This is a genomic window from Pseudomonas sp. 18173, from assembly GCF_050432945.1.
Lineage (GTDB): Bacteria > Pseudomonadota > Gammaproteobacteria > Pseudomonadales > Pseudomonadaceae > Aquipseudomonas.
The window spans coordinates 56697-114367 of the sequence record NZ_JBKFTN010000017.1; the positions used below are offsets into that span (position 1 = coordinate 56697).

A 57671-nucleotide genomic window follows, 5' to 3' on the forward strand; every position below is an offset into this window, starting at 1 on the left:
GAGTTCGCGCAGGCTGTTGAGCTCCGAACGCATCGAGTCGAACGCGCGCGGGTCTACACCTGCGGACGCTGGCGCAGCGGCGGCTGCAGGGCGACGGGGTTCGGCGTAAGTCGGCTCGATCAGCGGCTCGGCGGCGGTCAACGGCAAGCCGGCGAACAACTGACGGTTGGTAGCATTGTCGCTCTCGCCATCGCCACGCAGGCTCAATTCGGCCTGGGCGGTAACGATCCGCGACTGAGTCTTGCGCAACTCGTCTTCGAGCTCCATGTTCGGCACCCGCGGCGCCAGTGCCGACAACTTGTAATCCAGCGCGGCCGTCAGCTCGACACCCCCGGCGATCCGGCGGTTGCCAATGATAGCGGCATCAGCGCCCAGCTCATCGCGAACCAGCTTCATGGCCTGACGCATATCGGCGGCGAAAAAACGCTTAACTTGCATAAACCACTACCTCAGCCGTTGGGCCCTACTGTCGCAACGATGGTCACTTGCTTGTTGTCAGGGATTTCCTGGTAAGCCAACACATGCAAACCCGGGACTGCGAGCCGGCCAAATCGCGAGAGCATCGCGCGAACCGGACCGGCCACCAGCAGAATCACCGGCTGACCTTGCATCTCCTGACGCTGTGCCGCGTCGATCAACGAACGTTGCAGCTTCTCAGCCATGCTTGGCTCCAGCAGAACGCCCTCTTCCGAGCCTTGTCCTGCCTTTTGCAGACTATTGAGCAATATCTGTTCCAACCTTGGCTCCAGCGTGATAACTGGCAGCTGCGACTCAGTGCCTACAATGCTTTGCACGATTGCGCGGGATACGCCAACCCGCACGGCAGCCACCAGCGCGGCGGTATCTTGACTCTTGGCGGCATTGTTGGCGATCGCCTCGGCAATGCTGCGGATATCACGCACAGGCACTTGTTCGGCCAATAGCGCTTGCAGCACCTTGAGCAGCTGCGACAGCGAAACCACGCCCGGCACCAGCTCCTCGGCCAGTTTCGGCGAGCTTTTGGCCAGCAATTGCATGAGTTGCTGCACTTCCTCGTGACCGATCAGTTCACTGGAATGCTTGTAGAGTATCTGGTTCAGGTGGGTGGCCACTACTGTACTGGCATCGACCACCGTATATCCGAGCGATTGCGCCTGGGCGCGTTGGCTGATTTCGATCCAGACCGCCTCCAGGCCGAAAGCCGGATCTTTGGCGGTAATGCCATTGAGCGTGCCATAGACCTGCCCCGGGTTGATCGCCAGCTCGCGATCCGGGTAGATCTCCGCCTCGGCCAGGATCACCCCCATGAGGGTCAGGCGATAGGCGCTCGGCGCCAGGTCGAGGTTGTCGCGGATATGCACGGTCGGCATCAGGAAGCCGAGGTCCTGGGACAACTTCTTGCGCACCCCCTTGATCCGCGCCAGCAACTGCCCGCCCTGGTTGCGGTCCACCAGCGGAATCAGGCGATAACCCACTTCCAGGCCGATCATGTCGATAGGGGTCACGTCGTCCCAGCCAAGCTCCTTGGTTTCCTGGGCGCGGGCCGGCGACGGCAGCAACTCCTGCTGGCGCTTGACCTCCTGCAGGGCCTGGACCTTGGCGACATTCTGCTTCTTCCAGAACAGGTAAGCGCCGCCGGCCGCCAGGGCCGCCATGCTCAGGAACGAGAAGTGCGGCATGCCGGGCACCAGGCCCATGACCGCCATCAGGCCCGCCGCCACCGCCAGCGCCTTGGGCGAGGCGAACATCTGGCGATTGATCTGCTTGCCCATGTCTTCCGAACCGGAAGCACGGGTCACCATGATCGCTGCCGCTGTCGATAACAACAGTGATGGCAATTGCGCCACCAAACCGTCACCGATGGTCAACAGCGCATACACCTTGCCGGCGTCGGCGAAGTTCATGTTGTGCTGGAAGATACCGACGGCCATGCCGCCGATCAGGTTGATGAACAGGATCAACAGGCCGGCGATGGCGTCACCACGGACGAATTTGCTGGCACCGTCCATGGAACCGTAGAACTCGGCTTCCTGGGCCACTTCCGAGCGGCGGGCCTTGGCCTGGGCCTGATCGATCAGGCCGGCGTTGAGGTCGGCGTCGATTGCCATCTGCTTGCCGGGCATCGCATCGAGGGTGAAGCGCGCGCTCACCTCGGAAATCCGCCCCGCACCCTTGGTCACCACGACGAAGTTGATGATCATCAAGATCGCGAAAACCACGATACCGACCACGTAGTTACCGCCGATCACCACCTCGCCGAACGCCTGGATCACCTTGCCCGCAGCGGCATGGCCGTCCTGGCCGTGGAGCATCACCACCCGCGTGGACGCCACGTTCAACGCCAGGCGCAACAGCGTCGCCACCAGCAGGATGGTCGGGAACACCGCGAAATCCAGCGGACGCAAGGCGTAGACGCACACCAGCAGCACGACGATGGACAGCGCAATGTTGAAGGTGAAGAACACGTCCAGCAGGAACGGCGGCACCGGCAGCATCATCATCGCCAGCATGACCAGCAGCAACAGCGGCACGCCCAGATTGCCCCGACTGAGGTCGGCAACGTTTGTGCGTGCTGCGTTGATTAGCTGAGAGCGATCCACCGGTATTCCCCGTTCCTTTAAAGCAAACTTTTGACGCCTGAAGCAGGCTCGGGGCGGCTACTGCAAGAAGCTTTCCAACTTTTGCGCAGCAGCACGAAAGCAGGGGCAATGCCTGAAACCATCGACCATTGGCAAAAGGGCAAAGCCCCCCCTTACCTCACAAACACCTGTGCAAACCGAAAAGTTATCGTCGGCATCGCGAAAAACCGAAATTGAGCCCGCTCGCGTCAAAGAAAAAAGAAATATGACCTACAAAAAACCAATCGAAACAATATAAAAACCTGTCAAATATGACAGTAGAGCAATTTTAAACTCCACCTCACAATTTACACACACAACAAAACACCTTAATCAACGAAAAGGCTAAAGGCATGAACACATCCAATCTAAAACAGATGCTAACAATTTACACACTAGAAAACCCAAGCTGGATACTTAACGCAGGCATGAGCAAGGGTATCTTTCATGACAAACAAGCCTTAGGTGTCATATTACAACCTGGTACATCCATTCGCTTGAGGCACCTCAACCCGGCCTTTGAACAAAATCTACAGATAGAGCTTCTGAGCTTCGATCAAAAAAATGAGCAAAACAGCCCTATTACAAACGTTCAATCAGAGCTAAGTATTACCCATGAATGCGTTCCCTTTATCAGCACACCCTACACCTCCATACCGTCAAGCATTGATATCGAAATAGAATACAACTCCCCCCCCCTCTAACACTTCCTGTTTTTAAATCCAACACTGACATCACTGACTTTTTCAAACAGTGGAATGAACAACAATCCTTCGCACTCATAACAACACAATATACGGACATTTTATTTCCGGTGACCGACCTGCCGCGACTGGAGCGATTTCACCAGACGTATGGACTTCAAAACATGGAAACACAATACCAGGAAGTGTTTGATTTCTATAACACCCTCGCCGGACTGTCCTTTTCACCTCGTTCCCCTACCGACAAGAACCCTCCTAATCGATACTTCATGAAGCCCGACTCTTCCGGAGGGGGTTTTGCTTACTATGCACATCGCTACACCGCCGCCTCATCTGCTACATCCGCCCTTTGGATAGGAGTAGACGCGAGCGATTTTATGGTGTTGCATGAAATAGGGCACGGCTATCAGGGTCAGTTCATCAACCACGGCCCGCTGCGCAACCTCATTGATGTCTGGAATGATATATATTCACACTATTTTCAAGAGCTACACTTTGGCGAAGAAATATTAAAGCGCGGCTTCATGTACAATCGCGAACCGGAAAAATTTTTCAACGACTTTGAAAAACTGCTTGAAGACAATCAACCCGCCAGCTCATGGAGAATTGACCATCACAGGTTATTTTATCTAGTCTCAATCTTTGACAAGGCAGAAAAGTCAGCCTTCATTGACTTCAACAAAACTTATAGAAAGCTCAGTAGCGAAAGTGGATTCCAAGCAGCAAACCACCCACTCCCTGATCTGATTGCTGATAGTTGTGCAAGAGTAGCAAACATCGATATCTCCCCATTCCTGACACTCGGACAAACACCTTTATCCGAAAAACAAGAAACAATTAGTCGCTACCTTAATGGCAAACCAGTCTATCCACTCTACAAACTTGTGCAAAAAGAACAACTGAACGACATACTCAAAACCCTTCAACTCAGCAGCCGCCTGGCCTTAGTCGACGCCCACACACTAAAGCCATTTGCGCTAACTGGGACCCTGGAGTTAAAACTAGAAGAAAAACTGTTCAAAGAAATTGCCAATCAGGAAATGATTCTCAAAGATGGGACCAACCTATCCATCATTGTACCTATCACAACCCCTACCATCACTCTCGAAGAACTGCCTATTGGCATATACACACTGCAACCCCCTTCCTCTATCGACTGCAAATTAAACATCACCACCCGACACCTAAAAATCACAGCAGACACCACAAACCAAGTAGACATTTCTTACTACCACAGAAGCGGAACAGCACTTGCCACTCAACGCATTGAACTAAATGGGTATTATGGAAACTTCGCCTCAGTTGAAGTAAATCAAGAACAGCATTATATGCTTATTGATATAAACTCAAAAGAACCACACATTCTTTACGCAGATAAAATCTTCACATCCATCAGCATAAAGGATAGAACCCAGAAACTCATATTTCAAAAGAAGTTAAGGGGCGACAACACCACCCCCTCAATCGATAAAATACCCTTCGACCCAGCCTATACGCTGGAGATATTTCACGAAGAGCCTGACAGAAACAACATATCCCCATACAGCCCTTCAGTAATCGACCCTACCAACAAGCTACACATCTTTGAGTTAACCAGGCAAGGTCTGAAAAATAGTAACCTCGATACTCCTGTAGAAAGTAATCTGGAGATAGAAATAGAAAAAATGGCGAATTCTCTCAGAAACGAGCCAACTATTTTTCTTCACAAACATCATCCAGGAAGGGATAATATCTCCCTCGCCATAGATACATTCCCCCCCGCCAAAAAAGCACAACTGGAAGAAAAATACCAAGACCTGTACTTATCACATCAAAATAAAAACCCGCGAATCGTTACGGGCAGCACCTTTACCTGGCACCAATACGGCCTAAACTCTAACGCCGTTATTGAAATCGAGTTCAACTTGGCACTCGAAACCATTACAGTAAACGTCAGCAGCATTGTCCCACACAATTACTTCAAAACCATTTACATGAGCATCTGGATCCACAACGAAAGTGGCAATACAATATTATGCCAAGAGCTTCGGGGCGACACCCTCACAGAACCATTTTTAAGAACTCTACCCTTTAAAGAGGGTAGTCAAATTTCCGTCCTACACCTAGAGCCCACTCGCGCCCCAATAATCAATCTGGAAACCGCAGAGCGATATCAAGTAATGCAAAGGCATTGCGTACGTGCACTGGGACAAAATCGATTACAGATTTAATAGTCCTCTCAGGAATCGCGGCGCAAATCCGGCGGAATCGGCAAGTCATCCTTGAGCGGATCCGGCCGTTTGCCCTTCCCCGCGCGGTACTGGCGAATCTGATAGACGTAAGCCAGTACCTGCGCAACCGCCAGATAGAGCCCGCCGGGGATTTCCTGCTCAAGCTCGGTGGAGTAGTAGATCGAGCGCGCCAACGCCGGGGATTCCAGCAACAGGATCTCGTTGGCCGCCGCGATTTCACGGATCTTCAGGGCCAGGAAGTCGGTGCCCTTGGCCAGCAATACCGGCGCATTACCCTTTTCCGGGTCGTACTTGAGCGCCACGGCGTAGTGCGTCGGGTTGGTGATGACCACGTCGGCCTCGGGAATGGCGGCCATCATCCGTCGCTGGGACATCTCGCGCTGCAGCTGGCGAATTCGCTGCTTGACCTCCGGTCGCCCCTCCTGATCCTTGTGCTCGTCACGCACTTCCTGTTTGGTCATCAGCAGTTTCTTGTGGCTTTCCCAGAGCTGCACGGGCACGTCCACCGCAGCGATGAGGATCAAGCCGCAGGCCATCCACAAGGTGCTCCAGCCCACCACTTGCAGGCTGTGAATGATGGCCATCTCCAGAGGCTCATGGGCGATGCGCAGCAGGTCATCGATGTCCGACGACAACACCGCCAGCGCCACGAACAGAATGATGATGAACTTGGCCAGGGCCTTGAGCAGCTCGACCAGCGACTTGGTCGAGAACATGCGCTTGAGCCCGGGGCCCGGGTTCAAGCGGCTGAACTTGGGCGCCATGGAGCTTGCCGCGAACAGCCACCCCCCCAGGGAAATCGGACCGATGATGGCGGCCAGCACCAGCGTGATCATCACCGGCTGGATCGACCAAAGGGCAATTTGCCCCGAGCGCATCAGGTAGGTGGCCATGTAGCGCTGGTCCAGGATCACTTCCCGAGGCAGCGAGAAGTTGATGCGCATCAGCTCCATCATGTCCTGCGCCATGGCGCCACCAAAAATCAGCAACGCCGAGGCGCCGACCAGCATGATCGCCAGGGTGTTGAGCTCCTTGGACCGCGCGACCTCACCCTTTTCACGGGAGTCCTGCTTGCGCTTCTCCGTGGGGTCTTCTGTCTTGTCCTGACCGCTTTCGCTCTCCGCCATGACTCAGCTCGCCCGTGCCATTTCGCGTAATAGCTGCAAGGCCTCGGAAGCCAGCGGCTGGTACTGGTTGAGAATGTCCGCCAGCCCGACCCAGACGATGAACAGCCCAAGCACCAGGATCAGCGGGAAGCCGACAGAAAAAATGTTCAGTTGCGGCGCCGCCCGGGTCATGACGCCAAACGCGATGTTGACCACCAGCAGCGCGGTAATCGCCGGCAGCACCAGCAACAACGCCGAGCCGAGCACCCAGCCGAGCTTGCCGGCCAGCTCCCAGTAGTGGTTGACCATCAGGCCGCCACCCACCGGCAGCGTGGTGAAGCTCTCGGTGAGGATCTCGAACACCACCAGATGACCGTTCATGGACAGGAACAGCAGCGTCACCAGCATGGTGAAAAACTGCCCGATCACCGCCGTCGATACGCCGTTGGCCGGATCGATCATCGAGGCGAAGCCCATGCCCATTTGAATGGCGACGATCTGCCCGGCCACCACGAAGGCCTGGAAGAACAGCTGCAAGGAAAAGCCCATCACCGCACCGATGAGGATCTGTTCGGCGATCAGCAGCAACCCGCTCAGGTCCAGGGGATTGACCGGGGGCATCGGTGGCAGGCCCGGCGCGATGACCACGGTAATGGCCAACGCGAAGTACAGGCGGATGCGCCGAGGCAGCAAGGTCGTGCCGAACACCGGCATGACCATCAGCAAGGAGCCGACACGAAACAGCGGCAACATGAACGTCGCCACCCAGGTGCTGATCTGCGTATCGGTCAGCGCAAGCAGTGACATGGTTTAGCCGATGACCTGAGGAATGCTGCCGTACAGCTGCAGGATGTAATCCATGAAGGTCTGCACCAGCCACGGACCGCCGACGATCAGCGTCACCAGCATCACCAGCAGGCGCGGCAAAAAGCTCAGGGTCTGTTCGTTGATCTGGGTGGCGGCCTGGAACATCGCCACCAGCAGCCCCACCAGCAGGCTCGGAATCACCAGCACGGCGACCATCATGGTGGTCAGCCACAGGGCTTCGCGGAAAATGTCTACGGCGACTTCAGGGGTCATGGCGATACACCGCCGAAGCTGCTCGCCAGGGTGCCGATGATCAGCGCCCAGCCATCGACCAGCACGAACAGCATGATTTTGAACGGCAGGGAAATGATCAGCGGCGACAGCATCATCATACCCATGGCCATGAGCACACTGGCCACGACCAGGTCGATGATCAGGAACGGAATGAAGATCATGAAACCGATCTGGAACGCGGTTTTCAGCTCCGAGGTCACGAACGCCGGCACCAGGATGGTCAGCGGCGCCTGATCCGGCGTCGCGATGTCAGTGCGCTTGGACAGGCGCATGAACAGCTCCAGATCGCTGGTGCGGGTCTGGGCCAGCATGAAGTCCTTGATCGGCACCTGCGCCTTGGCGACCGCATCCTGGGCCGTGAGCTTTTCCGCCAGGTACGGCTGCAAAGCGTCCTGGTTCACCCGGTCGAACACCGGCGCCATGATGAACAGGGTCAGGAACAGCGCCATGCCGGTGAGGATCTGGTTCGACGGTGTCTGCTGCAGGCCCAGGGCCTGGCGCAGGATCGAGAAGACAATGATGATCCGGGTGAAGCTGGTCATCAGCATGACAAACGCCGGGATAAAACTCAGCGCGGTCATGATCAGCAGGATTTGCAGGCTGACCGAGTATTCCTGCGCCCCCTGCGCATTGGTGCCCAGGGTGATGGCCGGGATCGACAGCGGGTCGGCGGCAAATGCCAGCGGTGCGGCCAGCATCAGGGCCAGTGTCAGGACGATGCGTAGCGCACCCATTACTTCTTATCCTTCTGATCTTTACCCAGCATTTCCAACAGGCGCTGGGCGAATTCCGGCGTCGGCTTCTCGGTGCTCGGCACTTGCACCGGCTCCTTGAGAACATGCAGCGCAGTGATGTTGCCGGGGCTCAGGCCGAGCAGAATCTGCTCGTTGCCGACCTGCACCAGCATCAACCGGTCACGAGGCCCCAGAGCGCGGGAGCCGACAATGTCGATCACTTGCCCCTTGCCGGCCGGACCGGCCTGCTGGACCCGCCGCAGCAACCAGGCGAGGAGGAAGATCAGCCCCAGCACCAGCAGCAAGCCGAACACCAGTTGCGTCAGTTGACCACCCACACCACTGCTCACCGCGGGCGCAGCAGCCGTGGTCGCCGCTGCGACCGGTTCGGCCGCCAGCACGCTGAACGGCATGGCCAGCGCAGCCCCCAGCAAAGTCCCCAGAAGCTTTTTCACTCAGCGCAGCTTCTTGATGCGTTCGCTTGGGCTGATCACGTCGGTCAGGCGGATGCCGAACTTCTCGTTGACCACCACCACTTCGCCGTGGGCGATGAGCGTGCCGTTGACCAGCACGTCCAGCGGCTCGCCGGCCAGGCGATCAAGCTCGATCACCGAACCCTGGTTCAGTTGCAGCAGGTTGCGGATGTTGATGTCGGTGCTGCCCACTTCCATGGAGATCGACACCGGGATATCGAGGATCACGTCCAGGTTCGGGCCTTCAAGGCTCACCGGATCGTTGTTTTTCGGCACGCTGCCGAACTCTTCCATTGGCAGGCGGTTGGACGCGGAGTTGCCGGAATCGGCGGCCAGCAAGGCGTCGATGTCAGCCTGCCCGGCATCGCCGGTTTCTTCCAGGGCCGCAGCCCACTCATCGGCCAGAGCCTGATCGTCTTGGGTGTTCATATTGTCAGTGTCCTCGGCGAGCAAAAGTTCAGGATTCGGTTATTCGCGAATGGGTACGAGCGCCGGTCAACGGCGCTCGATCGGCTCGATCACTTGCAACGCCAGGTTGCCTTTGTGCGAGCCCATCTTGACCTTGAAGGCCGGCACGCCGTTGGCGCGCATGATCATCTCTTCCGGCATCTCGACCGGGATCACATCCCCCGGCTGCATGTGCAGGATGTCGCGCAGGCGCAGTTGACGACGAGCCACCGTTGCGCCGATCGGCACGTCGACGTCGAGCACGTCCTGGCGCAGGGCGTTGACCCAGCGCTCGTCCTGGTCATCGAGGTCCGACTGGAAGCCGGCGTCGAGCATTTCGCGCACCGGTTCGATCATCGAATACGGCATGGTCACGTGCAGGTCGCCGCCACCGCCATCGAGTTCGATGTGGAAGGTCGACACCACGATGGCTTCGCTCGGGCCGACGATGTTGGCCATGGCCGGGTTCACTTCCGAGTTGATGTACTCGAAGTTGACTTCCATGATCGCCTGCCAGGCTTCCTTCAGATCGACGAACGCCTGCTCCAGCACCATGCGCACCACGCGCAGTTCGGTCGGCGTGAATTCACGCCCTTCGATCTTGGCGTGCCGGCCGTCACCGCCGAAGAAGTTGTCCACCAGCTTGAACACCAGTTTGGCGTCGAGGATGAACAGCGCGGTGCCGCGCAGGGGTTTGATCTTGACCAGGTTGAGACTGGTCGGCACGTACAGCGAGTGCACGTATTCGCCGAACTTCATCACCTGCACGCCGCCGACCGCCACGTCTGCCGAGCGGCGCAACATGTTGAACATGCTGATGCGGGTATAGCGGGCGAAACGCTCGTTGATCATTTCCAGGGTCGGCATGCGTCCACGGACGATGCGATCCTGGCTGGTCAGGTCATAGCTTTTGACGGTGCCGGGTTCGGCAGCGTTTTCGGTCTGTACCAGACCATCGTCGACGCCATGCAACAGCGCGTCGATCTCATCCTGGGACAGCAGGTCCTGCACGGCCATGTCGTGTTCCTACTGCAGTACGAAATTAGTGAAAAGCAACTGTTCGATCACCACTTTGCCGAGCTCTTTCTGCGCCACTTCCTGCACGCTGGCGGTGGCTTTCTGCCGCAGCATTTCCTGGCCGACCGGCGACGCCAGGGTCGCAAAGTCCTGCCCGGAGAACAGCATGACCAGGTTGTTGCGGATCACCGGCATGTGAACCTTGAGCGCATCCAGGTCCGCCTGGTTGCGCGCGAGCATGGTGATGCTCACTTGCATGTAGCGCTGGCGACCGTTCTGGTTGAAGTTGGCTACAAAGGCTGGCGCCATCGACTCGAAAATCGCTGGCTGCTTGCCGACGGGAGCAGTTTGCGCCTCGGCGGCGGCAGGCTTGCTCTGAGCGCTGTGCATGAAGTACCAGGTCGCCCCCACGGACACACCGATCGCCAGCAGCAAGGCCACCACGATCACGATAATCAGCTTGAGTTTGCCTTTGGTTGCGGGGTCTTTTACTACTGCGTCGCTCTTCGCCATGCCAATAATCCGTCACTATTCGGGTTTTCACAGTCGCACGGCAAGGCAAGAGCAAGTGTTATGCCAGAACGGTTGGGAGGGGGGATGGGTGGACAGACGCCTTTTTGAAGAGCGCCGCCAAACAAATGTGGGAGCGGGCTTGCTCGCGAATGCGTTGTGACAGTCAACATCAATGTTGAATGTTAAACCGTATTCGCGAGCAAGCCCGCTCCCACAGGGTTTGGTGTTTGATCAGGCGTAGTAGTCGACCGCGCTGGAGCCGATCACGCTGGTGGTGTTGGCAGTCACTTCAGCGACGCTGTGGGACAGGTCGTCATCCATTGAATCGAGGCGACCACCGCTCGCATGGCTGCGACCGCTTTGAGCCTGCTGGTTTTGACCCTGGTTTTGCGAACCCCGGGACTGGTCCGAAACGTTGACGTCGACCTGCCCCATGCCCTGCTGCGCAAACATGTCGCGCAAGCGATGGACCTGGCTGTCCAGCGCCTCACGGACTCCCGGATGCGCACTCATGAACGTGACCTGGGTCTGCTGGTCGGGAACCATGTTCACCCGAATGTCCAGGCGCCCAAGCTCTGCGGGTTGCAACTGGATGTCCGCCGCCTTGAGGTTGGCGCTGGACAGGTACATGACCCGGTTCACCACCTCTTCGGTCCACCCGCTCTGATGCATGGCGATCGGCTGGTTCACCGGCAAGGCATTGGCGGTCTTCGGCGTGGCCACCTGGGTCAGCGCTGCCAGGCGGTTGGCGAAATCGTCGACACGGGTGTCGCTGCTGGCGGACTTGAGATCCTTCAGGCCGTCATCGATCAAGCCACTGAAAGCCTTGTCGTCGCCCTTGCCGGTGCTGCTCTTGTCACCCTGAACATCCAGCATGGCCGCCATGCCGGCGGCAAAGTTTTGCGCCGGCGTCAGTTCACCGTCAGCCTGGGCTTGCGCCTGTGTCGGTGCAGACTTGGGCTGCGCCTGGCTGGACGCCGATACGTGACCGCTCTGCTCCATCGCCAGGCGCACCGCCGGCAATGCGTCGAGCGGATCGGCTTCGGGATCGAAATCGCCGTCAGTACCGGTCGGCGCCACAGCGCTTGCAGCAGCGTTTGCAGCCGTGATCGCCGCTTCAGCGGCGGGCTGCGCCGCATCGGCCACGGCAGGCGTTGTCGGCGCTGGTGCAGGCACCACTGGCTGTATGGCTTGCTGCAATGCGGGATCAAGCGCCGGATCGAGTGGCACCGTATCGACGACCGGCGCCGGGTCGGCATCCGACGCGTCATCGCTGGCCGCGTTGTCGTCAGCCTGCACCGGCTTGTCGGCAGGCAAGGATTTGCCGCCATCGGCAACCAGCGGTTCTTCGGCGGCAGGCGTGTCGTCGCCAGCGCCTTGTTTTGCGGCGACATCGGAGGGTTTGCCACGACTCGTCCTGGACGAGGCGTCCGCTGCTGCATCGGGCTTGCCCTGCGCCTGATTGGCGTAGACACGAGCGAAGCTTGCGGCCTTGTCCCCGGGCTCAGCGGTCTGCGCCGGAGGATTGGCGTTGGCGGCTTGAGTCTTGGCCTGCCTGGAGGCCTTAAACAGAATATCGGGGGTAACGGGCATGAAACGGTCTCCGCTGCACGGGGCTCGTAAGTACAGTTGAATGATTGACTGCAAAGGTCGAGCCAGTTTCACTCGAAAGAGAACGAATGCAGCGTATGCTCAGATTTTTGCCGGGCAACGCTGTCGTTCAGCTTCGTACAGAGGCCGGATACCGGCGAACTCCTGGTCGATTTCGCGCACCAGTTCCTGCACGTCGGTGCCTGGCGAACTACTGGCCTGTTGTTCGAGCTGGTGGCAGAGCGCGGTCAGCCTGACCGCCCCCATATTGCTGCAGCTGCCTTTGAAGCTATGGGCTGTTTCTACGAGCAGCGTGGCACTGTCAGCCGTTCTCAAGACGCTCAGGCGCTCTTCGGAGTCCGCAAGAAAGATATCCAGCAGGTCCGGATAGCCATCTTCCATCACTTCCCGCAATGCACTCAGCACGTCGCGATCCACATGTGTCTCGTCCACTTGCTCACTCCTTGATCAAGAATGCGCGAATTATGCCAGAGCCTCCCAGATAAACTCCACGCGTGCACTTCGACCATCGTCGGCCCAGCGGGCATTACGCCCCAACTGACGGATCAGACTGATCCCGCGTCCCGACAGGCGGATGTCATCCAGAGGCCTCTGCATCACCCGTTCGACATCGAAACCCTTGCCACTGTCTTCGATGTGGATGGTCAGGCAACCGCCGTCGTCCGTTGGCGCCACCTGCAAATGCAGGCGTACATAGCCGTCCTGAAGCTGGTCCAGCCGCGTATTGCGCTCCTGGTAATATCGCGCAAAACCCGAGGCATTGCGCTTGAGGCTCGAATCGAGCCCCAGAACGCCATGCTCCAGGGCATTGGAATAGAGTTCCGCCAGTACGCTGTAGAGCGCACCGCTCTGCGCCCGAAGACCATGAACTTCCAGCAGCAGCTGCAGCAGATAGGGCAATGGATTGAAACGCTTGAGCGTGGCGGCGCGAAACTCGAAACTTACCGACCAGTCCAGCGGGCAGGACTGACCGCTGTCGGAGTAGACCAACGCTGGCGCAGCGATCTGCGCCGGCTCCAGCAGGCTGATCTCGACCATGCTGACATCGTCGCGCGCTTCTCCGCCGAAATGGCGCAGTGCCTGCTCGATCTCTTCGAACAGCGCATCTGGTTGGCGGTTGGCGGCAAACACCTGCTGCAAGCGCTGCGCGCCAAACAACTGGTCATTGGCGTCGCAGGTGTCGATCACCCCATCGGACAGGAGAAACACCCTGTCTCCGAGCGCCATGGGGAACACCTCAGTGCGCTCATCGAAGGATTCCGGGCTCAGCACCCCCAAGGGCAGGTGCCGTGCCGGAAGAGGCGTTCGCTCGCCACTCGCCATGCAATGCAGATAACCGTCCGGCATGCCACCGTTCCAGACCTCCACCGAGCGACGCTGAAAACTCAGGCACAGCAAGGTGGCACAGCAGAACATGTCCACCGGCAGGATGCGCTTGAGCTTGGCATTCATCTCCCGCAGGGTTTCCGCCAGGCCATAGCCCTTGGCCGTCATCCCGTAAAACACTTCGGCCAGGGGCATCGCCCCCACCGCTGCGGGCAGGCCATGGCCGGTGAAGTCGCCCAGCATTACGTGCATGTCTCCGGCCGGCGTGAACGCGGCCAGCAGCAGGTCGCCGTTGAACAGCGCATAGGGCGATTGCAGATAACGGATGTTCGGTGCGGCATTCAGGCAGCCGGAGTGTGCCACCTTGTCGAAAACAGCCTTGGCCACACGCTGTTCGTTGAGCAGGTAATCATGGTGCCGGGCGATCTGGTCACGCTGTTGCAGTACGGTATCCTGCAATCGGCGCAAGCGATCCATCGCCTTGATCTTGGCTGCAAGAATCACCTGGTTGTACGGCTTTGCCAGAAAGTCGTCACCGCCAACCTCCAGGCAACGGGCCAGCGCTTCGCTTTCGGACAAGGACGTGAGGAAGATGATCGGCACCAGGGTTTCCCCGGCCAGGGCCTTGATCTGCCGGGCTGCCTCGAAGCCGTCCATTACCGGCATCATGGCATCCATCAACACCAGGTGCGGTGGTTGCTGGCGAAACGCCTCGACCGCTTCGGCACCGTTGGCCGCCGTCAGCACTACGTGCCCCTGGCGGCGCAGGATGCTCGACAACAGCAGGCGATCGGCGGCGCTGTCCTCGGCAATCAGGATCGTCAACGGCTCCAGTGATTGCATGGCAATCAACTGATGTCGAACAGCTTGTCGAAGTTGGAGATGGCGAGGATCTTGCGCACATCGGTACTGCTGTTGACGACGCGGATATCGGAGTCGTCGCCACCGGCGTGATCACGCAGCAGAAGCAGCATGCCCAGGGCCGAGCTGTCGAGGTAAGTGGCGTCTTTCAGGTCGACCACAACCGAACTCGGCACTTTCCCGTCGGCACGCTCATAGGATTCCCGAAATTCCTGATGCTTGGCGAAATCGAAGCGTCCCTTGACCGATATCGTCAGCTTTTGCCCATCCGGAGAGACTTCTGTAACGACTGACATTTCATGGCTTCCTTGTCATTGGTAAACCTGCTTGTACAAGGTTTAGCATTTGGTAGAGGTTGGAGCAAGGCGGGAGGTTGTGGTGGCGATGGTCGTCAATCGTATCGCTGTACACCTGACAACCCCGTGCGCTCTCGGGTTCATCGCGAGCGAGCTCGCTCCTACAGGTGATCCTGCCGTGGCAGGCGCTGGGACAACTCATCCAGCAATTTCTGTTCGCGCCGGTCTTCAAGCGCCCGCGCTTCATCGGCATAGCGCTGAACCAGCTTGCGCAAGCCTTCGACCCGGGCAAACGCCTGCTGCCAGGTTTCCCGGGCCTTGTTGAGGTTGTTCTGATGCCAGGCCAGGCTTTGCCGCTGCTGGTCGATGGCCGTGCCCAGTTGCGCGAGAAAGCCCTGATAGCCCAGCAACCACTGACCCGAGACACCGCTGCTGCCGCGTACGATCCATTGCTCCTGATAGTCGAGGCGGAAGGCTTCAAGGTCGGCGAGTTTGCTTTCGGCTACCTTCACCTGCCCCTGGAAATACCCCAGGCGTTGCACGGCGGTTTTCTCGGCCTTCTCGGCCATTTCCACCACCGGCGCCAGCCGCCCTGCCCGACTCTGGGCCATGACCGCTTAACCGCCCGCCGCGGGCGCGAAAATCGAGGCGAGATACGCTTCGCTTTCGCCCAGGCTGATGCTGTCGTTGAGGCCCTGGCGCAGGTATTTGACCAATTGCGGCTGCAGGGAAATCGCCAGATCGGTTTCCCGATCGCCGCCGGCGACATAGGCGCCAACGCTGATCAGGTCGCGGCTCTGCTGATAGCGCGACCACAACTGCTTGAAATACTGCGCACGGGTCATGTGTTCCGGCGACACCACCGCCGGCATCACCCGGCTGATGGATGCCTCGATATCAATGGCCGGGTAATGCCCTTCCTCGGCCAGGCGCCGGGACAGCACGATATGCCCGTCGAGCACGCCCCGCGCCGAGTCGGCAATCGGGTCCTGCTGGTCGTCGCCTTCGGACAGTACGGTGTAGAACGCAGTGATCGAACCGCCGCCCTTCTCCGCGTTACCCGCCCGCTCCACCAGCTTCGGCAGCTTGGCGAATACCGACGGCGGATAGCCCTTGGTCGCCGGCGGCTCGCCAATGGCCAGGGCGATTTCCCGCTGGGCCTGGGCGAATCGGGTCAGGGAATCCATCAGCAACAGAACGTTCTTGCCCTTGTCGCGGAAATACTCGGCGATGCGCGTGCAATACATGGCAGCGCGCAGGCGCATCAGTGGCGCATCGTCCGCCGGGGACGCCACGACCACTGATCGCTTGAGGCCTTCTTCACCGAGGATGTGCTCGATGAATTCTTTAACTTCACGCCCCCGCTCACCGATCAGCCCGACGACGATAATGTCGGCCTCGGTAAAGCGCGTCATCATCCCCAGCAACACCGACTTACCGACACCGGTACCGGCAAACAGGCCAAGCCGCTGGCCACGACCGACGGTCAACATGCCGTTGATGCAACGGATACCCACGTCCAGCGGTTCGCTGATCGGTTCGCGCTTGAGCGGGTTGATGGTCGGGCCATCCATGGGCACCCAGTCTTCGGCCTTCATCCCGCCCTTGCCGTCCAGGGCACGACCGGCACCGTCGAGCACCCGTCCGAGCATGCTCATGCCCATGGGCAGGCGACCGGTATCGGCCAGGGGCACCACTCGGGCACCGGGGGCAATGCCGGCGACACTGCCGACTGGCATCAGGAACACTTTACTGCCGGAGAAGCCCATCACCTCGGCTTCGACCTGCACCGGGTGATAGCTGTCGTCGTTGATGACCATGCAGCGGCTGCCCATGGCGGCGCGCAGGCCCTCGGCTTCGAGGGTCAGGCCGACCATGCGCAGCAGGCGGCCTTCGAGAATCGGTGCGCCTTCCAATTGCGTGGCCTCGGCATAACTGCCCAGGCGCTTGGCAAAACTGGTGCGTTCAAGGCGCATCGGGGATGTCCGACGCGGGCTTGCTTTCGATCGGCAGTTCCAGGCTGACGTCCGGCGCAGCCGGGTGCAAGGCCTGCTCGTGCAACTGATCGAACAGCTTGTCCATCACTCGCGCGACGCGGGTTTCCACCGTCGCGTCGATGCGGCTGTGTTCGGTCTCGACCCGGCAACCGCCAGGCAACAAGGATTCGTCCTCGACGATGCGCCAGGTTTCTTCATGGCGTTCGCGCAGGGCTTTGACCTGTTCGAAATCCTGCGGATTGATGTACAGCCGCACATTGCCCACGCCCAATGGCAGAAGCTTGAGGGCATCGCGCATCACGTGTTCGATCTGTGTCGAGTCGATGGCCAGTTCGCGCTGGATCACCTGCTTGGTGATGTGTTGCACGAGGTCGACCAGGGACTTTTCGATCTGGGTGTCCTGCTCGGCGATGGGCTCGAACAGGTGGCTCATCAATTGCTCCAGCGCCGCGATCTTGGCCGTCAGGGCCACTTCGGCTTCCTGGCGGACCTTGAGCGTGGTGCTGTGGAATCCTTCTTTCTCACCCACCGCGAAGCCTTCGTTGTAGGCTTCCTGGCGAATGCTCTCGAGCTCTTCGAGGGTCAGTGGCTGGACTTCCTCCAGCGGCACTTCCTCCATTTCCGGCGGTTCGGGTTCCGGCTCCGGTTCCGGCTCGGGTGCTGGCGGGTCGAAACTGGGCAGCGCCCAGGTATCGAAGCCACTGACATCCCTGGCCCGGATCAGGTCAGTGGGTGCATCATCATTCTTGACCATGGTGTTAGATCATTTCCTCGCCGCCCTTGCCGCCGAGAACGATCTCTCCGGCTTCGGCCATACGGCGGGCGATAGTGAGGATTTCCTTCTGCGCTGTTTCCACGTCGCTGACGCGCACCGGGCCCTTGGCTTCCAGGTCGTCGCGCAACAGCTCGGCCGCACGCTTGGACATGTTCTTGAAGATCTTTTCCTTGACGCCTTCGTCCGACCCCTTGAGGGCCAGCACCAGCACATCGGAGGACACTTCGCGCAGCAGCGCCTGGATCCCGCGGTCGTCGACATCGGCCAGGTTGTTGAACACGAACATGAGGTCTTCGATCTGACCGGACAGGTCTTCGTCGACTTCGCGGATCGAGTCCATGAGCTGGCCTTCGATCGAGCTGTCGAGGAAGTTCATGATGTCCGCCGCACGCTTGATGCCACCCAGGGTGGTGCGCGAGGCATTCGAGTTGCCGGAGAACTGCTTCTCGAGAATCTGGTTGAGCTCTTTGAGGGCCGCTGGCTGTACGGTGTTCAGCGAGGAGACCCGCAGGATGATGTCCAGCCGCACCTTGTGGTCGAAGTTGCCGAGCACTTCACCGGCCTGGTCCGGATCGAGATAAGCCACCACGATCGCCTGGATCTGCGGGTGCTCATAACGGATCACGTCGGCGACGGCACGCGGCTCCATCCACTTCAGGCTGTCGAGGCCGCTGGTGTTGCCACCGAGCAGGATGCGGTCGATCAGGCCGTTGGCCTTGTCTTCGCCCAGGGCCTGGGTGAGCATTTTGCGCACATAGTCGTCGGAGCCGACGCCCAGACTGGTCTGGTCGCCGACGATATCGACGAACTCGCTCATCACCTGCTCGACCTGCTCGCGGTGCACATTTCCCATCTGGGCCATGGCCACGCCTACGCGCTGAACCTCTTTGGGGCCCATGTGGCGCAGCACCTGGGCCGCGTCGGTGGAGCCCAGGGACAGCAACAGGATCGCGGCCTTGTCGACCTTGGACAGTTTGGCGGCAACGGCTCGGTTATCACTCATCTGCGTTAATCCACTCTTTCACGACCTGGGCCACACGACCCGGATCTTCGGCCACCAGACTCTTGATTGCGTTCAACTGAGCGTCATAGCCTTCGCTCGGGCTCGGCAACAGAATGCTTTGCGGGCCGCCGAGGCTGACGCGGTCGTTGGCCAGCTCGCCGTCCAGGCCACCCATGCCACCCAACTCGACGTCGCTGCCGATGCCGGCCAGCTGCTTGCCCTTGCCGCCGCCAGTGATGTTGTTGAGCACCGGACGCAGCACACCGAACACCAGCACCAGAATGAACAGCACACCCAGCACTTGCTTGACGATGTCCCAGAACCACGGCTGGGAGTAGAACGGAATATCGGCAATCACTTCACCGCGCTCGGCGGAGAACGGCATGTTGATCACGCTGACACTGTCACCACGGCTGGCATCGAAGCCGACCGCATCCTGGACCAGGCGAGTGAAGCGCGCCAATTCATCGGCGCTCCAGGGCGCACGGGTGGTTTCGCCGTTGGCCGGGTTGATCTTGACCTGATCATCGACCACCACCGACACCGACAGGCGATTCAATCGGCCCTGCTGCTGCTTGGTATGGCTGATGGAACGGTCGAGCTCGAAGTTCTTGGTCGATTGCTGACGCTTGTCCGCCGGGTACGGTGCGAGCATCGGCTGGCCGGTGGCCGGGTCCATGATCTGCTGGCCGTTGGCATCGATCAGCGGCTGGCCTGGTTGCACCATGCCGGCCGACGCGGTCGCGCCACCGGTGGTTTGCGGCGCGGAAGCCGGCGACGGCGGCTGGTTGCTCAAGGCCCCCGGCACACCTTGCGGGCCATTGCTGGCGGTACGTTGTTCGTTGACCGATTGCTCGCTGCGCAACGCCGGTTGATCCGGGTTGAACTGCTCGGAAGTCGATTCGACCGCACTGAAGTCCACATCGGCGGACACTTCGGCTTTATAGCGATCGTTGCCCAGCACCGGCTGCAGGATGTTGTGCACACGCTGGGTGAGCATGCTTTCCATGCGCCGGCTGTAGTCGAATTGCTTGCCGGCCATGGTCAGTTCGGAGTTCTCCGCCTGATCCGACAGCAGGTTGCCTTTCTGGTCGACAACGGTGATCTGCGACTTGCTGAGTTCGGGAACGCTGGTCGCCACCAGATTGATGATCGCAACGACCTGGCCTGGCTCCAGGGAGCGGCCGGAATAGAGCTCAACCAGGACCGAGGCGCTCGGCTTGCGCTCATCGCGCACGAACACCGAACTTTTCGGGATCGCCAGGTGCACACGGGCGCCCTTGACGTTGTTCAGGGCGGAGATGGTACGGGCCAGTTCGCCTTCGAGGCCGCGACGATAGCGGGTCGCTTCCATGAACTGGCTGGTGCCCAGCCCCTGTTCCTTGTCGAGGATCTCAAAACCGATGTTGCCGTCGCTGGGAGTGACACCAGCGGCCGCGAGCTTGAGCCGCGCACGGGACAGGTCATCGGCCTTGACCAGCAAGGCACCGGAATTGGGTTCGACGGTGTAGGGAATATCGGCAGAGGCCAGGGTATCCATGACCTGCTTGGCGTCCATACCGGCAAGGCTGCCGTACAGTGGCCGGTAGTCCGGCTGCTGGGACCACAACACCACGGCAAAGCCAATCGCCACGCTCGCCGCCAGGCCGACCAACAGGCCCACCTGACGCAACATGGTCATCTCGGAGAGGTTTTCCAGGAAGGACAATCCGAACAGCGGCGGCTTGCCGTCTATCGGAGTGGCCTTGGCCGGAACGTTATCGGCGACTGCTTCTGCCATGACTCAATCTCGTCCTTTAAACAGGCATCTGCATGATGTCTTGGTAGGCCTGAACCAGCTTGTTGCGCACCTGGGTCAATGCCTGGAACGACACACTGGCCTTCTGCGAAGAAATCATCACGTCTGTGAGGTCGACACCGCTTTTGCCGATTTCGAAGGCGCTGGCCAACTGAGTGGAAGCCTGTTGGGTGTCGTTCACCTTATTGACGGCCTGGCCGAGCATGTCGGAAAAACTGCTGCCCGCCACTTCAGGGACGGCCGTCGATTTCGGCGCAGACATGGCGTCCATTTGCATGGCACGCATATCCAGCATCAACCGATTGAATTCAATACCTTGGCTCATGGTTTCTCTCTTAGACGACCCGCAATTTTTTGACACTCACTCGGCGGGTAATGAGGTGTTAGCAACAAGGGTGCCAGCTCTTCCCGGACTCCACGCAATTCTCTGTAGGAGCTGGCTTGCCAGCGATGGTCGTTAACGATAACGCGGGGGCGCAGGATAAACGCGGCGCTCTTGTGTCCATCGCGAGCAGAGCTCGCTCCTACAGGAACAGGCCCAGGTATGGGAACCAGGGATCAGGTAGCGAACAGATAGGCTTCCACGTCCATACCGGCATCGCGCATCTGCGCCAGCTTGTAGCGCAGGGTGCGCGGGCTGATGCCCAGGCGCTCGGCCGCCTCTTTGCGACGGCCGCGTTCGGCGCGCAAGGTATCGATGATCATCTGGAATTCACGGCGCCGCAGGTCATCGCCCAGCGCACCGGCCGACTCGGCCTCGACCTCCACTGGACGCACCGGCGCCTGCGTCAACGCAGGCAATGGAGCGCAGGCCACCGGCCCGGCCAGGCAGAAATCCTGCGGCTGGATCAAGCCGCCCTGCTGCAAGATCAGCGCGCGCTGAATCGCGTTGTCCAGTTCGCGCACGTTACCCGGCCACGGATAACCGATCAGGCACGCCTGAGCCTCGGGTGACAACCTGGCGGGCGAATGCTTCATTTTATTGACGTGCCTGGCCAGCAGACGCTCGGCCAGCGGCAGGATGTCGGCGGTGCGCTCGCGCAACGGACGCCAGGCAAGAGGAAACACCGACAGGCGATAATAAAGATCCTCGCGAAAGCGCCCCGCCGCCACTTCTCCCGCCAGGTCACGGTTGGTGGTCGCGACCACGCGAATATCCAGCGTGATCGGTTTGCGTGCCCCAACCCTTTCGACCTCGCGCTCTTGCAGCACCCGCAGCAATTTGGCCTGGAGCCCCAGGGGCATTTCGGAAATTTCATCGAGCAGAATGGTGCCGCCGTCGGCTTGTTCGAACTTGCCGGCTTGCGCGGCAATGGCGCCGGTGAAGGAGCCTTTCTCGTGACCGAACAAGGTCGCTTCGAGCATGTTGTCCGGGATCGCTGCGCAGTTGATCGCAATGAACGGCTGATGGGCGCGATGTGAATGCTGATGGATGTAACGCGCCAACACTTCCTTGCCCGTGCCCGACTCACCCGAGATCAGCACCGTGGAGTCGCTGCGTGCGACCCGCGCCGCCAACTCGAGCAATTGCGCACTCGCCGGCTCGAACGCTATCGGCCCTTCGCCCTCGGTCGGGCCGAGACTGCCCAGGGCATGCCGCCCCACCAGATCGAGCAACGCCTTGGGTTCGAATGGCTTGACCAGGTAGTCCGCTGCGCCCTGGCGCATCGCGTCGACCGCACGTTCGACCGCACCGTGAGCCGTCATCAGCAGCACAGGCAACTGCGGCTGGCGCGCTCGCAGCATGCCAAGCAACTGGTGGCCGTCCATGCCCGGCATGTTGACGTCGCTGACCACCAGGCTGAAAGCCTCGCCGCCAACAGCCGCCAGCGCCTCTTCGGCCGAACCCACTGCCTTGTAATCGTGCCCCGCGAGCAACAGCGTATCAGCCAGTGCCTCGCGCAACGCGCGGTCGTCCTCGACCAGTAAGACCTTGATCCCCATGTGCGTCACTCCGCTCCTTGAGCACTGCTGAACAACGGCAGGATCACCTGCGCGCAAGTACCGCGACCGAGCCGCGAGCGCAACTGCAATTCTCCCTGATGCGCACGCGCCACCGCCTTGACCACGGTCAGGCCCAAGCCAGTGCCGGTAGTCTTGGTGGTGAAAAAGGGTTCGCCCAGGCGCGCCAGAACGGCGGCATCGATACCGCAGCCACTGTCACTGACGCACAGGCGCAGGTCGTTGCCACGGGAATAGAGGTGAACCTTGAGGCGCAATTGACCGGCGCTGGCCTGAATGGCGTTTTCGATCAGGTTGAGGATCGCGCCGACCAGCGTGTCGCGATTGCACAGCAAATCCCCGGAGTGACTGTCGCACTGCCAGCGGATCGGCAGATCCTGCACGTGGGTCAGCGCAGCCGCCTGCAACGACTGCATCAGTTGAGCAGGGGTCACGCGATCGGTCAGCGGCAACTCGCCACGGGCGAACACCAGCATGTCACGCACCTGATGCTCCAGTTCGTGCAGGCGTTCCTTGAGGCGCCCGGCAAAGCGCTGCTGGGTAGCGACCGGCAGCTCCTGCTCGGTCAAATGGCTGGCGTACAGCAGCGCGGCGGACAACGGCGTGCGAATCTGATGAGCCAGTGAAGCGACCATGCGTCCCAGCGACGACAGGCGTTCATGACGCGCCAGTTGATCCTGCAGGTGGCGGGTTTCGGTCAGGTCGTTGAGCAATACCAACTGGCCAGGCTCGGCATCCAGTGAGCGCGTGGCGATCGACAGGCGCCGACCATCCTTGAGGGAGACTTCATGACCATCGTCTTCGCGCGGCGCAAAACAGCGAGCAATGACATGGCGCCACAACTCACCTTCCAGCGGCAAACCCAGCAACTCGCACGCCGCCGGATTTGCTTCGCGCACGATGCCCTGGGCATCAATGACGATGACACCGCCAGGCAACAGATCAAGGAGGTTTTGCAGGCGATTGGCCAGGCGTTCTTTTTCCGCCAGCTCTTGCATGCGCTGAGCGCTGACCACCGCCAATTCACCCTTGAGCTCGGTTACCCGGGCTTCAAGCATGCTGTAGGAGTCGGTCAACTGACTGGACATCTGATTGAACAGTGCGAATGCCTGCTCAAGACCCGACCGGCTCGCCTGCTCTACGGACGACGATTGCCCCGGAGCATCAGGAACAGGAGACATCTGGGCGGCTTGGGGCATCGTGCTCTCTCGCTTGGCTGACCGTCAGTGAAACGGAACGTTGCGAGGAACGTAGCAATACCCGTGCCTAAAAAAAACTTCTTGCAAATGAACAAGTTGAAAAACAGGCGTCAATCATCCGCCTGTTCGTCTCCATCACGACGGCTCATGCCGTACTTGCGCATCTTTTCCACCAGCGTGGTACGACGGATACGCAGCCGCTCGGCCGCGCGCGCCACAATACCATTGGCATCGTCCAGCGCCTGTTGAATCAACCCTTGCTCCAGGCCACCGAGGTAGTCCTTCAGGTCCAGGCCCTCGGGAGGCAACATGGCGTTGGCCGTGAAGTCCGGCGTATGACCGTTGATGGCCACGCGCTCTTCCAGATCGCTGCGCAGGCTGTCGACCATCTGCTCGTCTTCATCGTCGACGTAGCGGAATTTCTTCGGCAATTCGACCACGCCGATCACCCCGTATGGATGCATGATCGCCATGCGCTCCACCAGGTTGGCCAGCTCGCGGACGTTGCCCGGCCAGCCATGCCGGCACAGCGACATGATCGCTGCCGAGTTGAAACGGATCGAACCGCGCTTCTCGTGCTCCATGCGCGAGATCAGCTCGTTCATCAGCAGCGGAATGTCTTCGACGCGCTCACGCAGCGGCGCCATCTCGATCGGGAACACGTTCAGGCGGTAGTACAGGTCCTCGCGGAAGGTGCCGATCTCGATCATGCTTTCGAGATTCTTGTGGGTCGCGGCAATGATGCGCACGTCGACGCTCTGGGTCTTGTTGCTGCCCACGCGTTCGAAGGTGCGCTCCTGCAACACGCGCAACAGCTTGACCTGCATCGGCAGCGGCATGTCGCCGATTTCATCGAGGAACAGGGTGCCGCCATTGGCCAGTTCGAATCGACCGGCGCGGCTGGTGATCGCCCCGGTGAAGGCGCCCTTCTCATGACCGAACAGTTCGCTTTCCAGCAACTCGGCCGGGATCGCCCCGCAGTTGACGGGCACGAACGGCGCCTCGCGGCGCTTGGAATGGTAATGCAGGTTACGTGCAACCACTTCCTTGCCGGTACCGGACTCACCGAGGATCAGCACGCTGGCATCGGTATCGGCGACTTGCTGCATCATCTGGCGGACGTGCTGAATCGCCCGGCTGGTGCCGACAAGGCTGCGGAAAAGATTGGGTTCGCGATGACGACCGCGCTCGCGGGCCTGGTCGTACATCTCGCGATAGACCTGGGCACGGTGCAGCGAATCGAGCAACTTGCTGTAGCTGGGCGGCATTTCGAGGGTTGAAAGCACTCGACGACGCTGGTCTTCCGGCAGGTCAATGGAAGAATTATCGCCCATTAACAAAACCGGAAGGAACTCATCCCAGCTCGAGAGTGTCTTAAGCAAGCCCAGTAGTGCACCAGGAGCATTGACGGTCCCGATGAGGACACAGATCACTTCACGACTAGACGACAAAGAGCCGACAGCCTGCTGCCAGTCATGGCTACCGCAGGGTAAATTTTCTTCACCGAGAAAATTCAAGATCACCGCCAGGTCGCGGCGGCGGACGCTATCGTCATCAATCAGCAGAATTTTGGTTTCACGCCACATGCAATAGCAACTTCCCTAGTCAACTCAATGCCCAAAATGCTGGGGCAAGCTAGACGCTTGCAGACACGTTATGCCTGAAGACGACTGAAATCTGGAACCAGCCACTAGTTAAGTCAAAAAACCGTGCACAGTCAAATTTATGGCGCACATATCTGGATTAACCTGGGGTTAATTAACCGAACAGATGGTAAACCTTTGCCGCGTTTTGCGCTTGGGTGATCTGCGACATTTCATCGACTATTGCCTGCCTTTCCCCCATCGCCACCTCAAGCAGCTGTTTGTAGACAAACAGCAACTCCTCAAGATTGCTACGCAGAACCTCTTCGTCCAGCGAAGCCTCGCTCAAGACGTCTTCCATGCACGAACGGCAGTCGAGGTCCAATTGACCGATGGCCTCCCAGTCGCGCTCGGCCAAAGCACCGACCAGCGCTTCACGAGTTTGTTCTATTCGCTGCAATACAAGACTCATGGCGATCTCCCTAGAACTGCGGGCCTGGCTCAGCAATGCCGTCCCAGCCTTCTTTGACCGTGCGAAGCAACCCCGCGACTTCATCGAGAATCTTCGAGTCGCTGCTGATGTTCGCCTCGGCCAGGCGCTTCATCATATAGAGGTAAAGACTGTCGAGCTCGCCCACGGTATCGGCGCAATTTTCAAGGTCCAGGCCTTCACGCAGGCCACCGATGATGCCGATCGCCTTGCTGATCGACACACACTTGCCGGGAGTGTCCTTGCGCTCCAGGGCGCCTTTGGCCTGAGCGATACGGTCCAGGCCACCTTCCATGAGCATTTGCACCAAACGATGCGGACTCGCTTCGGACGTCTGGGCGTGCGCGCCCACTTTCTGATACTGCCGAAGGGCTAACATTGGATTCATGTTCTACCTCATTACCACAATGACTCGTATGAGCAGTGTATCGTCCGCGCGCCAAAAAACTTTAGATCAAAAGACAAAAACCCGGCACACGCGAAAATGCGTAGCCGGGTTTTTGTCGTCAGTTCATGACTAGCTGTTGGCCTTCTGGGCGTTCAAGGACGTGAAGAACGAGGTGATGTTGGTCGCCGTCGCTTTCATTTGTCCGACCAGAAGGTCCATTGCGTTGTATTTGGCGGTCAGCGTCTTGGTCATGTTCGCGACACGCAAGTCCAGCGCCGATTGCTGGTTCGAAAGGTTCTTGCTCAAGCTCTGCAGGCTGGTATTGCGCTGATCGAGCAAGCCACCGGTCTGCACATAAGGCTTGATTGCCGTGCCCATGCGCGCCAGCAGGCCGTTGGTAGCATTGGTACCGTTGAACAACTGCTGCACCTGGCCGCTCATGCCGTTGATGGCCATCGTCTTGTTGAACTCTGTCGAATCGAACGCCAGGTTGCCGGTTTTCTCGTTCGTCAGCACGCCGAGCTGCGACAGCACGGCCAACGGACCGCCCGCCCCGGGAGCCGTCAGCACACCACGGATATCGGAAATCAGCGTGCGCGACATCGAGTCACCGGTAAACGCCGCCTGGACCGTCAGTTTGCCATCGGCATCCGCTGTCGCCTTGGACAGGGAATTGATGGTGTTCATCAGGGTGTTGTAGGAATCGACGAACGACTGGATCGATGTTTGCAGACCGGCGGTATTGTTCGCGACGGTAATGGTCGCGGCAGCCGGCGGCGTACCCGGGCTCACGGACGCCAGGTTCAGGGTCAAGCCACTGACTGCGCCGGTAACTGTATTGCTCTTGCTGGTCACTGCCAGGCCATCGATGGTCAGCGACGCATCCATCGCAATCCCGTTGACAGCCCCGGAACTTGAAGCCGAAGGGTTAGCGCCCATCGGCTGGGTACCGTCGATGGCAAGGCCGGCGATACCGCTGACCACAAGGTCGGAACCCGCGCCGGTCTTGCTGGAACTGATCACCAGGCGCGACGCCCCAGTGCTGTCGGTCACGATGTTGGCGGAAATACCATTGCTCGCCTGCGCAGAGTTGATGGCATCGCGGGTGCTCTGCAACGTCGCATTGGCTGGAATCGTGACATTGTAATCAGTGCCATTCTGACTGATTTTCAAGGTACCACTCGGAATGGCACTGGCGGCACCGCCGGCAAAAGCGGCACTGGCGACTTTCGAGCCGGTGGCCAGGTTATTCACAACAACGCTGTAGGTACCGGCAACGGCGGTGTTGTCGGAAGTTGCACCCAGGATCGCCGGGGTACCCGAAGTGGCGGTATAGCCCGCAAACGCAGGAGCGGTCTTGCTACCGAGGTTGGTCAGCGCCGTCTGAAAGGCCGTCAGTGCGCTTTTCAGGGAACCGACACCGGAAATCTTCAGCGTGTTGGTTTTGGTCTGAGTATCGATCTGCGTCTGCTTCGCCGATTTGTCGGCGTTGACCAGCGCAGTAACGATCGCACCGATATCCAGGCCAGAGCCTAAGCCCGAACCCGGTAAAATTGGACTTGCCATTTTTAGTCTCCCTTCTGGTTGCTGCCACTCTTTTGACCAATACCTGCGCCCAAGAACGTACAAACACTATTCATGCCAGCTATCAAACTTTGGCGTTGAACAATACATGGCTCGCATTGCTCAGGCTTTCCGCCAGCTTGAGGGCCTCTGCGGAAGGGATCTGTCGCACGACTTCGCCCGTTTCGCTTGCAATCACTTTGACGACGACCTTTCCGGATTGCTCGTCTATCGAGAACTCCAGATTGCGCTTGATCGACTGCACAAACTTTTCGATCTGCTGCACCGCCTGCTTCAGGTGAGCGTCATCGGCATCGGGTTTCTTGTCCGCCACTGGCGTCGCGCTGACGGCTTCTGGCTTTTCCGGCGCTTTATCCGAGACGGTGCTCGCTGGCTGGGGAGCCGGATAAGACACGCCAAGCTTTACGCTCATGTCCATGCCCATCACCTCTTAACGTAAAAAGCGAGAGAGCGTGACAAGCACCCCCCCCCGCTCAAACTCATTCCGAAATTACTGAAGCAGCTTCAGTACAGCGGAAGGCAGTTGGTTGGCTTGAGCCAGAACCGAAGTGGAAGCCTGTTGCAGGGTTTGCTGCTTGGTCAGGTTCGCGGTTTCTGCGGCGAAGTCGGTGTCTTGTACACGGCCTTGTGCAGCAGTGGTGTTTTCCACGATGTTCTGCAGGTTGGAGATGGTGCTGGTCAGACGGTTCTGCGAAGCACCCAGGTTTGCGCGGGTGGCGTTGATCGATGCCAGAGCGGCGTCGATAGCGGTGATCGCGTTGTCGATGTTGGCAGACAGGGTAGCGGAAGTCGCGCCGGTCAGAACAACAGTACCGCTGCCTACGGACAGGGATACGGCGTCGAACTTGGAGCTCAGCACCAGGTCGATGCGGTTGGCCGAGCCAGTGTTGGCGCCAACTTGCAGCTGCATGGTACCGGCCGAACCGTCCAGCAGGTTTTTGCCGTTCAGGTTGGTCGAAGCAGAGATACGAGTGATCTCGTCAGACATCTGAGCGAATTCGGAGTTGGTAGCGGTCTGGTCAGCAGTGCTGTTGGTACCGTTACGTGCTTTAACAGCCAGTTCACGCATACGCTGCAGGATGTCGGTCGAAGCTTGCAGAGCGCCTTCAGCGGTCTGGGCAACGGAGATACCGTCGTTGGCGTTCTGTACTGCCTGGTTGCCACCACGAATCTGTGCAGCCATGCGAGTTGCGATCTGCAGGCCAGCGGCGTCGTCCTTGGCGCTGTTGATTTTCAGGCCGGAAGACAGGCGCTGCATCGAAGTCGACAGTGCGTCGGAGGCACGGTTCAGGTTCTTCTGAACGTTCAACGACGTAGTGTTGGTGTTTACTGTTAAAGCCATGACGAATTCCTCGTTGGTTGGGTACTGCGGCTTCCGGCCCTGGCAACCGCCGGGTATGGCCTAGAGAACCTTCGTAATAGTTATCGTCGGCTTGGCAGGTTGCTTGAGGGCTTTTTTCAAAAAAATTGCCATCACCCTGCCACCCCCGAGAAAACAAGGGCTTAGCGCCCCTCAACCGCGAAAAAATGACGCCATAAAACTGTCCACCCCACAAACGCCCGTGCCAAAGCTGTCGCCGCCGCTCAGGCAGGTACTTTTTCGAGCAATTCGATCAACTCGTATTCCATGAAGTCGGCGAGCCCCAGCCAATCCTGGCGCTCCTGACAGGCCAGCATTTGCCTGAGCAGCAACGCCCAGGCCTGCTGAACATCCTGAGGCGTGCGCGCAAACAGCCGCTGCGCCTCATCGAACAGATCAACCATGTTCAATGCCGCTTCGACATCGCGCCCCAGGCGAAACAGCCCTGCGCACTGCCGGTACTCATCGATGCCTTTGTCTTGAGGCGTCATTGCACGAAATCCTGATTGAATTGCGTACCGGCAATCATCGCCCCGGCCCGGCTGCTGTTGAAAAACAGCACCTCGGGATGCCGGGCAATGTAACGCTCGAGCTCGCACAGGTAACTGCGGAAATTCAATTGCGTCTTGACCTTCTGCCCATGACCATCGTGCACCCAGTGCCTGGCCTGGTTCACCGGCGGCCCCAGATCACCGTCATTCCAACCGGTATGGGTCCTGTTCATCGGAAAGGAAAAGTCCGCACCGAAAAGCGTGATGCGCGGGGCCCCCATCTTCACGGCCAGATCGACCGCCGGATGGATCACGCTGCCGCTGACGTAGAGCTGCGCCCGCGGGTGTTGCTCACGCAACGCGGCGTAGACCGGGCTGGCGGAATAACCGCCAAAACGCTTGCCTTTCCAGGCCTTCAGCATCTGTGGGTCGCTCAACGGCAGGTACACCAGCGGAATGTCTTCGGAGTCCTCGCCCGGCAAGTGCAGAACGCCGATGCGCTGATCGATGCTCACGACCAGGTCAGGTTTGATTCCGTGCTCGCGAAGAGGCCTGTAGGCGGTATCCACACTGATGAACAGGGGGCGCGGCGTTTGATTGCGCACGGCGGCCAGGCGCTCGAAGTTCCCTTCAAGGCTGGGCCCGGTGCCGATCACATAGATTTCACGCTCGCAACAAGTGCCGAACAGCTGCGCCACATCATCATCGGCGAGCAGCACTTCGAGGGTGTCCTGCAAGCGCTGCTGAATGACGGGAGACTGCGGGTCGAAATCACGATTGTTGAAACTCAAGTGCACTTCGCTGACCAGGCGATCACGAATCTTCGCACTGAAGTCATCCGCCAGCAGCATTTCGGCCGGCAACGCAAAAAACGGGGTGCAGATGTCCGAAAGATCACCGGCATACAGCAGCTGCACGCGCGGATCGCCCAGCCACTGGCGTTGATCGATCAGTTGCAGCACCAGTGCGAAAAGCGCGCCGTTGAGAATATGGACATAGAGCTTCTCGAGCCCTGTGCGCTCGAGCAGCACCGAAGGCAGATCCCCGAAACCGGTGCCGTAGACGTGCAGTTGCGGCTTGTCTGGCGCCAGGCTGGCGGCCTGCAAGCGGGCCTCGCGCAGGCGATCATGGCGGCTGGTGAGCTGGATGCCACCCACGCACAATGTCGAGTCCCGCCCTTCGACCAGTTCGACCTCGATGGCCAGGCGATCTTCCGTTTTCAGTCGCGCATACAGCGACGGCCAGCGCCGCTGGATAACCTGAGCATTGTCTTCAAAGCATTCGCTCATGCTACCTCGCATTCCCTACAAGCAAAAAAGCGCTCAAGGTTAACCCTTGGGCGCTTTTTTGTACCGGCCTTTTTTATTAAAAGACTTTCACTCAAGGACGATAGATGATCGCCGAACCCCATGACAGTCCCACTCCGAAACCGCTGAGCGCAACGCGCTTCCATTCGGAGTCGAGAATATGCTTTTCCAGCAGTAATGGAATGCTCGACGACACCGTGTTACCGGTCTCGACCATGTCCTTGATGAACTTCTGCGGGCACTCTTCGAAGCGCCGTGCGACCGCATCGACAATCGCCGCGCTGCCCTGGTGAATGCAGAACGCGTCGATGTCGTCGGCGCTCAGTTGCGACTCGCCCAGCAACTCGTGCAGGTGCGCCGGCACCTTGAGCAGTGCGAAGTTGAAGACCTGGCGGCCGTTCATGAAGAACACGCCGTCGCTGACTTTCAAATGGGGAGCGCCGGCCCCGTCGGTGCCGAACTTGGCCTTGCCCAGTGCCCAGGTCGGGTTTTCACCCATCCAGGTCGCAGTGGCGGCATCGCCGAACAGCATGGTGGTGTTACGGTCTTCCGGGTCGACGATCTTCGAATACGGGTCGGCAGTGATCAGCAGGCCGTTCTTCAGGCCAGCGGCCTCCATGAAGCCCTTGATCGCATAGATGCCATAAACGTAACCGGAACAGCCCAGGGAAATATCGAACGCGGCGACGCTGGTCGGCAGGCCGAGTTTGTCCTGCACGATGGCCGCGGTATGCGGCAGGCCTTCTTCGTCACCGTTCTGGGTGACGACAATCAGCGCATCGATGGATTCACGTTTCAGATCAGGGTTGCTGGCAAACAGCGCATTGGCCGCTTCAACGCACAGATCGGAGGTTTCCTGATCAACGCCTTTGCGCGGCAGGAAGGCCGAACCGATCTTTCCCAGGATGAATTCTTCATCCTTCTCGAATTTTGCACCTTGTGCGTAATTGTCCACGCCGGCTACAGGAACGTAGCTCGCAATGCTTTTTATGCCAATCATTACGGCTTCCCAATAATAAACAGCCCAATACCACCGCTCGCAAGGAATCGAGGGGCGCCGACAAACCTGGATTTCCATCGCCCCAAGGCGACGGCCGGGAAGCGTCAAGGGCTATCACTGAACCCGATAAAGGGTCAGGGGCCATCTTCCCGGTCAATACAATACAGTGAAGATGCCCGTTCTGACTCGCAGGTCACGCATTTTGCCGAATCAGCGCCGCTTGGGGTTATTCGACCAACGACCAGTCCAGTGGTGTTCCACGCTTGATGGCCTGACGGGCACGGCGTCCCAGGAGGCTTTGCGCATGCTTGGGCGCCAGCCCGAGTCCCGGACGGATGGCGCGCAGGTTTGTCACATCGAAGGGCTCACCGGCCGCCATATCCTGGGCGACATACAACGACCGACGGTACACCAGGGATTGCCGCTCGGCCTCGGTGGCACCGTAATGTACTTGCCCCATGGCTTGCCAGGCGCGCTCGGTTTCAATCACCAGGCTGGCCAGTTCAGCCGGCTCCAGCGAGAAACTGGCGTCGACGCCACCGGCCGCGCGCTCGAGGGTGAAATGCTTTTCCACCACCGTTGCACCCAGTGCCACCGCCGCCACGGACACACCGACGCCCATGGAGTGATCGGACAGCCCCACCTGGCAATCAAACAATTGGCGCAGATGGGCAATCGTCCTCAGGTTGCTGTTCACCGGTGATGCCGGATAGGTGCTGGTGCACTTGAGCAGCACCAGGTCCTTGCACCCGGCCTCGCGGGCGGCGCGCACGGTTTCATCGAGTTCGGCGATGCTGGCCATGCCGGTGGAAATGATCAGCGGCTTGCCCGTCGCGGCGACCCGGCGGATCAGCGGCAGGTCAGTGTTTTCGAAACTGGCGATCTTGTAGGCCGGCACGTCGAGGCTTTCGAGGAAGTCCACGGCGCTCTCATCGAAGGGCGTGGAGAACGCCAGCAGCCCCAGCTCCCGGGCGCGAGCGAAAATCGGCGCGTGCCATTCCCAGGGCGTGTGGGCCTTTTCATACAAGGCGTACAGCGAAGTACCGGCCCACAGGCTGTTGGGGTCCTCGATGAAGAACTCGCCTTCGGCCAGGTCCAGGGTCATGGTGTCCGCGGTGTAGGTCTGCAGCTTCAGCGCGTGGGCACCGGCCCTGGCCGCGGCCTCGACGATTTGCAGCGCCATGTCCAGGGACTGGTTATGGTTGCCGCTCATTTCGGCAATGATGAAGGGCGGCGCATCGGCGCCGATCAGGCGCTCGCCAATCTTGAAGCTATTCATCTGCGTGATCCTTCAATACGCGCGTGAACGCGCAGGCACTCTGGGTAAAACCGGCTTCGCGAAAGACGTTCAGCGACGGCAGGTTAGCGGGCAATACCTGGGCGGTGAGCGACTCCAGTTCTGGCCAATGGGTCCTCACGAAGGCTTCTCCACGGGCCAGCAGCGCCCTGCCCCACCCCAGGCCGAACCGCCCTTCGAACAGATAAAGCGACACCTCGGCGCTAAAGCCACGCCTGTCATAACGCAGCACACCGACCGGACCGTCATCCGCCTCGGCAATCAGCAACAACCGCCGGGGATTGCTCAGGCTTGCAACCAGCCAGTTCTGATGCGCAGGCCATTCGACCATGCCGGTCTCCAGCGACCAGCGGCGCACGGCCTCGGTGTTGCGCCCGTCGAACAGCAATTGCGCATCATCCAGGGTCGCCGGGCGCATCCTCAGCACCGCGCCGGCCAGTGCGGTCGCCACCCGCTGCGCACCCCGGCCATCGACAAGTTGTCGCGACTGCCGTGCCATGCTCTGGCGTAACCCCTGGTTACCCGCGACAAAGCCGATGGCCAGGCGCAGTTGCTCGACACTGACGTGCTCGCGGGCGCCCATGAACACATGGGCGCCCGCCGCCGCCATGACCTCGCCATTGGCCTGCTGGTTGTTCGACACGGCAATGCAAATCGTCGGCAGCCCCATGGCCGCCCGTTCCCAACTGGTGCCGCCACCCGCCCCGACAAACAGGTCGGCTTCGGTCATCAATCGATAAAAGTCGCTGACAAAACTGTGCAGGCGCCAGTGCGGGCGACTGGCCGCCAGTGCCTGCATCTGCGCCCAGGCCGGATTACCGGCACCGGCGACAAAATCGACTTCCAGCTCGGGAAAATCCGCCAGCGCCAGCATCGCATGATGGGTCTGCATGGCCGCGTCGAACCCGCCGAAATTCACCAGTACACGTTTGGCCAGAGGCTTGATTTCAATGGCCGGGCAACGGAACTCGTCGCGCAGCATGGCAAACCGGGGGCCGAACAATGTCCGGCAGCCTGGCGCCAGCAACGACGTATAGGCCTCTGGCGTACCCGAGAGGTTCTGGTTCAGCAGCAAATCGGCGCTGTAGGTCCGCGTGGCGAGGTCATCCACCACGGCGATCCGTGGCGCCCAGCGCCGCGCGGCCGTCTGCCAGTGATGATCGAGGCCGTAGTGGTCGACAATGATCCAGTCAAACGCCGGCTGGTGTTCCAGCAATGGCTCGAGCGCGTCAATGTCTGCCTGCCATGGCAGCATGGATTCGATGGCTTGCTGCGGGTCTTCATCACTGTAGCGCTCGGGCAACTCGAAGGTTTCGAAACCTTCGGCCCGCAGTGCCTCCAGTCGATGCCCCGGTAACAGGCGACAGGCGAACGCCACGTGACTGCCCTGCCGGCGCAATTCGCGGGCCAGGCACAGGCAGCGCGCGATATGGCCGCTGCCGATGGTTGGCGAAGCGTCGGAGCGGATCAGCACCCTCATTGCAGCTCACCTGCGGCCTTCAACGCGGCATACAGGTACTCCGCGCGTGTCCAGTCCTGCGGTGTATCGATGTCCTGCACCAGATGACGCGGCAGGATGACCGGCAGGCTGTACGGCGAATACAGTACCTCGCCACGCAACCAGGCACCGCTGCGCCCCCAGTAGAACTGCCCGGCATCCTGATAGGCGATCGACAGATCCTGGGAGCGGGTATCACGGTACTGCGGATACAGCGCCGTCAATGCGCCCTGATCATCAAGGGTCAGGGCACGCTGAACCGGGAAGCCGAAGTCGCACACCGAGAAGGCGAAAGACTTGTCGGGATGCTGCTCCAGCAGGCTCAGCCCCTGGACAAGAAATCGCGATTGCAGCAACGGCGCAGTCGCATAGATGCAGCAGGCGTGAGCAAACTCGTCGCCCTGTTCGCGCAAGGCTTGCAGGGCATGGGCGATCACCGCCGCGGTCCCGGTGAAGTCGTCGGCCAGTGCCGCCGGGCGCATGAAGGGCACCTGGGCGCCGCAGTCCCGCGCCAGCCCGGCGATTTCCTCGTCGTCGGTACTGACCACCACCCGGGAAAACAACCCGGACTCCAGGGCGACCCGGATCGAGCGGGCAATCATCGGCACACCGGCGAACGGCTTGAGGTTCTTGCGGGGTATGCGTTTGCTGCCACCGCGCGCCGGGATGATGGCAACGTTGTTCAACGGCGTTTTTCCAGGACAAACCAGGTGATGTCATCCACCGGGAATTGCGGATCGCGGTGGTAGCCGAAACCGTAGTCGAGCAGTTGCAGGTCGTCATAGCGATCAAGCATTTCACCGGCGAAATCGCGCTTGAACAACTTGCCGCTGTTGCCGCGATACGGGACCTCCACCGGTGCCGGGTTGTAGTACTCGGCGATCAGTATGTAGCGCTGGCTCAGCTCGTACAGTTGCGCGTAGGCGGCCGGCAACAACTCAGGTGCCAGGTGAATCAGCACGCCTTTGCTCAAGGTCAGGTCGAAGGTGCGTTCGCGAGGAAAATCGAACAGCGAACCCTGCCAGATGTTCGCGATACCCAAGGCCCGGGCAGCGGCACAGGCACTGGCGTTGATTTCCACGCCGAACAATTCGCAACGGGGCAACAGCTGATGCAATGCCTGCAGGTTGTTGCCGGCATTGGTGCCCAGCTCCAACAGGCTGTCGATGCGCCCGACCCGTGTCAATGCCTTGGCAAACAACGCCAGGTTCGCGGCCACCAGCGGCTGCCCGACATTGCGATCGACATACTGGTTGCCGAATTCGCCCTGCCAGAAAGCTTCCTGCTCGGTCAGTTCACGCATCACACATTTCCCACCCGCCGCAATGGCTGGATTATTTCGATCAACTGCCGCATCTGTTCGACCACATAGTCCTGTTCCTCATCGCTGAGCAACGGGTACAACGGCAGGCTGATGGCTTCGGCGTAGTAACGTTCGGCCTGCGGAAAATCACCTTCGGCAAATCCGAGATCACGATAGTAAGGCTGCAAATGTACGGGAATGTAGTGCAGGTTCACACCGACCCCGGCTGCCCGCAATCCTTCGAACACCTCGCGATGAGTCAGAGCGATCTGATCGAGTTGCAGGCGTACCACATACAGGTGCCATGACGACTCGGCCTCAGCCTGCGCACCGGGCAGGGTCAGCGGCAGATACGCCAGCAGGCGCTCATAACGCGCCGCCAGTTCACGCCGACGCTCGATGAACTCATCCAGTTTGTTCAACTGCGACAAACCAAGGGCTGCCTGCAGGTCGGTGATGCGGTAATTGAACCCCAGTTCCACCTGCTCGTAATACCAGGGGCCGTGGCTCGGTCCGGTCATTTGCTGCGGATCCCGGGTCATGCCGTGGCTGCGCAGGCGTTGCAAACGCTCGGCGAGTTCAGGGCTGTTGGTCATCACCATGCCACCCTCGGCACTGGTGATGATCTTCACCGGATGGAAGCTGAACACGGTCATCGCGGCAAACTCGCCGCAACCCACCGGGCGCCCGGCATAGGACGCACCGGCGGCATGGGCCGCGTCCTCGATCACGGTAATGCCGTATCGCCGGGCCAGTGCGGCAATCCTGCGCATGTCGCAGCTCTGCCCCGAGAACGCCACGGCCACCAGCACCTTCGGCAGCCTGCCTTCACGCTCGGCGCGCTCCAGCTTGACGGCCAGCGCACCGGCATCGAGGTTCCAGGTCAGTGGGTCGATATCGACAAAATCCACCTCGGCACCGCAATAGCGACCACAGTTTGCCGAGGCGAGAAAGGTGTTCGGTGTCGTCCACAGCCAATCGCCCGGGCCGAGACCCGCCGCCAGGCAAGCGATGTGCAGGGCCGCCGTGGCATTGCACACCGCCACGGCAAAATCCGCCTCGCAGCGTTCGGCCATCGCCCGCTCAAAGCGCTCGATGGTCGGCCCCTGGGTCAGCCAGTCAGACTGCAATACACCGACCACGGCGTCGATGTCCGCCTGATCAAGGCTTTGCCGAGCGTATGGAATCATGCTGATATCCAGGCATGGGCGAGCTTGCCCGGCAAGCGACGGACGAAATGACGCCCGAACGAACCGGTGCCGCCTGAGATGAAAATCGATTTTCCGTTGAACATGCCTTGAATCCTTATTCCTGTTCGCCGGGCCTACCCGAGCATCTGCGCCCAGTTCACCGAAGCACTTTCGCCCAGGGCAAAGCCTTTGCCGCTCAAGGCCAGGTTGGCGTTATAGGCCTGATCCTGTGCAAAGGCTGCCGCCCACTTGTCACGCAGCGCGTCGAGGACCAGCGGCGCCTGTGGCACCTCCCCCGAATGAATGACCTGTACCAGCGGCGTCCACACGGTGAGGTAACCGGCCTGACCGGCCCTGAGGCACAGATCGACGTCGCTCAAGCCATCGGCGAAGGTCACGCTGTCCAGCCCTTCCAGGTCGTCGAACAACGCTTTGCGCACCATCAGGCACACCTTCGACACCGCCGAGTAGTTCTGCTCCAGCGCCAGGCGGTGCAGGTAACCTGCGGCGTCGTGTTTTTCACCGACAAAGGCTGAGCCCACACCGCCGTTCATGCCAAGGATCAGGCCGGCCTGGGTGACCTTGCCGTCGCGGTCGATCAACTTGGGGCCGACCACGCCGACTTCCGGACGCTGGGCGTGATTGAGCAGCGACTCAAGCCAGTTCGGGTTGACCACTTCACTGTCGGCGGCCAACAGCACCAGGTACTCGCCCTGCGCCTGCTGGCTGGCCGCGTTGTACAATGCCGCGTCGCCCAGGGTCTGGCCGGCACGCAGCACGCTGACTTTCGGATGCTGGTAGGTGCCCAGCCAATCGTTGACCTCGGCCGACTGGTTCGGGTTGAGCGCTATCAGCACTTCGTACTGGATGTAGCGGGTACGCAGCAACACCGCCTGCAGGCACTGTTGCAGCGCCGAAAGATTGTCCCCGGCCGGTACGATGATCGACACCAGCGGGCGTTCGGTGTGGCGGTAATCGATCTGCCAGGTGCCAGGCACCGTCGAAGTGATCTTGGCCTTGTAGCCACGATTGCCCAGGTGACGCAACAACGCAAGGCGCTCATCGGCGTTTTCTTCCAGGACCGGCGCCCGGGTAATCACCAGCGGCTCATCCAGGTGGGCCAGGCCGTTGAGGCCGCCCTGCTCGATGATGCGCAGCAGCAAGTCGAATTCCAGGGCCTTGCTGAAGTCAGGCTGGTAGCCACCGACTTCAATGAACACTTCCCGACGGATCAGCCAGTGACGCGCCATCAGGGCCGGCAGGCTTTGCAGCAAATCAAGATTGAAGCCAGGGCGGAATACGTCCACCAGGGCGCCTTCCGGAGTGCGCTGGATTTCGTCGGTGGCGACGGCGCGGCAGTCCGCGGCAGACAGCAGCTCCAGGCTGGCGCGCAACAGGCCACCGGCGGTGAACTCGTCGCCGGCTTCAGCCAGCAGCAGCCAATCGCAGGTCGACTGGCGAGCACTCAGGTTCAGTTTGTCGACATAGTTGCTTGGCGTGACCCGGACAAAGTGCAGGGTGTTCTGCGCCGTGGTCGCCGCCGGTGCTTCACCGGTGGTGAAGACCACAATCCTGAACGCCTTGCCGTGACCTTCGAGCAGGCTGTCGAGAGAGACTTGCAGCTTGTCGATATCGTTATCCAGGTCCAGCAGGAAGATCCCGAACTGCGGACCACCGTCGTTGGCCGCCAGGTGCCGGGCGATCGACTCGGCCTCAAGTGCATCGGGCTGACGCGGTGCAAGCCACTTGAGCAAACGACCGGACAGCATCTTGTCGAACGTCGCGCCATTGCCCTCGACCGACACGGCTTCCAGACGTGCCGCCCAGTCGCGCAGGGGCTGCGCCTCTTCGTCTTCGCCCAGCAGCTCCAGCTGTGCCGCCAGGCGCTTGACCACCACGCGATTGAACACGTTGCTGTCGTGGGCTTGCCACAAACGATCGACCACACTTTCCGGCGTGTCATTGTTACGTGCCAGCATCAGGCTTTGCTGACGGGTCCAGACACCTTCCAGGCCTTGCAACTGAACGCGACCGGCCGGCATGGCATGCAGCAGGAATTCGAACTGGGTCAACTGATCGAAAAACGCCTGGTTGTAGAACGGCATTTCGACGTATTGCTTGGGACCGAAACGGCGCACTGGGCCTGTCTCGACGCTCGTCCAGGCGGACTCGAAAATCAGCTCGGTGGTCAATGCGCGACCGGTGCGCAAGCTGTCGGCCAGGGCTTCGAAGCTTTGCAGCGCGAACTGCCTGCCTTGCTCCGGGTCGACACCTTGAACCTGGGTCGGCAACCCGAAGAGGAACGCGGCAAAGGCTTCACGCTCGGCGACCGTCTTCGCATCGGTATGAGCCAGCGTGTGGAAGATCTCGGTGTTGTGATCCGAGTACCCGTAGTTCATCTCACGTACGACATACGGGATCGGCAGGATCCGCGCCTTGCCCCGTGCCAGCATGTAATGGGTGTGACCGATTTCCTGCCATTGGAAGGACGTATCGTGAGGCATGACCTGATACCAGTCACGAACCAGGTCGGTGCGCTGCACGGCATAGAAAGGCGGGAGGTACTGGTGCATGTAATCGAGTACGCGTTCCTCGGCGTGCTCGGAGCAGTAGTCTTCGCAGACCTTCTTGTCACGCCGGAAGTAGCTGACGCTGTTGGGTTGCGACAGGTACATCATGCTGTAGCCGTGGCACAGGCCGTAATCGGGATTGTCCTGCATGAATGCCACGGCTGCGCGCAGGGCGTCGTGCACATGGAAGTCATCGTCGGCAGCGAACACCATGAACGGTGTGGTCACCTGTTCCACGCCATGGGCCAGCTTGGCACGAACCCCCCAGTAGCCAAACTGCGGGACATGCTGGTAATCCACATTCTCGAACTGCCCGGCCAGGCCCGGCTGACCTTCAGTCGAAGAATCCAGCACCAGAATCCTGCAAGGCAAGCCGCTGTAGAAACGTGCCGCCCGACGCAAAAATGCCGGCCGCTCGTGAGACATCAGCACCACGGTCAACTGTTCGTTGAGTGCCAACCCGTGTTCAGAATTGTTCTTGCCTTGCATACATTTCCCCACAACGGCGAATCGCCGAAAAAACCCAACGATGTCTTGTCGATTACCGCACGCGACGCAGATAGCCATCCGGCGCGACGGTGATCAGCAGCTTGCTGTGAATGGCCTGGTCGATTTCAAAATCACGGTTTTCTTCCAGGTAGGCCCATACCGCGGTCTTCGGGTTGTCGCCCTTGCCCCACGGGCGGTCCGGGAAGGCATCTTCGGGCATGTCCTCAACCACGGTATCCATCACCACGCAGTAGCTGCCCACCGAGGTCATCGGCGCATAGGCCCGCAGCTCTTCCAGCACGTGTTCGTGGGTGTGGTTGGAGTCCAGCACCACCAGCACCTTCTTGCCTTCGACGCGCTGGCGAACCTGATCGACGATCGCAGGATCGATGCTCGAACCCTGGATCATCTGGATCCGCTTGCTCATCGGGTGCGCTTCGATGGCCTCACGGTTGTGCTGGCGGATATCGATGTCGACGCCCAGCACTTCGCCATGGCCGATCAGTTCCAGCATCGAGGCGTAAAACACCAGCGAGCCGCCGTGGGCGATACCGGTCTCGACGATGATGTCCGGACGCAGCGACCAGATGATCTCCTGCATGGCGACCATGTCCTGGGGAAACTGGATGATCGGGCGGCCCATCCAGCTGAAGTTGTAGGTGTACTTGTGCCGGGCGGTCGTGCCAACCCAGTCCAGCGACGTGGCTTGCAATGCCTTGTCCTGTTGCAGGCCTTCGATGTTCTCTTTTACTTCTTCACGAAACTGCTCATGAGGATTCATTACAGACTCTCCGGAAATTAGTCGCGGTGGTTACTTGAAAACCCGACCGTCTTGAAAGGAAACAGGATTGGTCTTGATGGTCCTGGCGGGATTGCCCGCCACAACCGCATAGTCTGGAACGTCCCTGGTCACCACGGCGCCCGCACCGATGGTGACCCAACAGCCGATGCGCAAGCGCGGCAGGATCGTCGCGTTGGTGCCGATGAAGGTGCCGTCACCGATCTCGACACAGCCGGCGATGCAGACACCCGGCGCCATGAACACCGAATGACCGATCTGCCCCTCATGCCCTACCACGCTGCCGGCGCTGATACTGGTGTTATCGCCCAGGCTGACTTGTGCCTGCATGATCACGCCCTCTTGCAGATACGTGCCGAGGCCCATCGTGATCATCGTCAGGTCGATGCCCGGGTGGATGAAGTTGCCCAAGGTGCCACCGGCCTCGACGATCTCGCAGGTGGTCCGATAGCGCAGCGCCGTGCTGCCGGTAATCAAATTGACAAAGCGTGTGTCGGGGCCCTTCAGCTCGGCCACCTTGTCGGTGCCACCCACCACCGGCACGCCATGAAACAGCGTGCCTTGCTTCGCCGGATCGTTATCGAGAAAGGCGAACTGCACCTGCGGCTGGCTGCGTTGCAGGGTGAGGATCATCCGTACCGCTTCAGGATTGGCCGCCCCCAGCAGGTAAACCTTCATAGCCGCGTCCTTTTGAGTACCAGCGCACGCAGCACCTCGATGACCCGGTGCTGATCGTCATCGGTCATGTCGTGGTAGCTCGGCAGATTGATCGCGCGCTCCGGCAGCGAATGCGCCACGGGCGAGTCGGCCGTCAGCTCGCTGAACATCGGCAAGGACGACAGCGGCCAGAAGAACACCCGCGCGTCGATATCGGCGGCCTGGAAGGCGGCGATCAACATGTCCCGCGTAATCCCCAACTCGCGGTCAAAAACCACGGTGGGCATCCAGTAACCGTTGCGCGAATGCTCCGGCTCGGGGTTCATGGACAGGCCCGGCAAGCAAGCCAAGGCGTCGGCGTAATGGGCGAAGATCGCTCGCTTGCGCTGGATCAGCTCGTCGATCCGCTCGACCTGCGCGCAACCGACGGCGGCTTGCAGGTTGCTCATCTTGTATTTGAAGCCGAGGAAATCCGGCCAGAACTGTTTGCTGCTGCCCGCCACCCGGCCATGGTTGGACAGGGTCAGTACGCGCTCATACAGGGCCTTGTCCGACGTCACGAAGATGCCGCCTTCGCCGGTGGTCATGGTCTTGGTGCCGTGGAAGGAAAACGCGCCGAATGCGCCCAGCGAACCGGCCGCCTGACCGCGCCACTGCGAACCGATTGCCTCGGCGGCGTCTTCGATGACCGGCAGGCCAAACTCGCGACCGATCGCCAGCAAGGCATCCATGTCGCAGAGATTGCCGTAGAGGTGCACCGCCAGAATCGCCTTGGTTCGCGGGGTAATTGCCTGTCGAACCTGCTGCGGGTCGAGGCACCAGCTGCCTGCCAGCACGTCGACGAACACCGGTGTCGCCCCCAGATAGGTGATGGGCGCGGCCGAGGCGATCCAGTTGGTATCGGCAAGGATCACTTCATCGCCGGCCCCGATGCCCAGCGCCGCCATGCCCATGTGCAGCGCGCCGGTGCAACTGGACGTTGCGATCGCGTACGTCGCACCCAGGTGCTCGGCAAAGGACTTTTCGAAGCGCGTCAGGTATTCGTAGCAGCGCTCTCCCCAACCATGGCGCACGGCATCGAGTACATAGTCGGCTTCCAGCTCACCGACACTGGGCTTGGTGTAATGAATTCGGCTCATCGAATGATCAACTCGGGAATGGCAATGACAAAACGACCGTCCCATGCACGAATGCCGGCAAAGGCCTGGGTGATCTCATCCAGCAGGTTCCACGGCAGCACCAACACGTAGTCCGGTTTTTCGATGTCGATCCGTGCAGGCGACACGATCGGAATGCGGCTGCCAGGCAGGTACTTGCCTTGCTTGTGCGGGTTGGCATCGGCCACCCAGGCGAGCAGGTCCGGCTTGACCCCGGCGTAATTGAGCAGGGTGTTGCCCTTGGCCGCGGCGCCGTAGCCGACCACGCGCTTGCCTTCGGCCCTGGCCTGCAACAAGAAGCGCAGCAGGTCATGCTTGATGCGCTCGGCGGCGGGCGCCAGGGTCGTGTAGTACTCCGGGGTTTTCACACCGGCAGCGAGTTCGGCCTGCAGCTGTTGCCGGACCGCCGGCTGCACTTCGCGACGCTCGCCGTCCAGGCGCTGGACAAACACCCGCAGCGAACCGCCATGGGTCGAGAGCTGGCTGACGTCGAACACCTGCAGGCCATTGCGCTCGCACAACGTCTGCACGGCAGTCAGCGACAGGTAGGAATAATGCTCGTGGTACAGCGTGTCGAACTGCTGGCCGGCCATCAGGGTCAGCAACTGCGGGAATTCGAAGGTCGCCACGCCCGTCGGCTTGAGCAGGGTCGCAAAGCCACCGAGAAAATCATTGATGTCCGGGACATGGGCCAACACGTTGTTGGCGGCCATCAGGTCGGCGCCCCAGCCTTCGCTTTTCAACTGCGCGGCGGTGTCGCGACCGAAAAACAGTTCACGAATCTCCAGGCCTTTTTCCCGCGCCGCCTGCGCGGTGCTGCGGGTCGGCTCGACGCCCAGGCAAGGGATGCCGCGCCCGGCCACGTACTGCAACAGGTAACCGTCGTTGGCCGCGACTTCCACCACTCGGCTGTCGGCGCTCAGGCCGAAACGCTCGACCATCTCGGCCACATAACGCTCGGCATGGGCCAGCCAGGTGCTGGAGAACGAACTGAAATAGGCGTACTCGGCATCGAACAGGCTGTCGGCGCTGGTGTAATCCTCGGTTTGCACCAGCCAGCATTGCTGGCACACGGCAACCTTCAACGGCACCCATTGTTCGGCCTGTTCCAGCTGGTCGACACGCACGTAGGCGTTGGACGGCGGCGAGGTGCCCAGGTCGATCAGCGGCAGGGTCAGCGCAGCGGCGCAACCACGGCAGTTCATAGACGCACTCCGGCGAAGTGTTCATCGAGCGCCGGATGACTGGCATCGCGCACCGACAGATTATTGACAGGCAACGGCCAGGCAATGGCCAGCCGTGGATCGAGCACCGACAAACCGCCCTCGTGCTCTGGCGTGTAGTCGTTGCTGTGCAGGTAAAGCAGCTCGGCGTCGGCGCTCAGGGTCTGGAAGCCATGGGCGAACCCCGCCGGAATCAACAGGCTGCGGCCATCACCGGCACGCAGGTGTTCGGCGTGCCAGTGCAGGAAGGTCTCGGAGTCGGGACGCAAATCCACCGCGACATCCCAGACTTCACCGCGCAGGCAAGTGATCAACTTGGCCTCCGGCGCACGGGCATTCTGGTAATGCAGGCCACGCACGCTGCCGCGTTCGCGGGTGCAGGAGTGATTGATCTGGCGGATGTGAAACGCCTGGCCAAACGCACTGAGACTGCCCTCGCAAAACAACCGGGAAAAGTGCCCGCGCTCGTCCTCGAAGCGTTTGTGCTGCACGCTGAACAAACCGCTCAGCGGCAACGCCTTCAGCAGAAATTCACTCACAGCACGCCTCGGTACAGGTCCAGTTGCGCCAGGCTGATGTCGCGCATGTCATCGCCGTTCTGCCACGCCAGATGCCAATCCAGGGTCTGGGTCAGGCACTGCTGCAATGACCAGCGCGGTTGCCAGCCGAGCAATTGACGGGCGCGGCTGCTGTCCAGGCGCAACAGGCCGGCCTCATGCATATCGCTCGGTTCGATGCGCAGCCCGCGCGCCTGCGGCCAGCGGCTGGCGAGCAGTTGGACCACTTCACCGACGCTGCACATGTCCGCTTCACCGGGACCGAAGTTCCACGCCCCGGCGAATTGCGGGCCTTGCTCAAACAGGCCGGCAGCCAGTTGCAGGTAGCCGGCCAGCGGTTCCAGCGCGTGTTGCCACGGGCGCACCGCCTGGGGATAGCGCAAGGTCACCGGTTCATTCGCCGACCAGGCCCGCAGCACGTCGGGAATCAATCGCTCCGGGGCGAAATCACCACCGCCGAGCACGTTGCCGGCGCGGGCCGTGGCCAACGCCAGACCATGTTCGGCGTGCTTTTCAGGCGCAAAGAACGAGGCCGCATAGGATTGCGCGAGCAGTTCGCAGCAAGCCTTGCTGCTGCTGTAGGGGTCGTGACCGCCCAACGCTTCGTTTTCGCGATACGGCCACAGCCATTCCTGATTGGCGTAGACCTTGTCGGTGGTCACCAGCACGCAGGCGCGCACGCCACCCACCTGACGGATCGCTTCAAGCAGGTTGAGGGTGCCCATGACGTTGCTGGAATAGGTGCCCAACGGGTCGCGATAACCTTCGCGCACCAGCGGCTGCGCCGCCAGGTGCAGGACGATTTCCGGCCGGGTTTCAGCGATCAGTTCCAGCAAGGCCCCGAGGTCGCGCAGGTCACCGCGCTGATCATTGATGCCTTCGTGAACGCGGGCCAGTTCGAACAGGCTCGGCTCGGTGGACGGGTCGAGGGAAAACCCGCTGACTTCGGCACCCAGGCTTTGCAGCCACAACGTCAGCCAACTGCCCTTGAACCCGGTGTGACCGGTGACCAGTACCCGCTTGCCGCGCCAGAATTGCGAGCTCAGTCCCATTGCTTCCATGGGGCCTCCCCGCTCTGCCACAACGCCTCGAGGTGGTTCTTGTCACGCAGGGTGTCCATCGGCTGCCAGAAACCGTCGTGCTGGAACGCCATGAGCTCGCCGCGCTCGGCCAGGCCATCGAGCGGGCCGGACTCCCACGAAGTTTCGTCGCCTTCGATCAACGGCAGGACCTTGGGCGAGAGCACGAAGAACCCGCCATTGATCCAGCCACCGTCGCCGCGAGGCTTTTCGGTGAAACCCAGGACGGTGTCGCCATCGCGATTGAGCGCACCGTAGCGGCCGGGTGGCTGTACTGCGGTGACGGTCGCCAGTTTTCCGTGCTTGAGATGGAAATCGACCAGCGCACCGATATTGAGGTCCGACACGCCGTCGCCATAGGTGAAGCAGAACGCCTGTTCGTCTTCGAGGTAGCGGCGGGCACGACGCAACCGGCCGCCGGTCATGGTCTCCTCACCGGTGTCGATCAGCGTGACGCGCCATGGCTCGCTGTAGTTCTGGTGAACATCCATGCGGTTGTTGCGCATGTCGAACGTGACGTCGGAGGTGTGCAGGAAATAGTTGGCGAAGAAGTCCTTGATCGCATAGCCCTTGTAGCCAAGGCAGATCACGAAGTCGTGGATCCCATGGGCGGAATACTGTTTCATGATGTGCCAGAGAATTGGCTTGCCACCGACCTCGATCATCGGCTTTGGCTTGAGGTGCGACTCCTCGCTGATCCGCGTACCCAGGCCACCCGCCAAAATAACTGCCTTCATCCCCTTTCCCTCTTGTTCGTCACAGGGCTCAGCCAAGCTGTATCAAGCTTTTGCGGGCCATCTGGGTTAAACCTGCCGCCGTTCATGGCACGTCCGGGCTCACCGGAAGTGCTCGTTTTATGGCGATATAAGGGGGACTTGCAGGAAACGCGCCAGCTCTTTCAATCCGCTATCGGGGAAAGCGCAGCGGGCAACCTCAACGGTAATCGCGAAGTCTGACGCAAAAAATAGGTTCTTCTCGGATTGTCGGGAAAGTTTTTTTGCTCTGTAGCTGTGAGTGCTGCGAGCTTATCCATTTGCCAGGGTGGCGCTGAATCACCTTTGCGCCCTTACGGCGCCTTACTTTTTTCAGTCGAAAAAAAAGTAAGCAAAAATTCTTGCCCCACCAGGGGCCCTACGCTGCGCTTCGGGTTCCCTCGCTCCGGTGTCGCTACGGGGTATCGCGGCCTCCGAGTTGCAAGCAACTCTACATCTCGCGACTTCGGCTACGCCGAAGGTGCTGACGCACTCCCCCCCTACGCAACACCTCCACTCGGCCCTTCTGGTTAACGGGGCATTTAGATCAAAAGCCAAAGCCAAAGCAAAGCCCAGAGCCCAGAGCCCACAGACCCACCGCGTTCCAAAAGCAAGAGCGCAGCGAATTGTGCTTTTGATCTTGATCCACCCGCCCCTTCGGAAGGCTGAGTGGAGGCGTTCATCCGGGGATGGGCGCGCAGCGCCGTGCGGCGAAGTCGCACACATTGCAGGGAGGTGCAGCGAAGCAAACCGTAGAGCAATGCCCCCGGATGAATGCCGGAGCGAAGGAACCCCGAGCCTTGGCGAGGGGCCGGACGCCGGGGCGAGAATTTTTGCTTACTTTTTTTTCGACTGAAAAAAGTAAGGCGCCGTAAGGGCGCAAAGGTGATTCAGCGCCACCCTGGCAAATGGATAAGCTCGCAGCACTCACAGCTACAGAGCAAAAAAACTTTCCCGACAATCCGAGAAGAACCTATTTTTTGCGTCAGACTTCGCGATTACCGTTGAGGTTGCCCGCTGCGCTTTCCCCGATAGCGGATTGAAAGAGCTGGCGCGTTTCCTGCAAGTCCCCCTTATATCGCCATAAAACGAGCACTTCCGGTGAGCCCGGACGTGCCATGAACGGCGGCAGGTTTAACCCAGATGGCCCGCAAAAGCTTGATACAGCTTGGCTGAGCCCTGTGACGAACAAGAGGGAAAGGGGNCAAAAAAAAGGCAGGCGACTCAACGTCGCCTGCCTGGCCGGGATGGATGCGCGAACGGTCAGTCCGCCAGCCAGCCATTTTCCCAGTAGCGCAAATTGTCGCCGCGCAGCACATAGTCACGCAGCACGATCTCGCGCAACTCATCGCCCATGCGATAGCTGGCATCCGGATCGGACAGGTGCATGCGGATCGCCTGCAGCCACTCATCCGTGGAGTTGGTCTTGATCCGGGTGCACGGCAGGTAGCCGCGATAGGCCTCGGTGTCGGTGCAGATCACCGGGTATCCGCAAGCGCCATACTCCAGCAGCCGCAGGTTGCTCTTGCAGTCGTTGAAGATGTGGAACTCCAACGGCGCCAAGGCCAGGTCCAGGTTCAGGCTGGCCAACTTGGCCGGGTAGACATCCAGCCCGATCACCCCATGAAACTCGTGCATGTACGGGCGCAGATCGTCCGGGCACATGCCGAAGAATACCCAGTCGACTTCATTGGCCAACTCGCGGACCACATCGGCGATGACCGCCAGGTCGCCGTGGTGGCTGGTGCCGCCACCCCAGCCGACCCGCGGTTTTTTCGACGTGCGGCGCTGACTGCGCAGGTCGGTCCACAAGTGCGACGCCAACATGTTGGGCACCACGCGAATGTCCTGATGCATGTCCGACAGTGCGTTGCCCAGCGGCTCGGTGGAGACCACCACGCGATCGCACATGCCGATGGCACGGCGGACCAGCTTCTCCATTTCGTCCTTGCCCGGCATGTTGCGGATATGCGCATTGCGGTGCGGAACGTTGATCACATAGTCATCGAGCTCGTAGATGCGTCGCGCACCGGAGTATTTCTGCAGGCTCGGGATTTCGTTGATCGGACCTTCGGAGTAGCGCCCCTGCAGGATGATCACGTCAGGCGAATGGCGCTCGACCTCGATGATGGTCGGCAGGTTGTAATGAATGCGACCCTGCGCCCTGCCGGCCGCCTCCAGCTCAATCAACGGTTGCGTGACCCGGTAATGGCCGATGGCTGAAGCATTGACCGGCAACGCGAGAATCTTCGGCAACTGCGCCTTGGAAAACGGGCTCCAGCCGGAGCGCAAGCCAGGTTCGAGGCTGAAGCTTGCCCCGCCCAATCCCTGCAATGCCAGGTTGGTGTTGTAGGCCGGATCACGGGCCACGATCGGCAGCCAGCGCTTGTAGAACACTTCCTGTTCCTGTTCGCTGCGGACCTGGTCACCTTCCTGCGCCACCACCGCCGGCTGCGCGCCCAACGCCAGTTGAGCGTGAGGTGTCCAGACCACCAGATAACCTTCCTGGCCGACGCGCAGACACAGGTCCACTTCGTTGAGGGACTGCGCCAGGCCCTGCTCATCCAGGCCACCGACTGCCTCAAAGACCGCCTTGCGCACCATCAGGCAATCGCCGCCGACGGCACTGAAATCGTGGGCGACCTGCAAGCGGTACATGTAGCCCGCTGCGTGCAGCATCTCGCCATGGAACGGCACGCCGGCCGGCCCTTGCAACCCGAGAATCAGCCCGGCATGCAGCACGCGGCCATCGGGGTTGAACAACTTGGCCCCCACCACGCCGACTTCCGGACGCTGGGCATGATTGAGCAATTCGCCCAGCCATTGGGCCTGGGTGATCACCGTGTAAGGGTTGAGCATCAGCACGTATTCGCCAGCTGCCTGCTGCACGGCAAAATTGCGCACCGCCGCCGCGTTGCCTTGCAGCTCGCAGCGCAACACCCGGATCCGGTCGCTGCCCAGTTGTGCCATGCCGGCGAACCATTCAAGGGCCTCGGCGCTCTCGCTGCCGTTGTCCACCAACAGCAACTCGTATTCGCCGTAGGCGGTTTTCTCCAGCAGGCTCTCGACACACCGTTGCAACGCCAGGGTCTGATCTTTACTGACGATTACGATCGACACAAGTGGCTGATCGGCATGGCGATAGTCGACCCGATTGAGCAGCTCCGAACTGCCCTGGCGAATGTCGTGGGCGACACCCAGGCGATTCAAGTGCGCCTCGAGCAGCCGCGGATTGGTGTCCACCACTTCCGGCAGCGACAGCCATTGGGTCAGGTCGAACGCCGACTCCAGCAGCACCTCCGAAACGTGTCCGACCACGTGCGTGCCGCTACGCTCGACCATGCGCCACAACACATCGTGTGGCGCCAGTTCACCGTATGCCGAATCGAATCCGCCCAGCGCCAGGAACTGTTCGCGCTCGAATGCCAGCGCTCGCCCTACGTAGGGATAGCTGCGCATGAGGTCCAGGTTGAAGTCCGGCTTGAATGCAGGCTCGGCCGACTCGCCCTGATGCAGCCCGCCTTCATCGCTGTACAGGCACGTCAGCGTGCGCGACAGCGCAATGCGTTCCGCCATGATCAACAAGGCCGGCGCCACCAGACGGTCACCGGCACGCAACAGATAGAACCAGCCAGTGCCTTCCAGTTGCGGCAACAGGGCGTTGATCTGCTGCTGCCAGTCGTCCTGCAACGGCAAGCGGAACACACGCTCGTCCAGTACCGCTTGCGTACAGGACGCCGACAGCACCAGCGTCAGTTCAGGGACGTAATCCTGATCTGCCAGCGATTGCAGAGTGAGTTCCAGCGCCGAACGACTGCCCTGCTCATCGATGATGACCGGAACGATTCTGGGTCTGGTCGGCCAGGCTTCCAGCGTATCCGCCAGCAGTTCGCGCTGACCGTCGGTGAGCGTGCGGCACGCCAGCCATTGGGCATACAGTTGCGCGAAACTGACACTGGCGATGCCGACATGCCAGTCCTGGGTCGTCTGTTTTGTACCCAGGGTCCGGCTCAGCGGCAACTCCTCCCAAACCCGCGGCGACTCGTCCACTTTGGTCAGTTGCACATAGCGCACCCAACCCTGGGCCGGTGCAGATTCGCCGCTGCGTGCCTTGAGCATCTGCGACAACCATTGCCGCTCGGTTTCGGCCGCGTCCTTCATCGCCTGCTGGCCGCTCAAACGCTCCGGGTACAGGCGCTCGACGCCGAGCACGTGATTGGACACCGCCAGATTGCCGCGCCGCATCAGGCAGACGTACAAGGCGAAATCGAGGGTCGCGACAAAGCAATGACCGGGCTGAGTCAGTGCCGGGAACAGTTCGAGCACGTCAGCCCGACGGAACATCGCATTGCTGAAGCCACCGAGGATGTTGACCGGGAAATTTTCGAAGATCGCCAGCAGGTCCTCGCCCTTGAACACCCCGCCCACCGGGGAAAGCGGGGTGTTTTCCAGGCGCGAAGGCAGCGGCATGTCGTCGGCGTCCCAGAGCAGCCGCTGGGCCACGACCAGATTGACATCGGGGCAGTCGATCAGCGCCTGGGCCTGACGCTCGATGCAGGCCGAGAACAACTGGTCATCATCACAAAGAAACTTGATGTACTCGCCCTGCGCCTGCTCCAGGCAAGCCTGCAGGTTACCCACCAGCCCCAGGGTTCGCGGATTTCGCACATAACGTACGGTCGCGCCCTGCTCAACCACCGAAGCCACGATGTCTTCGATTTCGGAACCGCGACTGTCATCGCAAACGATGACCTCCAGATTGCCGTAGCTCTGACTCACAGCCGTATGCAAGGCACGACCGAAGAAGCGTGGATTGAAGGCGGGAATGACCAGGCTGACAAGCGGGAGTGAATTCACGGCGGGCTCACAGGCGGCGCGAGCCCGCCCTGAAAAGCGAGCCCTTTGTTACCGCAAAAAAGACGATAAATACTGAAGGGGCAAGGCAACCGGGCGCCTGCGCGCCCGACCACCGTCAGATCTTGTTGAACAGGCCCAGCTGGGAAATCTTGCTGAATGCCAGCTGCGCCGCCTGCAGCATGGTCTGCTGCAAGGTCAGGCGAGTCATGACTTCGGCCGGGTCTGAATCGCGAATCGAAGACTGGCTCGCGGTGTTCGCCAGGGTCAGGCTCTCGTTGGTCGCGGTCTGGTTATCCAGCGCCTGGCCACGGGCACCGATCGTGGTAACGGCCGAGCCGATCTGGTTGGCCGCACTGTCGATGTTGCCCATTCCCGATTCCATGGCGCCCAGGAACTTCTGCTTGGCCGCAGGATTGCCATCGATCGGCGTGTTCAGTGCGGTGATCATCTGGCCCAGGGTGTCGAGCACGTTCTGGGTCTGATGGTTGTTGGACTGAATCACGAACTGGTCGCCGGACGCCGGGGCGCCACCGCCCAAGGCAAACGTCACGCCCGCCGCGGTGGCGTTGCCGCCCGAGACGGTGCCCGACGACACCGGCCGGCTGTCGGCAGTGATCGGTGCCGCATACAGGTCGAAGTTGGTCGCGCTGGTGAACTTGAGGATCGCCCCGCCCGACGGAAAGGCGTTGGTGTACGCCGTCGGGTTCGTCACGCTGGAACCGGTGATGACCGCAGTCGATGCGTTACCGGCGCCGCGCGAGGTGTTGAAGCTGTCCGAGGTCGAAGACAGATTGAAACTGTGACCGGCGATCACCGCGTCAGGGTTGGTATCAGTGGACTTGAGGTTGATGTTCAGCTTCAGGTCAACACCACGGAAACTGACCGTCTGGTTGGCGCCGTTGGAGTTGCTGATGACGCCATTCTGGCTGGCTTCGGCGGTCACGTCGTTACCCAGCGCGTCGGTGATCTTCAACTGGGTGCTGCTGAGGAAACTGACGGTGTACGGCTGGCCGCCGGAGAACTTCGCGTTGTAGGTAGAGCTGGTGCCGACCGTGCCGTTGGACAGCACCACGCGCCCGTCATCCACCGGCGGAGCGGTCATGGTGGTCTGGGTGCGACCGGTATTGATGGTCTGCTGGAACGCATCCCAGCCGGTGGTGTTGGTCCCGATCGTCATGCCATCGCCGATGCCCAGGTCGACGGTGGTCTGGTCGCCGTTGTAGCTGTAGGTGCCGTCCGAGTTCTGCGAGTAAGGCGCGGTGTCGGTTTTCGAACCGGAGAACAGGTAATTGCCGTTCGCGTCCTTGGAGTTCATCAGGCCCAGCACCTGTTGCTGGATCTGGCCCAGTTCCGAAGCATAGGCCTTGCGGTCCGCGTCGGTGGCAATGCCGTTGCTGGCGGCGAGGGCCAGTTCCTTGGCGCGCTGCAAAGCGGTGCCGATGGAACTGAGCGTAGTTTCCTGCAGGCTCAAGGCACTCTTGGTGCTCTGGATGTTGGTGTCGTACTGATCAAGCATCGCGCTCTGCTGACCCAGTTGCAGCAAACGACCGGCACCGATCGGATCATCGGCGGCGGTGTTGACGCGGGTCAGGCTGCTGGCTTCGTTGCTGGTGGCGATGGCCTTGTTGAAGTTGCGCTGGTAGTTCGCAGCGGTGATTTCGTAATACTGGGCGGTGGAAATGCGCATGAATTACGACTCCTTAAAGGCTGTTGATCAGCGTGGTGAAAATTTCCTGCGCAGCCTTGATGATCTGCGAAGACGCGGTGTAGTACTGCTGGTACTTGACCAGGTTGCCGGTTTCTTCATCCAGGTCGACCCCGGAGTTCGAATCCCGCGCCCCTTTGGCGTTGGTCAGGATCGCCGTGGTGGCGTCGCTGTCGGACTTGCCTTGGGCTGCCTTGGCGCCGACGTTGGTCACCAGCTTGTTGTAGGCATCGGTCAGGCTGATGCCCTTGCTCGCCGTGCCGGTGTCTACGGTCTGTTTGGTTTGCAGCCCGACCAGCGCCTGGGCGTTGCGGTTGTCCGAAGACGCCGCGCCAGTCAGGTTGATGGTGAAGCTTTCGCCACTGGCGGGTGTGGCGCCGACCGTGGTCTGCACGGTGAACGTCTTCTGCACTGCCGGCGTGACGCTGTTGTCCATGACCGGAGCACCGCTGGCATCGACCATGCCCACTTTCAGGTTGAGCGTGTTGCTCTGGCCGGGAACGATGGTGCCGGTGCCGATCGAGTTGCCCTTGGCATCGACCATGTTGTAGTTCTGGCTACCGCCGCTGGCCGCTCCGAAAACCAGTTTGACCGGTGTCGAGTACTTGAGCGCAGTCTGCATTTCCGCCTGGGCAGCCGGGTTGTAGATATCGATGGTGCTGGTCAGCGTCGGCTGGGTGTAGGTGCCGCTGTTGTTGGCACTGGTCACGCCGGTCAAGGGGGCGGCGGCGGCGATTTTCTTCGGGTCGGTGAGCACGGTCTGGATACTGGCCGCCGCGCCTCGGGTCGGCGTCACTTTGAACGAGTCGCCGGCACTCAGCGCGCCGCCATTGAGGTTCAGGCTGAAGCCGTCGATCACCGGAGCCGGCGTCGTCGTGGTGCTGAACGCGCCCATGTCGGTGCCGTCCGAGCGCTTGACGGTGTAGTTGGTCGCGCTGGTGAACGTCACTTGATAGTCGCTGGTGGTCAGCTTGCCGGTGTCCTTGATGGTGACATCCAGGTTGCCGGAGCCGGCGCTGTTGCCCGCCGCCGCAATGCTGCGCTGACTGACCAGCGCGGCACTGTTGATGTTGTTGAAGATTGCCGCGCCGAAATCACCGTTCTTGTCGATGCCTTGCGCCTGCTGGCTGTTGATCTGGTCGGCCACCACCAGTGCCACTCGGCCCAGCTCATTGAGCGAAGGGTCCAGCACCTCCTTGCGGTAAGTCAGCAGGCCACCGATTTTACCGCCGCCGATCACCGAGGTCACATCGATGGTGCTGGAGCCACGGTTGAGCTGCAGCGCCATGCGCGACGGGTCATCCTTGCTCGGCACGGTTTGCAGTGTATTGGTGGTGTTGCCGACCACCAGTGGCTGACCGCTGCCGATGTAGATGTCGTAGCTGTTGCCACGCTCGACCACCTGGGTACCGACCAGCTCGGACAGCTGGCGCACGGCTTCGTTGCGCGAGTCCAGCAGGTCGTTCGGCTGGTTGGTGCCGGTGGAGAGCTCGGAAATCTTCTGGTTGAGCGTGGCAATCGTGGTGGACAGCTTGTTCACCTGATCCGCCATGTCGCCCAGGCTGCCATTGAGGTTGGTGTTCTGGTCGTTCAGCTGCTTGGCAATCGAATTGAATCGGGCGGACAACGCCTGGGCACCGGTCAGCACCGACTGACGGGACGTGTCATCGGTGGCCGACGTCGAAACGCCCTGCATCGAGGAGAAGAACTTTTGCAGCACACCGGTCAGCCCGGTGTTGCTATCGGAAAGCGTGGCGTCCAGCGGAGTGGCCTGAGCGTTGTACGACGCGGCTTCGCTGTTGAGCGAGGTAGCGGTACGCAGCTGCGAGTCGAGATACGAGTTATACACGCGGCGCACATCGGCCAGTGTCGTGCCGGTACCGATGAACACGTTGCCGTACTGAATCGAGCTTTTGCTGCTCTGCACAGATTGCTGGCGCGAGTACCCGGCAGTGTCGACGTTGGCAATGTTGTTGCCGGTCGTCACCAACGAGTTATGGCCAGCACTCAGCCCCGACATCCCGATATTGAGCAAACTCATGATTCAGACCTTATACCTTGTGCCTATAAAGGCGTGGTGGAAACGCCCGCCGCAGCGTAGTTCTGGTAACTCGTCATCTGCTTGGCTATCTGCGAAATCTTGCTTGCGTAGTCCGGGTCGGTTGCGTAACCGGCCTTCTGCAACTCGCGTACAAACTGTTCTGGGTTATCGGCCGACTTCACGACATCTTGATAGCGATTATTGGTCTGCAGCAAAGTCACAAGGTCATGGAAACTGTCCTTGTAGGAGTCGTAGGAACGGAACTCGGCCGTCTCCTTGACCATCTGCCCGTTCCTGAATTCGCTGGTGATCGCCCGCGCCGAATTGCCCTGCCAGCTGTTGCCGGCCTTGATGCCGAACAGGTTGTGACTGCTACTGCCGTCCTGAGCACGCATGACCGATTTGCCCCAGCCGGTTTCCAGGGCCGCCTGGGCCACCAGGTAACGTGGATCGACACCGATTCGGGCCGCCGCTTCCTTGGCCATCGGCAACATGGTGTTGACGAACTGGTCGGCGGAACTGAAGGCTTTTTTCGCCGGCGCCAGCGGAATCTGCGCCATGGCTCGACCGTAGATCTGCATGCCGCCCGAAGAGGATTGTTGCGCGTTCGCCAGCCAGTCGCCGTTGTACAGCGGTCCTGTGCCGGTGGTCGTTGTGCGTTCTGGCAATTGCGTTTTGTTGACTGTCGCAGCCGTGGTCGTCGCCGAAGGCACCAGCCCGGCCAACAGACGATCAGCCAGCTTCGGTGGCAATGCCAGGCGTCGCTGGTTGATCAGCGCCATGTCATTGCGATGACCGCCCTCGCCCGCCTCTTGCGGCGCATGGACCGATCGCGAAGCCCACAACGGACGCTGTCCGTTGACCCGCGACAACGGCCCGTTGATTGCCACCGTGCCTGCCGCCACTGGCGTTTGCACGGCTGCTTTCGCGGCCTCTTGCTTGGCCAGCGACGCGGCGGCCGCCTCGCCCGGCGCCATTGGCTTGTTCTTCGACATCTGGCGCATCAGCACGTCCGCCAGGCCAATACCGCCGCCTTCGCGGGACATGGAAACGGCCAGCTGCTGGTCGTACATTTCCTGGTACTGCTTGGCCGCCGGGGTGTTCATTGGATTGTCCTGACCCAGCGCTTCGGTGGCCGAGCGCATGGACTTGAGCATTTCCCCGAGGAACAGCGATTCGAACTCCTGCGCCACCTTGCGCATATTGCCGTCGCTGTTCTTGTCGCCGACCTTGAGCTGATTCAGACGGTTCAGGTCCGAATAGGAGCCCGAATCGCTGCTGCTGACCAGACCGCTCTTGCGCATATCCACGATGGCTGTCCTCAGATCACGATCAGGTCGGCTTGCAGGGCGCCGGCCTGCTTCAGCGCTTCGAGGATGGCCATCAAGTCACCCGGTGCCGCGCCGACCTGGTTCACCGCCCGCACGATCTCGTCGAGGGTGGTGCCCGGGCCGAACTTGAACATCGGCTTGGCTTCCTGCTGGGCATTGACCTTCGAACGCGGCACGACCGCCGTCGTACCATTGGACAGAGGGCCGGGCTGGCTGACGATCGGATCTTCGGTGATGGTCACGGTCAGGCTGCCGTGGGTCACGGCGGCCGGGGAAACCTTGACGTTCTGGCCGATCACGATGGTGCCGGTACGCGAGTTGATGATGACTTTCGCCACCGCCTGGCCCGGATCGACCTCAAGGTTTTCCAGGATCGACAGGTAGTCGACCCGCTGGCTCGGATCGAGCGGCGCGGTGACGCGAATCGAACCGCCGTCGATGGCCTGGGCCACGCCAGGGCCGAGCATGTCGTTGATCTTGTCGACGATGCGCTTGGCGGTGGTGAAGTCGGAACGGTTGAGGTTCAGCGTCAGGCTGTTGCCCTGGTTGAAACCGCTCGGTACCGAGCGCTCCACCGACGCACCACCGGGGATGCGACCGGCCGACGGAACGTTGACGGTGATCTTCGAGCCGTCACGACCTTCCGCATCGAAACCACCGACCACCAGGTTGCCCTGGGCCACCGCATAGACGTTGCCGTCGATACCCTTGAGTGGCGTCAGCAGCAAGGTGCCGCCGCGCAGGCTCTTGGAGTTGCCGATGGACGAAACGGTGATGTCGACCTGCTGCCCCGGCTTGGCGAACGCCGGCAAGTCGGCACTGATCGACACCGCCGCGACGTTCTTCAACTGCACGTTGCCCGAGCCCGGCGGCACCTTGATGCCGAACTGCGAGAGCATGTTGTTGAAGGTCTGCAGGGTGAACGGGGTTTGCGTCGTCTGGTCACCGGTGCCGTTAAGCCCGACCACCAGGCCGTAGCCGATCAACTGGTTGGAACGCACGCCGGAAATGCTGGCGATGTCCTTCAGGCGCTCGGCTTGAGCGTTGAAAGCCGCGGACAGCATCAGAGCGGCAACGATGAGACTTCTGAAATTCAACGTAGCCACCTAGAAAGGGAACAGCGGGCTGAGGAAGAAACGGTCGAACCAGCCTGGCTGACTCGCATCGGCAAACGAACCGGTGCCCGAGTAGGTGATGCGCGCATCGGCGACA

At 60.5% G+C, this 57671-nt stretch carries 52 protein-coding genes (2 of these 52 cut by a window edge); 2 read left to right on the forward strand and 50 right to left on the reverse strand.

Annotated features, from left to right (window positions below):
- Together flhF and flhA are read right to left on the reverse strand one after the other, a co-directional pair.
- Positions 1-438, reverse strand: partial view of a flagellar biosynthesis protein FlhF gene (flhF, locus tag ACLD1X_RS19315; RefSeq protein ID WP_429370351.1) — the 5' portion only. 891 nt of this gene lie to the left of the window's left edge; 438 of the gene's 1329 nt are visible here — the first part of the coding sequence; it begins with the start codon at positions 436-438; its stop codon lies beyond the left edge, outside the window.
- Between the two features lie 11 nt (positions 439-449).
- Positions 450-2579: a flagellar biosynthesis protein FlhA gene (flhA, locus tag ACLD1X_RS19320; protein ID WP_429370353.1), complete on the reverse strand. Its 2130-nt coding sequence runs from the start codon at positions 2577-2579 to the stop codon at positions 450-452.
- Between the two features lie 371 nt (positions 2580-2950).
- On the opposite strand from flhA, the gene ACLD1X_RS19325 reads away from it, so the two are divergent.
- Positions 2951-3301 (forward strand): hypothetical protein, encoded by a 351-nt coding sequence (locus ACLD1X_RS19325; protein ID WP_429370355.1) that lies wholly within the window; start codon positions 2951-2953, stop codon positions 3299-3301.
- A 164-nt stretch (positions 3302-3465) separates the two neighbouring features.
- The gene (locus ACLD1X_RS19330) at positions 3466-5511 is read left to right on the forward strand and encodes a putative mucin/carbohydrate-binding domain-containing protein (RefSeq protein ID WP_429370357.1); all 2046 of its coding nucleotides are present in this window, start codon (positions 3466-3468) and stop codon (positions 5509-5511) included.
- 8 nt (positions 5512-5519) lie between these two features.
- On the opposite strand, the gene flhB is transcribed toward ACLD1X_RS19330, so the two are convergent.
- The 48 genes from flhB to flgH all read right to left on the reverse strand — a co-directional run.
- Positions 5520-6659 carry a flagellar biosynthesis protein FlhB gene (gene flhB / locus ACLD1X_RS19335; RefSeq protein ID WP_429370359.1) on the reverse strand — a complete coding sequence of 380 codons (1140 nt, stop codon included), beginning with the start codon at positions 6657-6659 and terminating at the stop codon, positions 5520-5522.
- A 3-nt stretch (positions 6660-6662) separates the two neighbouring features.
- On the reverse strand, positions 6663-7445 hold the full coding sequence (gene fliR / locus ACLD1X_RS19340; protein WP_057398374.1) for a flagellar biosynthetic protein FliR: 783 nt from the start codon (positions 7443-7445) through the stop codon (positions 6663-6665).
- A 3-nt stretch (positions 7446-7448) separates the two neighbouring features.
- Positions 7449-7718: a flagellar biosynthesis protein FliQ gene (fliQ, locus tag ACLD1X_RS19345; protein WP_057398373.1), complete on the reverse strand. Its 270-nt coding sequence runs from the start codon at positions 7716-7718 to the stop codon at positions 7449-7451.
- On the reverse strand, positions 7715-8473 hold the full coding sequence (gene fliP / locus ACLD1X_RS19350) for a flagellar type III secretion system pore protein FliP (RefSeq protein ID WP_090324267.1): 759 nt from the start codon (positions 8471-8473) through the stop codon (positions 7715-7717). Before fliP ends, fliQ begins: the two co-directional genes overlap by 4 nt.
- Positions 8473-8928: a flagellar biosynthetic protein FliO gene (gene fliO, locus ACLD1X_RS19355; RefSeq protein ID WP_429370362.1), complete on the reverse strand. Its 456-nt coding sequence runs from the start codon at positions 8926-8928 to the stop codon at positions 8473-8475. The genes fliP and fliO overlap by 1 nt, the downstream gene beginning before the upstream one ends.
- Entirely contained in the window at positions 8929-9375 is a 447-nt protein-coding gene (fliN, locus tag ACLD1X_RS19360; protein ID WP_015096241.1) for a flagellar motor switch protein FliN, read from the reverse strand. It abuts the gene before it with no gap.
- 66 nt (positions 9376-9441) lie between these two features.
- Positions 9442-10410 carry a flagellar motor switch protein FliM gene (gene fliM, locus ACLD1X_RS19365; RefSeq protein ID WP_057398369.1) on the reverse strand — a complete coding sequence of 323 codons (969 nt, stop codon included), beginning with the start codon at positions 10408-10410 and terminating at the stop codon, positions 9442-9444.
- 9 nt (positions 10411-10419) lie between these two features.
- Entirely contained in the window at positions 10420-10923 is a 504-nt protein-coding gene (fliL, locus tag ACLD1X_RS19370) for a flagellar basal body-associated protein FliL (RefSeq protein ID WP_429370365.1), read from the reverse strand.
- A 231-nt stretch (positions 10924-11154) separates the two neighbouring features.
- On the reverse strand, positions 11155-12516 hold the full coding sequence (locus tag ACLD1X_RS19375; protein ID WP_429370367.1) for a flagellar hook-length control protein FliK: 1362 nt from the start codon (positions 12514-12516) through the stop codon (positions 11155-11157).
- A gap of 99 nt (positions 12517-12615) precedes the next feature.
- Positions 12616-12966: an Hpt domain-containing protein gene (locus ACLD1X_RS19380; RefSeq protein ID WP_429370369.1), complete on the reverse strand. Its 351-nt coding sequence runs from the start codon at positions 12964-12966 to the stop codon at positions 12616-12618.
- Positions 12967-12996: 30 nt separating this feature from the next.
- Entirely contained in the window at positions 12997-14703 is a 1707-nt protein-coding gene (locus ACLD1X_RS19385; RefSeq protein ID WP_429370371.1) for an ATP-binding SpoIIE family protein phosphatase, read from the reverse strand.
- A 5-nt stretch (positions 14704-14708) separates the two neighbouring features.
- Positions 14709-15017 (reverse strand): STAS domain-containing protein, encoded by a 309-nt coding sequence (locus ACLD1X_RS19390; RefSeq protein ID WP_429370373.1) that lies wholly within the window; start codon positions 15015-15017, stop codon positions 14709-14711.
- Positions 15018-15178: 161 nt separating this feature from the next.
- Entirely contained in the window at positions 15179-15628 is a 450-nt protein-coding gene (gene fliJ / locus ACLD1X_RS19395) for a flagellar export protein FliJ (RefSeq protein ID WP_429370375.1), read from the reverse strand.
- A 6-nt stretch (positions 15629-15634) separates the two neighbouring features.
- Positions 15635-16993 carry a flagellar protein export ATPase FliI gene (fliI, locus tag ACLD1X_RS19400; protein WP_111280635.1) on the reverse strand — a complete coding sequence of 453 codons (1359 nt, stop codon included), beginning with the start codon at positions 16991-16993 and terminating at the stop codon, positions 15635-15637.
- Positions 16983-17768 carry a flagellar assembly protein FliH gene (fliH, locus tag ACLD1X_RS19405; protein WP_429370378.1) on the reverse strand — a complete coding sequence of 262 codons (786 nt, stop codon included), beginning with the start codon at positions 17766-17768 and terminating at the stop codon, positions 16983-16985. Before fliH ends, fliI begins: the two co-directional genes overlap by 11 nt.
- Positions 17769-17772: 4 nt before the next feature.
- Positions 17773-18792, reverse strand: a complete 1020-nt coding sequence (fliG, locus tag ACLD1X_RS19410) for a flagellar motor switch protein FliG (protein ID WP_007983391.1) — start codon at positions 18790-18792, stop codon at positions 17773-17775.
- Positions 18785-20572 carry a flagellar basal-body MS-ring/collar protein FliF gene (gene fliF / locus ACLD1X_RS19415; RefSeq protein WP_429370380.1) on the reverse strand — a complete coding sequence of 596 codons (1788 nt, stop codon included), beginning with the start codon at positions 20570-20572 and terminating at the stop codon, positions 18785-18787. The genes fliG and fliF overlap by 8 nt, the downstream gene beginning before the upstream one ends.
- A 16-nt stretch (positions 20573-20588) precedes the next feature.
- Positions 20589-20915: a flagellar hook-basal body complex protein FliE gene (gene fliE, locus ACLD1X_RS19420; protein WP_008021337.1), complete on the reverse strand. Its 327-nt coding sequence runs from the start codon at positions 20913-20915 to the stop codon at positions 20589-20591.
- A gap of 233 nt (positions 20916-21148) precedes the next feature.
- Positions 21149-22534: a sigma-54-dependent transcriptional regulator gene (locus tag ACLD1X_RS19425; RefSeq protein ID WP_429370383.1), complete on the reverse strand. Its 1386-nt coding sequence runs from the start codon at positions 22532-22534 to the stop codon at positions 21149-21151.
- 5 nt (positions 22535-22539) lie between these two features.
- Entirely contained in the window at positions 22540-23733 is a 1194-nt protein-coding gene (locus tag ACLD1X_RS19430) for a sensor histidine kinase (RefSeq protein ID WP_429370504.1), read from the reverse strand.
- 128 nt (positions 23734-23861) lie between these two features.
- Positions 23862-25337: a sigma-54 dependent transcriptional regulator gene (locus ACLD1X_RS19435; RefSeq protein WP_429370385.1), complete on the reverse strand. Its 1476-nt coding sequence runs from the start codon at positions 25335-25337 to the stop codon at positions 23862-23864.
- A 172-nt stretch (positions 25338-25509) separates the two neighbouring features.
- A complete protein-coding gene (locus ACLD1X_RS19440) occupies positions 25510-25806 on the reverse strand; it encodes a flagellar protein FliT (RefSeq protein ID WP_429370387.1) in 297 nt (98 codons plus the stop codon).
- Positions 25807-25816: 10 nt separating this feature from the next.
- On the reverse strand, positions 25817-26212 hold the full coding sequence (gene fliS / locus ACLD1X_RS19445) for a flagellar export chaperone FliS (protein ID WP_429370389.1): 396 nt from the start codon (positions 26210-26212) through the stop codon (positions 25817-25819).
- 129 nt (positions 26213-26341) lie between these two features.
- A complete protein-coding gene (fliD, locus tag ACLD1X_RS19450; RefSeq protein WP_429370391.1) occupies positions 26342-27778 on the reverse strand; it encodes a flagellar filament capping protein FliD in 1437 nt (478 codons plus the stop codon).
- 82 nt (positions 27779-27860) lie between these two features.
- Entirely contained in the window at positions 27861-28214 is a 354-nt protein-coding gene (locus ACLD1X_RS19455) for a flagellar protein FlaG (protein WP_429370393.1), read from the reverse strand.
- Between the two features lie 72 nt (positions 28215-28286).
- A complete protein-coding gene (locus tag ACLD1X_RS19460; RefSeq protein ID WP_429370395.1) occupies positions 28287-29138 on the reverse strand; it encodes a flagellin domain-containing protein in 852 nt (283 codons plus the stop codon).
- Positions 29139-29380: 242 nt separating this feature from the next.
- On the reverse strand, positions 29381-29647 hold the full coding sequence (locus ACLD1X_RS19465; protein WP_429370397.1) for a hypothetical protein: 267 nt from the start codon (positions 29645-29647) through the stop codon (positions 29381-29383).
- Complete coding sequence (locus ACLD1X_RS19470) at positions 29644-30936, reverse strand: motility associated factor glycosyltransferase family protein (RefSeq protein ID WP_429370399.1); 1293 nt, start codon at positions 30934-30936, stop codon at positions 29644-29646. Before ACLD1X_RS19470 ends, ACLD1X_RS19465 begins: the two co-directional genes overlap by 4 nt.
- A 91-nt stretch (positions 30937-31027) precedes the next feature.
- Entirely contained in the window at positions 31028-31954 is a 927-nt protein-coding gene (locus tag ACLD1X_RS19475) for a ketoacyl-ACP synthase III (RefSeq protein ID WP_429370401.1), read from the reverse strand.
- Positions 31955-32180: 226 nt separating this feature from the next.
- Positions 32181-33233: a pseudaminic acid synthase gene (pseI, locus tag ACLD1X_RS19480; protein WP_429370403.1), complete on the reverse strand. Its 1053-nt coding sequence runs from the start codon at positions 33231-33233 to the stop codon at positions 32181-32183.
- Positions 33226-34731 carry a UDP-2,4-diacetamido-2,4,6-trideoxy-beta-L-altropyranose hydrolase gene (pseG, locus tag ACLD1X_RS19485; protein ID WP_429370405.1) on the reverse strand — a complete coding sequence of 502 codons (1506 nt, stop codon included), beginning with the start codon at positions 34729-34731 and terminating at the stop codon, positions 33226-33228. Before pseG ends, pseI begins: the two co-directional genes overlap by 8 nt.
- Entirely contained in the window at positions 34728-35435 is a 708-nt protein-coding gene (pseF, locus tag ACLD1X_RS19490) for a pseudaminic acid cytidylyltransferase (RefSeq protein ID WP_429370407.1), read from the reverse strand. Before pseF ends, pseG begins: the two co-directional genes overlap by 4 nt.
- Positions 35432-36052: a pseudaminic acid biosynthesis-associated methylase gene (locus ACLD1X_RS19495; protein ID WP_429370409.1), complete on the reverse strand. Its 621-nt coding sequence runs from the start codon at positions 36050-36052 to the stop codon at positions 35432-35434. The genes pseF and ACLD1X_RS19495 overlap by 4 nt, the downstream gene beginning before the upstream one ends.
- A complete protein-coding gene (gene pseC, locus ACLD1X_RS19500; protein ID WP_429370411.1) occupies positions 36052-37242 on the reverse strand; it encodes a UDP-4-amino-4,6-dideoxy-N-acetyl-beta-L-altrosamine transaminase in 1191 nt (396 codons plus the stop codon). The genes ACLD1X_RS19495 and pseC overlap by 1 nt, the downstream gene beginning before the upstream one ends.
- Positions 37243-37376: 134 nt before the next feature.
- On the reverse strand, positions 37377-40301 hold the full coding sequence (locus ACLD1X_RS19505; protein WP_429370413.1) for a TIGR00180 family glycosyltransferase: 2925 nt from the start codon (positions 40299-40301) through the stop codon (positions 37377-37379).
- 52 nt (positions 40302-40353) lie between these two features.
- The gene (locus ACLD1X_RS19510) at positions 40354-41082 is read right to left on the reverse strand and encodes a cephalosporin hydroxylase family protein (RefSeq protein ID WP_429370415.1); all 729 of its coding nucleotides are present in this window, start codon (positions 41080-41082) and stop codon (positions 40354-40356) included.
- A 30-nt stretch (positions 41083-41112) separates the two neighbouring features.
- Positions 41113-41778, reverse strand: a complete 666-nt coding sequence (locus tag ACLD1X_RS19515; protein ID WP_429370417.1) for an acetyltransferase — start codon at positions 41776-41778, stop codon at positions 41113-41115.
- Positions 41775-42896, reverse strand: a complete 1122-nt coding sequence (locus ACLD1X_RS19520) for a DegT/DnrJ/EryC1/StrS family aminotransferase (RefSeq protein WP_429370419.1) — start codon at positions 42894-42896, stop codon at positions 41775-41777. Before ACLD1X_RS19520 ends, ACLD1X_RS19515 begins: the two co-directional genes overlap by 4 nt.
- Positions 42893-44119, reverse strand: coding sequence for a methyltransferase domain-containing protein (locus ACLD1X_RS19525; protein ID WP_429370421.1), 1227 nt, complete (start codon positions 44117-44119; stop codon positions 42893-42895). Before ACLD1X_RS19525 ends, ACLD1X_RS19520 begins: the two co-directional genes overlap by 4 nt.
- Positions 44116-44676 (reverse strand): dTDP-4-dehydrorhamnose 3,5-epimerase family protein, encoded by a 561-nt coding sequence (locus ACLD1X_RS19530; protein WP_429370423.1) that lies wholly within the window; start codon positions 44674-44676, stop codon positions 44116-44118. The genes ACLD1X_RS19525 and ACLD1X_RS19530 overlap by 4 nt, the downstream gene beginning before the upstream one ends.
- The gene (gene rfbG / locus ACLD1X_RS19535; protein ID WP_429370425.1) at positions 44673-45755 is read right to left on the reverse strand and encodes a CDP-glucose 4,6-dehydratase; all 1083 of its coding nucleotides are present in this window, start codon (positions 45753-45755) and stop codon (positions 44673-44675) included. Before rfbG ends, ACLD1X_RS19530 begins: the two co-directional genes overlap by 4 nt.
- On the reverse strand, positions 45737-46510 hold the full coding sequence (gene rfbF / locus ACLD1X_RS19540) for a glucose-1-phosphate cytidylyltransferase (protein WP_429370427.1): 774 nt from the start codon (positions 46508-46510) through the stop codon (positions 45737-45739). Before rfbF ends, rfbG begins: the two co-directional genes overlap by 19 nt.
- A 1278-nt stretch (positions 46511-47788) precedes the next feature.
- Positions 47789-51382, reverse strand: a complete 3594-nt coding sequence (locus ACLD1X_RS19545; RefSeq protein ID WP_429370429.1) for a glycosyltransferase — start codon at positions 51380-51382, stop codon at positions 47789-47791.
- Positions 51383-51497: 115 nt separating this feature from the next.
- Positions 51498-53069: a flagellar hook-associated protein 3 gene (locus ACLD1X_RS19550; protein ID WP_429370431.1), complete on the reverse strand. Its 1572-nt coding sequence runs from the start codon at positions 53067-53069 to the stop codon at positions 51498-51500.
- Positions 53070-53082: 13 nt separating this feature from the next.
- The gene (gene flgK / locus ACLD1X_RS19555) at positions 53083-55128 is read right to left on the reverse strand and encodes a flagellar hook-associated protein FlgK (RefSeq protein ID WP_429370433.1); all 2046 of its coding nucleotides are present in this window, start codon (positions 55126-55128) and stop codon (positions 53083-53085) included.
- 23 nt (positions 55129-55151) lie between these two features.
- The gene (gene flgJ, locus ACLD1X_RS19560) at positions 55152-56438 is read right to left on the reverse strand and encodes a flagellar assembly peptidoglycan hydrolase FlgJ (RefSeq protein ID WP_429370435.1); all 1287 of its coding nucleotides are present in this window, start codon (positions 56436-56438) and stop codon (positions 55152-55154) included.
- Between the two features lie 11 nt (positions 56439-56449).
- Positions 56450-57523, reverse strand: a complete 1074-nt coding sequence (locus ACLD1X_RS19565) for a flagellar basal body P-ring protein FlgI (RefSeq protein ID WP_429370506.1) — start codon at positions 57521-57523, stop codon at positions 56450-56452.
- 42 nt (positions 57524-57565) lie between these two features.
- Positions 57566-57671: the 3' end of a flagellar basal body L-ring protein FlgH gene (gene flgH, locus ACLD1X_RS19570; protein WP_429370436.1), read on the reverse strand. 590 nt of this gene lie beyond the right edge of the window; 106 of the gene's 696 nt are visible here — the last part of the coding sequence; the start codon falls outside the window, past its right edge — the gene reads right to left on this strand; the stop codon is at positions 57566-57568.

Bases quoted from the DNA above. Each gene is read 5' to 3' on its own strand.
- ACLD1X_RS19325 (WP_429370355.1), top strand. From the start codon at position 2,951: ATGAACACATCCAATCTAAAACAGATGCTAACAATTTACACACTAGAA.
- ACLD1X_RS19330 (WP_429370357.1), top strand. From the start codon at position 3,466: ATGGAAACACAATACCAGGAAGTGTTTGATTTCTATAACACCCTCGCC.
- flhB (WP_429370359.1), bottom strand. From the start codon at position 6,659: ATGGCGGAGAGCGAAAGCGGTCAGGACAAGACAGAAGACCCCACGGAG.
- fliR (WP_057398374.1), bottom strand. From the start codon at position 7,445: ATGTCACTGCTTGCGCTGACCGATACGCAGATCAGCACCTGGGTGGCG.
- fliQ (WP_057398373.1), bottom strand. From the start codon at position 7,718: ATGACCCCTGAAGTCGCCGTAGACATTTTCCGCGAAGCCCTGTGGCTG.
- fliP (WP_090324267.1), bottom strand. From the start codon at position 8,473: ATGGGTGCGCTACGCATCGTCCTGACACTGGCCCTGATGCTGGCCGCA.
- fliN (WP_015096241.1), bottom strand. From the start codon at position 9,375: ATGAACACCCAAGACGATCAGGCTCTGGCCGATGAGTGGGCTGCGGCC.
- fliM (WP_057398369.1), bottom strand. From the start codon at position 10,410: ATGGCCGTGCAGGACCTGCTGTCCCAGGATGAGATCGACGCGCTGTTG.
- fliL (WP_429370365.1), bottom strand. From the start codon at position 10,923: ATGGCGAAGAGCGACGCAGTAGTAAAAGACCCCGCAACCAAAGGCAAA.
- ACLD1X_RS19375 (WP_429370367.1), bottom strand. From the start codon at position 12,516: ATGCCCGTTACCCCCGATATTCTGTTTAAGGCCTCCAGGCAGGCCAAG.
- ACLD1X_RS19385 (WP_429370371.1), bottom strand. From the start codon at position 14,703: ATGCAATCACTGGAGCCGTTGACGATCCTGATTGCCGAGGACAGCGCC.
- ACLD1X_RS19390 (WP_429370373.1), bottom strand. From the start codon at position 15,017: ATGTCAGTCGTTACAGAAGTCTCTCCGGATGGGCAAAAGCTGACGATA.
- fliJ (WP_429370375.1), bottom strand. From the start codon at position 15,628: ATGGCCCAGAGTCGGGCAGGGCGGCTGGCGCCGGTGGTGGAAATGGCC.
- fliI (WP_111280635.1), bottom strand. From the start codon at position 16,993: ATGCGCCTTGAACGCACCAGTTTTGCCAAGCGCCTGGGCAGTTATGCC.
- fliH (WP_429370378.1), bottom strand. From the start codon at position 17,768: ATGGTCAAGAATGATGATGCACCCACTGACCTGATCCGGGCCAGGGAT.
- fliG (WP_007983391.1), bottom strand. From the start codon at position 18,792: ATGAGTGATAACCGAGCCGTTGCCGCCAAACTGTCCAAGGTCGACAAG.
- fliF (WP_429370380.1), bottom strand. From the start codon at position 20,572: ATGGCAGAAGCAGTCGCCGATAACGTTCCGGCCAAGGCCACTCCGATA.
- fliE (WP_008021337.1), bottom strand. From the start codon at position 20,915: ATGAGCCAAGGTATTGAATTCAATCGGTTGATGCTGGATATGCGTGCC.
- ACLD1X_RS19425 (WP_429370383.1), bottom strand. From the start codon at position 22,534: ATGGGGATCAAGGTCTTACTGGTCGAGGACGACCGCGCGTTGCGCGAG.
- ACLD1X_RS19430 (WP_429370504.1), bottom strand. From the start codon at position 23,733: ATGTCTCCTGTTCCTGATGCTCCGGGGCAATCGTCGTCCGTAGAGCAG.
- ACLD1X_RS19435 (WP_429370385.1), bottom strand. From the start codon at position 25,337: ATGTGGCGTGAAACCAAAATTCTGCTGATTGATGACGATAGCGTCCGC.
- ACLD1X_RS19440 (WP_429370387.1), bottom strand. From the start codon at position 25,806: ATGAGTCTTGTATTGCAGCGAATAGAACAAACTCGTGAAGCGCTGGTC.
- fliS (WP_429370389.1), bottom strand. From the start codon at position 26,212: ATGAATCCAATGTTAGCCCTTCGGCAGTATCAGAAAGTGGGCGCGCAC.
- fliD (WP_429370391.1), bottom strand. From the start codon at position 27,778: ATGGCAAGTCCAATTTTACCGGGTTCGGGCTTAGGCTCTGGCCTGGAT.
- ACLD1X_RS19455 (WP_429370393.1), bottom strand. From the start codon at position 28,214: ATGGACATGAGCGTAAAGCTTGGCGTGTCTTATCCGGCTCCCCAGCCA.
- ACLD1X_RS19460 (WP_429370395.1), bottom strand. From the start codon at position 29,138: ATGGCTTTAACAGTAAACACCAACACTACGTCGTTGAACGTTCAGAAG.
- ACLD1X_RS19465 (WP_429370397.1), bottom strand. From the start codon at position 29,647: ATGACGCCTCAAGACAAAGGCATCGATGAGTACCGGCAGTGCGCAGGG.
- ACLD1X_RS19470 (WP_429370399.1), bottom strand. From the start codon at position 30,936: ATGAGCGAATGCTTTGAAGACAATGCTCAGGTTATCCAGCGGCGCTGG.
- ACLD1X_RS19475 (WP_429370401.1), bottom strand. From the start codon at position 31,954: ATGATTGGCATAAAAAGCATTGCGAGCTACGTTCCTGTAGCCGGCGTG.
- pseI (WP_429370403.1), bottom strand. From the start codon at position 33,233: ATGAATAGCTTCAAGATTGGCGAGCGCCTGATCGGCGCCGATGCGCCG.
- pseG (WP_429370405.1), bottom strand. From the start codon at position 34,731: ATGAGGGTGCTGATCCGCTCCGACGCTTCGCCAACCATCGGCAGCGGC.
- ACLD1X_RS19495 (WP_429370409.1), bottom strand. From the start codon at position 36,052: ATGCGTGAACTGACCGAGCAGGAAGCTTTCTGGCAGGGCGAATTCGGC.
- pseC (WP_429370411.1), bottom strand. From the start codon at position 37,242: ATGATTCCATACGCTCGGCAAAGCCTTGATCAGGCGGACATCGACGCC.
- ACLD1X_RS19505 (WP_429370413.1), bottom strand. From the start codon at position 40,301: ATGCAAGGCAAGAACAATTCTGAACACGGGTTGGCACTCAACGAACAG.
- ACLD1X_RS19510 (WP_429370415.1), bottom strand. From the start codon at position 41,082: ATGAATCCTCATGAGCAGTTTCGTGAAGAAGTAAAAGAGAACATCGAA.
- ACLD1X_RS19515 (WP_429370417.1), bottom strand. From the start codon at position 41,778: ATGAAGGTTTACCTGCTGGGGGCGGCCAATCCTGAAGCGGTACGGATG.
- ACLD1X_RS19520 (WP_429370419.1), bottom strand. From the start codon at position 42,896: ATGAGCCGAATTCATTACACCAAGCCCAGTGTCGGTGAGCTGGAAGCC.
- ACLD1X_RS19525 (WP_429370421.1), bottom strand. From the start codon at position 44,119: ATGAACTGCCGTGGTTGCGCCGCTGCGCTGACCCTGCCGCTGATCGAC.
- rfbG (WP_429370425.1), bottom strand. From the start codon at position 45,755: ATGGAAGCAATGGGACTGAGCTCGCAATTCTGGCGCGGCAAGCGGGTA.
- rfbF (WP_429370427.1), bottom strand. From the start codon at position 46,510: ATGAAGGCAGTTATTTTGGCGGGTGGCCTGGGTACGCGGATCAGCGAG.
- ACLD1X_RS19550 (WP_429370431.1), bottom strand. From the start codon at position 53,069: ATGCGCATTTCCACCGCCCAGTATTACGAAATCACCGCTGCGAACTAC.
- flgK (WP_429370433.1), bottom strand. From the start codon at position 55,128: ATGAGTTTGCTCAATATCGGGATGTCGGGGCTGAGTGCTGGCCATAAC.
- ACLD1X_RS19565 (WP_429370506.1), bottom strand. From the start codon at position 57,523: ATGCTGTCCGCGGCTTTCAACGCTCAAGCCGAGCGCCTGAAGGACATC.